Annotated in this window: 54 protein-coding genes (2 of these 54 cut by a window edge); 37 read left to right on the top strand and 17 right to left on the bottom strand. The window is 53.5% G+C overall.

Features of this window, described 5'->3' with window-relative positions; genetic code table 11:
* Window positions 1–1,160, top strand: the 3' portion of a protein-coding gene (gene gabT / locus QEN58_RS17380; RefSeq protein WP_280104850.1) for a 4-aminobutyrate--2-oxoglutarate transaminase. Its footprint begins 112 nt before the window's first position; 1,160 of the gene's 1,272 nt are visible here — the last part of the coding sequence; its start codon lies beyond the left edge, outside the window; its stop codon occupies window positions 1,158–1,160.
* Between the two features lie 464 nt (window positions 1,161–1,624).
* Here gabT and QEN58_RS17375 read toward each other — a convergent pair whose 3' ends face one another.
* Window positions 1,625–2,374 carry a cache domain-containing protein gene (locus QEN58_RS17375; protein WP_280104849.1) on the bottom strand — a complete coding sequence of 250 codons (750 nt, stop codon included), beginning with the start codon at window positions 2,372–2,374 and terminating at the stop codon, window positions 1,625–1,627.
* A gap of 116 nt (window positions 2,375–2,490) precedes the next feature.
* Window positions 2,491–3,243, bottom strand: coding sequence for a FadR/GntR family transcriptional regulator (locus QEN58_RS17370; RefSeq protein WP_280104848.1), 753 nt, complete (start codon window positions 3,241–3,243; stop codon window positions 2,491–2,493).
* Window positions 3,244–3,497: 254 nt separating this feature from the next.
* Here QEN58_RS17370 and QEN58_RS17365 point away from each other — a divergent pair, with 254 nt between their 5' ends.
* The 5 genes from QEN58_RS17365 (at window position 3,498) to QEN58_RS17345 (ending at window position 9,066) form a co-directional block, all read left to right on the top strand.
* Entirely contained in the window at window positions 3,498–4,922 is a 1,425-nt protein-coding gene (locus QEN58_RS17365) for a gamma-aminobutyraldehyde dehydrogenase (RefSeq protein ID WP_280104847.1), read from the top strand.
* Window positions 4,923–5,155: 233 nt separating this feature from the next.
* Complete coding sequence (locus QEN58_RS17360; RefSeq protein ID WP_280104846.1) at window positions 5,156–5,761, top strand: dimethylamine monooxygenase subunit DmmA family protein; 606 nt, start codon at window positions 5,156–5,158, stop codon at window positions 5,759–5,761.
* Complete coding sequence (locus QEN58_RS17355; protein WP_280104845.1) at window positions 5,758–6,726, top strand: PDR/VanB family oxidoreductase; 969 nt, start codon at window positions 5,758–5,760, stop codon at window positions 6,724–6,726. The genes QEN58_RS17360 and QEN58_RS17355 overlap by 4 nt, the downstream gene beginning before the upstream one ends.
* A 15-nt stretch (window positions 6,727–6,741) precedes the next feature.
* A complete protein-coding gene (locus QEN58_RS17350; RefSeq protein ID WP_280104844.1) occupies window positions 6,742–7,788 on the top strand; it encodes a heme-dependent oxidative N-demethylase family protein in 1,047 nt (348 codons plus the stop codon).
* Window positions 7,789–7,860: 72 nt separating this feature from the next.
* Window positions 7,861–9,066 (top strand): MFS transporter, encoded by a 1,206-nt coding sequence (locus QEN58_RS17345; protein ID WP_341870832.1) that lies wholly within the window; start codon window positions 7,861–7,863, stop codon window positions 9,064–9,066.
* Window positions 9,067–9,253: 187 nt separating this feature from the next.
* Here QEN58_RS17345 and QEN58_RS17340 read toward each other — a convergent pair whose 3' ends face one another.
* Window positions 9,254–10,819, bottom strand: coding sequence for a cryptochrome/deoxyribodipyrimidine photo-lyase family protein (locus QEN58_RS17340; protein ID WP_280104843.1), 1,566 nt, complete (start codon window positions 10,817–10,819; stop codon window positions 9,254–9,256).
* Between the two features lie 116 nt (window positions 10,820–10,935).
* Between QEN58_RS17340 and hmuQ the strand changes: the two genes are divergently transcribed.
* From hmuQ to QEN58_RS17310, 6 genes are all read left to right on the top strand, one after another.
* Window positions 10,936–11,238 (top strand): heme-degrading protein HmuQ, encoded by a 303-nt coding sequence (gene hmuQ / locus QEN58_RS17335; protein WP_035560873.1) that lies wholly within the window; start codon window positions 10,936–10,938, stop codon window positions 11,236–11,238.
* A gap of 266 nt (window positions 11,239–11,504) precedes the next feature.
* The gene (locus tag QEN58_RS17330; protein WP_280104842.1) at window positions 11,505–12,866 is read left to right on the top strand and encodes a TolC family protein; all 1,362 of its coding nucleotides are present in this window, start codon (window positions 11,505–11,507) and stop codon (window positions 12,864–12,866) included.
* Window positions 12,863–14,032, top strand: coding sequence for an efflux RND transporter periplasmic adaptor subunit (locus QEN58_RS17325; protein WP_280104841.1), 1,170 nt, complete (start codon window positions 12,863–12,865; stop codon window positions 14,030–14,032). The genes QEN58_RS17330 and QEN58_RS17325 overlap by 4 nt, the downstream gene beginning before the upstream one ends.
* The gene (locus QEN58_RS17320) at window positions 14,025–17,174 is read left to right on the top strand and encodes an efflux RND transporter permease subunit (RefSeq protein WP_280104840.1); all 3,150 of its coding nucleotides are present in this window, start codon (window positions 14,025–14,027) and stop codon (window positions 17,172–17,174) included. Before QEN58_RS17325 ends, QEN58_RS17320 begins: the two co-directional genes overlap by 8 nt.
* A complete protein-coding gene (locus QEN58_RS17315) occupies window positions 17,174–17,854 on the top strand; it encodes a response regulator transcription factor (protein ID WP_280104839.1) in 681 nt (226 codons plus the stop codon). The genes QEN58_RS17320 and QEN58_RS17315 overlap by 1 nt, the downstream gene beginning before the upstream one ends.
* Window positions 17,841–19,136 carry a sensor histidine kinase gene (locus tag QEN58_RS17310; RefSeq protein ID WP_280104838.1) on the top strand — a complete coding sequence of 432 codons (1,296 nt, stop codon included), beginning with the start codon at window positions 17,841–17,843 and terminating at the stop codon, window positions 19,134–19,136. The genes QEN58_RS17315 and QEN58_RS17310 overlap by 14 nt, the downstream gene beginning before the upstream one ends.
* Before the next feature lie 161 nt (window positions 19,137–19,297).
* On the opposite strand, the gene QEN58_RS17305 is transcribed toward QEN58_RS17310, so the two are convergent.
* Window positions 19,298–20,224, bottom strand: coding sequence for a 1,4-dihydroxy-2-naphthoate polyprenyltransferase (locus QEN58_RS17305; RefSeq protein ID WP_280104837.1), 927 nt, complete (start codon window positions 20,222–20,224; stop codon window positions 19,298–19,300).
* A gap of 142 nt (window positions 20,225–20,366) precedes the next feature.
* Here QEN58_RS17305 and QEN58_RS17300 point away from each other — a divergent pair, with 142 nt between their 5' ends.
* Genes QEN58_RS17300 through menH form a run of 4 tightly spaced genes read left to right on the top strand, consistent with a single transcriptional unit; the run spans window position 20,367 to window position 24,709 of the window.
* Window positions 20,367–20,864, top strand: coding sequence for a DoxX family protein (locus QEN58_RS17300; protein WP_280104836.1), 498 nt, complete (start codon window positions 20,367–20,369; stop codon window positions 20,862–20,864).
* 35 nt (window positions 20,865–20,899) lie between these two features.
* Window positions 20,900–22,225, top strand: coding sequence for an isochorismate synthase (locus QEN58_RS17295; protein ID WP_280104835.1), 1,326 nt, complete (start codon window positions 20,900–20,902; stop codon window positions 22,223–22,225).
* Between the two features lie 5 nt (window positions 22,226–22,230).
* A complete protein-coding gene (gene menD / locus QEN58_RS17290; protein WP_280104834.1) occupies window positions 22,231–23,967 on the top strand; it encodes a 2-succinyl-5-enolpyruvyl-6-hydroxy-3-cyclohexene-1-carboxylic-acid synthase in 1,737 nt (578 codons plus the stop codon).
* Window positions 23,957–24,709, top strand: a complete 753-nt coding sequence (gene menH / locus QEN58_RS17285; protein WP_280104833.1) for a 2-succinyl-6-hydroxy-2,4-cyclohexadiene-1-carboxylate synthase — start codon at window positions 23,957–23,959, stop codon at window positions 24,707–24,709. The genes menD and menH overlap by 11 nt, the downstream gene beginning before the upstream one ends.
* A gap of 11 nt (window positions 24,710–24,720) precedes the next feature.
* Here the strand turns inward: menH and QEN58_RS17280 are convergent, their stop codons facing one another.
* Entirely contained in the window at window positions 24,721–26,190 is a 1,470-nt protein-coding gene (locus QEN58_RS17280) for an anion permease (RefSeq protein ID WP_280104832.1), read from the bottom strand.
* 265 nt (window positions 26,191–26,455) lie between these two features.
* On the opposite strand from QEN58_RS17280, the gene frdA reads away from it, so the two are divergent.
* The 7 genes from frdA to QEN58_RS17245 all read left to right on the top strand — a co-directional run bounded on the left by frdA (window position 26,456) and on the right by QEN58_RS17245 (window position 33,110).
* Window positions 26,456–28,243: a fumarate reductase (quinol) flavoprotein subunit gene (frdA, locus tag QEN58_RS17275; protein ID WP_280104831.1), complete on the top strand. Its 1,788-nt coding sequence runs from the start codon at window positions 26,456–26,458 to the stop codon at window positions 28,241–28,243.
* Window positions 28,240–29,007 (top strand): succinate dehydrogenase/fumarate reductase iron-sulfur subunit, encoded by a 768-nt coding sequence (locus QEN58_RS17270; protein ID WP_280104830.1) that lies wholly within the window; start codon window positions 28,240–28,242, stop codon window positions 29,005–29,007. The genes frdA and QEN58_RS17270 overlap by 4 nt, the downstream gene beginning before the upstream one ends.
* Before the next feature lie 12 nt (window positions 29,008–29,019).
* Window positions 29,020–29,415, top strand: coding sequence for a fumarate reductase subunit C (locus QEN58_RS17265; RefSeq protein WP_280104829.1), 396 nt, complete (start codon window positions 29,020–29,022; stop codon window positions 29,413–29,415).
* A 17-nt stretch (window positions 29,416–29,432) separates the two neighbouring features.
* Window positions 29,433–29,828 carry a fumarate reductase subunit FrdD gene (gene frdD, locus QEN58_RS17260; RefSeq protein WP_280104828.1) on the top strand — a complete coding sequence of 132 codons (396 nt, stop codon included), beginning with the start codon at window positions 29,433–29,435 and terminating at the stop codon, window positions 29,826–29,828.
* A gap of 68 nt (window positions 29,829–29,896) precedes the next feature.
* Complete coding sequence (menB, locus tag QEN58_RS17255) at window positions 29,897–30,757, top strand: 1,4-dihydroxy-2-naphthoyl-CoA synthase (RefSeq protein WP_280104827.1); 861 nt, start codon at window positions 29,897–29,899, stop codon at window positions 30,755–30,757.
* Complete coding sequence (menC, locus tag QEN58_RS17250; RefSeq protein WP_280104826.1) at window positions 30,757–31,701, top strand: o-succinylbenzoate synthase; 945 nt, start codon at window positions 30,757–30,759, stop codon at window positions 31,699–31,701. Before menB ends, menC begins: the two co-directional genes overlap by 1 nt.
* The gene (locus tag QEN58_RS17245) at window positions 31,698–33,110 is read left to right on the top strand and encodes an AMP-binding protein (RefSeq protein WP_280104825.1); all 1,413 of its coding nucleotides are present in this window, start codon (window positions 31,698–31,700) and stop codon (window positions 33,108–33,110) included. Before menC ends, QEN58_RS17245 begins: the two co-directional genes overlap by 4 nt.
* 21 nt (window positions 33,111–33,131) lie before the next feature.
* On the opposite strand, the gene QEN58_RS17240 is transcribed toward QEN58_RS17245, so the two are convergent.
* Window positions 33,132–34,400, bottom strand: a complete 1,269-nt coding sequence (locus QEN58_RS17240) for a Zn-dependent hydrolase (RefSeq protein WP_280104824.1) — start codon at window positions 34,398–34,400, stop codon at window positions 33,132–33,134.
* A gap of 193 nt (window positions 34,401–34,593) precedes the next feature.
* Between QEN58_RS17240 and aptA the strand changes: the two genes are divergently transcribed.
* From aptA to QEN58_RS17225, 3 genes are all read left to right on the top strand, one after another.
* On the top strand, window positions 34,594–35,967 hold the full coding sequence (aptA, locus tag QEN58_RS17235) for an omega-aminotransferase AptA (protein ID WP_280104823.1): 1,374 nt from the start codon (window positions 34,594–34,596) through the stop codon (window positions 35,965–35,967).
* Between the two features lie 46 nt (window positions 35,968–36,013).
* Window positions 36,014–37,510 carry a CoA-acylating methylmalonate-semialdehyde dehydrogenase gene (locus tag QEN58_RS17230; RefSeq protein WP_280104822.1) on the top strand — a complete coding sequence of 499 codons (1,497 nt, stop codon included), beginning with the start codon at window positions 36,014–36,016 and terminating at the stop codon, window positions 37,508–37,510.
* A 93-nt stretch (window positions 37,511–37,603) separates the two neighbouring features.
* The gene (locus tag QEN58_RS17225) at window positions 37,604–38,224 is read left to right on the top strand and encodes a TetR/AcrR family transcriptional regulator (protein ID WP_280104821.1); all 621 of its coding nucleotides are present in this window, start codon (window positions 37,604–37,606) and stop codon (window positions 38,222–38,224) included.
* A gap of 7 nt (window positions 38,225–38,231) precedes the next feature.
* Here QEN58_RS17225 and QEN58_RS17220 read toward each other — a convergent pair whose 3' ends face one another.
* Window positions 38,232–38,690: an Lrp/AsnC family transcriptional regulator gene (locus QEN58_RS17220; protein WP_280104820.1), complete on the bottom strand. Its 459-nt coding sequence runs from the start codon at window positions 38,688–38,690 to the stop codon at window positions 38,232–38,234.
* A 125-nt stretch (window positions 38,691–38,815) separates the two neighbouring features.
* Between QEN58_RS17220 and QEN58_RS17215 the strand changes: the two genes are divergently transcribed.
* The 4 genes from QEN58_RS17215 to QEN58_RS17200 all read left to right on the top strand — a co-directional run bounded on the left by QEN58_RS17215 (window position 38,816) and on the right by QEN58_RS17200 (window position 42,257).
* The gene (locus QEN58_RS17215; RefSeq protein ID WP_280104819.1) at window positions 38,816–39,763 is read left to right on the top strand and encodes a nucleoside recognition domain-containing protein; all 948 of its coding nucleotides are present in this window, start codon (window positions 38,816–38,818) and stop codon (window positions 39,761–39,763) included.
* A 350-nt stretch (window positions 39,764–40,113) separates the two neighbouring features.
* Window positions 40,114–41,166: a class I fructose-bisphosphate aldolase gene (locus QEN58_RS17210; RefSeq protein ID WP_280104818.1), complete on the top strand. Its 1,053-nt coding sequence runs from the start codon at window positions 40,114–40,116 to the stop codon at window positions 41,164–41,166.
* A 188-nt stretch (window positions 41,167–41,354) separates the two neighbouring features.
* Window positions 41,355–41,816: an Hsp20/alpha crystallin family protein gene (locus QEN58_RS17205; RefSeq protein ID WP_280104817.1), complete on the top strand. Its 462-nt coding sequence runs from the start codon at window positions 41,355–41,357 to the stop codon at window positions 41,814–41,816.
* A gap of 36 nt (window positions 41,817–41,852) precedes the next feature.
* Window positions 41,853–42,257, top strand: a complete 405-nt coding sequence (locus QEN58_RS17200; RefSeq protein ID WP_280104816.1) for an Hsp20/alpha crystallin family protein — start codon at window positions 41,853–41,855, stop codon at window positions 42,255–42,257.
* A 69-nt stretch (window positions 42,258–42,326) separates the two neighbouring features.
* On the opposite strand, the gene QEN58_RS17195 is transcribed toward QEN58_RS17200, so the two are convergent.
* Both QEN58_RS17195 and QEN58_RS17190 read right to left on the bottom strand, forming a co-directional pair.
* Window positions 42,327–43,199, bottom strand: a complete 873-nt coding sequence (locus QEN58_RS17195) for a PhzF family phenazine biosynthesis protein (protein ID WP_280104815.1) — start codon at window positions 43,197–43,199, stop codon at window positions 42,327–42,329.
* A complete protein-coding gene (locus QEN58_RS17190) occupies window positions 43,186–43,398 on the bottom strand; it encodes a YjiS-like domain-containing protein (RefSeq protein ID WP_280104814.1) in 213 nt (70 codons plus the stop codon). The genes QEN58_RS17195 and QEN58_RS17190 overlap by 14 nt, the downstream gene beginning before the upstream one ends.
* 167 nt (window positions 43,399–43,565) lie before the next feature.
* On the opposite strand from QEN58_RS17190, the gene QEN58_RS17185 reads away from it, so the two are divergent.
* Window positions 43,566–45,005 carry an aminotransferase-like domain-containing protein gene (locus tag QEN58_RS17185; protein WP_280104813.1) on the top strand — a complete coding sequence of 480 codons (1,440 nt, stop codon included), beginning with the start codon at window positions 43,566–43,568 and terminating at the stop codon, window positions 45,003–45,005.
* Here QEN58_RS17185 and QEN58_RS17180 read toward each other — a convergent pair.
* Both QEN58_RS17180 and QEN58_RS17175 read right to left on the bottom strand, forming a co-directional pair.
* On the bottom strand, window positions 45,000–45,710 hold the full coding sequence (locus QEN58_RS17180) for an anti-sigma factor (RefSeq protein ID WP_280104812.1): 711 nt from the start codon (window positions 45,708–45,710) through the stop codon (window positions 45,000–45,002). The genes QEN58_RS17185 and QEN58_RS17180 overlap by 6 nt on opposite strands.
* A complete protein-coding gene (locus tag QEN58_RS17175) occupies window positions 45,689–46,252 on the bottom strand; it encodes an RNA polymerase sigma factor (protein ID WP_280104811.1) in 564 nt (187 codons plus the stop codon). The genes QEN58_RS17180 and QEN58_RS17175 overlap by 22 nt, the downstream gene beginning before the upstream one ends.
* Before the next feature lie 187 nt (window positions 46,253–46,439).
* On the opposite strand from QEN58_RS17175, the gene QEN58_RS17170 reads away from it, so the two are divergent.
* A complete protein-coding gene (locus tag QEN58_RS17170; protein ID WP_280104810.1) occupies window positions 46,440–46,991 on the top strand; it encodes a fasciclin domain-containing protein in 552 nt (183 codons plus the stop codon).
* Window positions 46,992–47,058: 67 nt separating this feature from the next.
* On the opposite strand, the gene QEN58_RS17165 is transcribed toward QEN58_RS17170, so the two are convergent.
* Window positions 47,059–47,682: a DNA-3-methyladenine glycosylase I gene (locus tag QEN58_RS17165; protein WP_280104809.1), complete on the bottom strand. Its 624-nt coding sequence runs from the start codon at window positions 47,680–47,682 to the stop codon at window positions 47,059–47,061.
* Window positions 47,683–47,694: 12 nt separating this feature from the next.
* The gene (gene pcsA / locus QEN58_RS17160; RefSeq protein WP_425270294.1) at window positions 47,695–48,420 is read right to left on the bottom strand and encodes a phosphatidylcholine synthase; all 726 of its coding nucleotides are present in this window, start codon (window positions 48,418–48,420) and stop codon (window positions 47,695–47,697) included.
* Between the two features lie 280 nt (window positions 48,421–48,700).
* Between pcsA and QEN58_RS17155 the strand changes: the two genes are divergently transcribed.
* A complete protein-coding gene (locus QEN58_RS17155) occupies window positions 48,701–49,150 on the top strand; it encodes a GNAT family N-acetyltransferase (RefSeq protein WP_280104808.1) in 450 nt (149 codons plus the stop codon).
* 21 nt (window positions 49,151–49,171) lie between these two features.
* Here the strand turns inward: QEN58_RS17155 and QEN58_RS17150 are convergent, their stop codons facing one another.
* The 3 genes from QEN58_RS17150 to codB all read right to left on the bottom strand — a co-directional run bounded on the left by QEN58_RS17150 (window position 49,172) and on the right by codB (window position 52,262).
* Window positions 49,172–49,648 (bottom strand): YbaK/EbsC family protein, encoded by a 477-nt coding sequence (locus QEN58_RS17150; RefSeq protein WP_280104807.1) that lies wholly within the window; start codon window positions 49,646–49,648, stop codon window positions 49,172–49,174.
* 77 nt (window positions 49,649–49,725) lie between these two features.
* Window positions 49,726–50,979, bottom strand: coding sequence for a cytosine deaminase (codA, locus tag QEN58_RS17145; protein ID WP_280104806.1), 1,254 nt, complete (start codon window positions 50,977–50,979; stop codon window positions 49,726–49,728).
* A 17-nt stretch (window positions 50,980–50,996) separates the two neighbouring features.
* Window positions 50,997–52,262 carry a cytosine permease gene (codB, locus tag QEN58_RS17140; RefSeq protein WP_280104805.1) on the bottom strand — a complete coding sequence of 422 codons (1,266 nt, stop codon included), beginning with the start codon at window positions 52,260–52,262 and terminating at the stop codon, window positions 50,997–50,999.
* A 275-nt stretch (window positions 52,263–52,537) separates the two neighbouring features.
* Here codB and QEN58_RS17135 point away from each other — a divergent pair, with 275 nt between their 5' ends.
* From QEN58_RS17135 to QEN58_RS17125, 3 genes are read left to right on the top strand one after another with little or no spacing between them, the layout of a single operon-like run.
* Window positions 52,538–53,983 carry a diguanylate cyclase domain-containing protein gene (locus QEN58_RS17135; RefSeq protein WP_280104804.1) on the top strand — a complete coding sequence of 482 codons (1,446 nt, stop codon included), beginning with the start codon at window positions 52,538–52,540 and terminating at the stop codon, window positions 53,981–53,983.
* A gap of 4 nt (window positions 53,984–53,987) precedes the next feature.
* Window positions 53,988–54,881, top strand: a complete 894-nt coding sequence (locus QEN58_RS17130) for an amino acid ABC transporter substrate-binding protein (protein WP_280104803.1) — start codon at window positions 53,988–53,990, stop codon at window positions 54,879–54,881.
* Between the two features lie 12 nt (window positions 54,882–54,893).
* Window positions 54,894–55,796, top strand: coding sequence for an amino acid ABC transporter substrate-binding protein (locus QEN58_RS17125; protein ID WP_280104802.1), 903 nt, complete (start codon window positions 54,894–54,896; stop codon window positions 55,794–55,796).
* 34 nt (window positions 55,797–55,830) lie between these two features.
* On the opposite strand, the gene QEN58_RS17120 is transcribed toward QEN58_RS17125, so the two are convergent.
* A complete protein-coding gene (locus QEN58_RS17120) occupies window positions 55,831–56,472 on the bottom strand; it encodes a TetR family transcriptional regulator (protein WP_280104801.1) in 642 nt (213 codons plus the stop codon).
* Window positions 56,473–56,652: 180 nt separating this feature from the next.
* Between QEN58_RS17120 and QEN58_RS17115 the strand changes: the two genes are divergently transcribed.
* Window positions 56,653–56,799 carry the 5' portion of an efflux RND transporter periplasmic adaptor subunit gene (locus QEN58_RS17115; protein WP_280104800.1) on the top strand. 948 nt of this gene lie beyond the right edge of the window, so the window shows 147 of its 1,095 coding nt (coding positions 1–147); its start codon is at window positions 56,653–56,655; its stop codon lies beyond the right edge, outside the window.

Genomic DNA, 56,799 nt, shown 5'->3' with positions numbered 1-56,799 from the left:
ATGGCAATCGCTGGATCGACTTCGCGGGCGGCATTGGCGTGCTCAACCTGGGCCACCGCCACCCGAAAATCGTGGCGGCGGTAGAAGCGCAGCTCAAGAAAGTCATGCATACCAGCGCAGCGGTGATCTCCTACGCGCCTTACGTGCAGCTGTGCCAAAAGCTTTGCGAACTGACGCCAGTGCGCGGCCCCGAGCGCAAAGCGATGCTGGTCAACACCGGCGCCGAAGCGCTGGAAAACGCCGTGAAGATTGCCCGTGCCGCCACTGGCCGCACCGGTATTATCACATTTGATGGTGCCTTCCACGGCCGTACCATGATGACTCTGGCAATGACTGGCAAGGTGCTGCCCTACAAGAACGACTTCGGCCCGATGCCGGGCGACGTGTTCCGCGCACCGTTCCCCAACCCGCTGCACGGCATTAGCGAAGAAGCCTCGCTAAACGCCATTCGCACGCTGTTCAAGACCGATATCGCCCCACACCGCACGGCGGCCATCGTGATTGAGCCAGTACAGGGCGAAGGCGGTTTCTACATCGCCTCGCCGGATTACCTGAAAGCGCTGCGCGCGCTGTGCGACGAGCACGGCATCCTGCTGATTGCCGACGAAGTGCAGTCCGGCTTTGCCCGTACCGGCAAGCTGTTTGCCCTGGAACACAGCGGTATTGAGGCGGATATTCTGACCACCGCGAAAAGCCTCGCTAACGGCATGCCGCTCTCTGCGGTTGTCGGCTCTGCTAAAGTAATGGATGCCTCTGGCCCTAACTCACTAGGCGGCACCTACAGCGGTAACCCACTCTCCTGTGCGGCAGCATTGGCGGTGATTGAAGCGATCGAGGAAGAGAATATTCTTGAGCGCAGCGAGCAGATGGGCAAAATGCTGGCAGAGCGTTTCGCGGTATGGGAAGAGCGCTTCCCCACCGTGGCCCACGGCCGTCAGCTAGGCGCCATGGCCGCGTTTGAACTGCTCGATAGCGACGGCAAGCCAGATGCGCAAATGACCGGAGCGCTCTGCGCCAAAGCCCGCGAGAAAGGCCTGATCCTGCTTTCCTGCGGTTTCTACGGCAACAGCATCCGCATTCTGGTACCGCTGACGGTATCGTCTTCGGTACTGGAAGAGGGCTTGAGCATTATCGAGCAGTCCCTGGAAGCACTTAGCTAATACCCTTTTAAGCATTATCTAACCCGCCATCGTCAAACAGCGAAAGCAGTTGTCGATTGGCGGGTTTTGTTAAAATGCTAACTACTGTCGTAGTTTTAAAATGTTATTTGTCTCTTGAATTGGGCCAATATAAGTTTTTCCTACAACACAAGAGTATGGAGTAGGTGGCGTCCGAGTTATGTACCTTGCCAGGGGCTGGACATTTACTGGATATTCAAGCAAGAGTGTTTGGGTCCTTCTTTACTCCTCCTCGCACCTGAGGGCGGAAACACCTTACAGCCAGCAGTACCTTTACATTGGCATCCAGTGTGTCACGCCAACTGACCGGCACCTTGCCATAGACAAAGAAAATCTTGAGCACCGGAAGTCGGTTTATGCAAGTGTGGAGTGCCGACACCCTCACCCCTAGTCGGGCCGCACCTGCGACTGGGAGAAGGCTTAGAGCAATCTAAATCTCATATCTATCAGACCACCTTGCGCAGTCCAGGCAGAATCACAAGCGACCAGCCTGCTTCTGACTCTGGCAAGGCCAAGCGATTTCCGGTTAGGGGTATGGTGCTCAGTAGATTTGAAGCCAGATCGCCCACCATCCAGTTGGCAGTATTGGAAGCGATGATTCGCTCATCTGAGGAAATCAATACCACCTCGCGCTCTAGGCGCATTAGGCTGCGCACCAGGCGACGCTCGACGCTATGTAGCGATAAGTCAATTCCGGCAACACCGATGAAGCGACCCTGTACAAAAATCGGTATGGTGAAAGTCAGCACATACATATTGGTGCCGTAAAGGTCAATATAGGGACCTTCCACTACACTCTTTCCGGTATGTCGTGGCCGGCAGTACCAAGGCATCTCGGTATAGTCATAATAGTTTTCCCGGCGATGGTCGAAATTTGGGCGCAAGGGTAGAGTCTTACCAGCATCTGCTAGGTACCACCACTCCAGATACATTTCCCGGTCGGCTAAGCAACAAGGTTCCAAAACGATGCCACCACCACAGCTGAACGTACCGGAGGCAAGCAACTGCTGGTTGATTGCCGGGCGCAGCAAAGCTAGGTCTTTAGACGCAGGCTGGCGGCCCTCGGCTTCTACGCGCTTCCAAAGCGCTTGGGTTTCTTCTACCAATTGGCGAACTTGGCCGAAGGTTGTTTTTAATGTTTTGTCGAGTTGCTGGGCGCACTCCGACAACGAATAATTATTGCTCAGGGAAGACATGGTATTACCTCATGCAGTTTGGCTTTCTTATTATGGGTCGCTATGGCTCGTCTCTATGATTCTGCAGGCCTATCTAATAATATTTAAAGCAATAATCGTGCCCAAAGTTGATGGTCTCAGCCTTCGTTCTCCTCAGCTAGCAGCCCCAGGCGAATGCTGAGAAGGCGCTTTATGCCGCGGCTGATGTGGGCTTCGGTCAGGGCCCCAGCTAAAACTGAATCGCCCGTTATCAGTGCCTGGAGAATGGCTCGGTGCTCCTGTTCGATTTCCCGCGCATTTCCACCACTGGCAGCTTCCATCCAAAGTAGTTCACCAACCTCCGACTGTAGTCGCATTTCGGTGTTAGTTAGTCGTAATGACTGGGCGGCAGCCGCCACCTCAATATGAAAGCGTGCATCGGCCCGATGCCGAGCTAGGCGCGATGTTGCCCGGCTAAGAGACTCAATATGCTGGGCGATGCGCTCATGTTGTTCGTGCGAGCTGCGCTTTGCAGCAAGGCGAGCAGCAGTGCCTGAAATGGCGATCTGCTCGTCGCCAATATCTCGTAGATCAGGACCGCTCATGTCGCTTAGGCGCTGTAACAGTAATTCTTCAGGCAGTTCGACAGGTGCGCGGACGAAGCTACCGCCGTTGCGACCTCGCCGAGTCTCAATCATGCCACGTTGACGCAGGGTAACTAATGCTTCTCGAAGCGTAACGGTAGCGACGCCCAACTGAAGAGCCAGCTCCGATTCGCTGGGTAGTTGCTGCCCTTCGGCAAATAGGCCGAGCTCAATAGCTTCTATGAGCTTTCGTGCCACCTCATCGGTCCGCCCTTCCTGGCGCAGTCGGATGAATGCGGTATTGCTATTAATATACTGAGCAGTCATTTCCTCTTCCTATCGGAGCATTTGCAGGGCTGTTCTGGTGCTGGGGCCAAAAGCTACAGTTTATTATCTTTTAACAAACCATTAGCTATCCAAACATCGATTATTTGCCTTTTTTGCCCTCAAATTTTCTTTTTCACGCCTGTTGGAAAATTTTAAAAAGTTAAGATATAGTTTTAAATGTTTTAACCTTTCGGTCACTGGTTCGTTATCGATCACCAGATGTCCTTCTGGCAATAATAACCTAGGAATGCACCATGCAAACCAAAATGCTGATCAATGGCCAGTTAGTTGAAGGGCTGGGCAGCCCATACACTGTATACAATCCTTCAAAGGGCGCAGTGCTGGTGAAAATCCCTGAAGCCAGCAACGAACAGGTTAACGCCGCTATACTCGCGGCGGACCAAGCATTCGAGAGCTGGTCACAGACGCCCCCTAAAGATCGCGCCCTGTTGCTATTGAAAATAGCAGATCGTATTGAAGCTGATGCAGAGTCCCTGGCGCGGCTAGAGTCTCAGAATTGCGGTAAGCCTTACCAAACCGTCCTTGATGATGAAATTCCGGCCATCGTCGACGTGTTCCGCTACTTCGCCGGTGCTAGTCGCTGCTTGTCTGGCTCTGCTGGAGGCGAGTATCTGCCAGGTCATACCTCAATGATTCGCCGCGATCCGGTTGGAGTCGTTGCATCCATCGCTCCGTGGAATTACCCATTAATGATGGCTGCCTGGAAGCTCGCTCCTGCCTTGGCCGCTGGCAACTGCGTAGTGCTCAAACCATCCGAGCAAACCCCGCTCACTGCTTTGGAGTTGGCGCGGCTCATAGTCGATCTCTTTCCGGCCGGGGTAGTGAACATCCTTTCCGGGCGCGGCCCAAGTGTAGGAGAGCCGCTAGTCAATCACGCGAAGGTACGCATGGTCTCGCTGACGGGATCTATTGCTACCGGGACAAGGATTATTGCCAGTACAGCTAGCAGCGTAAAAAGAACCCATATGGAGTTGGGTGGGAAGGCACCTGTACTCATCTTTGATGATGCCGATATAGATGATGCCGTTGAAGGTATTCGTGCTTTCGGTTTCTACAACGCTGGCCAAGATTGTACCGCGGCTTGCCGTCTGTACGTTCAGGGTGGCGTCTACGACGCTTTTGTCAGCAAGCTCGGCGAAGCGGTGGCCAGTCTGCGACATGGGCTTCAGGATGATCCTGAGACAGAATTGGGGCCATTGATCACTCGCGACCATCTGGAGCGTGTTGAAGGGTTCGTCGAGCGGGCCAAGGCCCAGCCGCACATTCGCGTGGTGACTGGCGGTAAGCGAGTCGAGGGGCCGGGCTTCTTCTTTGAACCAACTGTGCTAGCCGACGCTCACCAAGATGATGAAATCGTACAGCGTGAGGTGTTTGGGCCCGTGGTTAGTATCACGCGTTTCAACGATGAAGCGCAGGCTTTGGCTTACGCCAACGATTCAGACTACGGCTTAGCGTCTTCAGTTTGGACTCGAGATGTCGGCCGTGCCAACCGGTTGGCTGCAAGGCTTCAGTACGGCTGTACGTGGGTCAACACTCACTTCATGCTAGTTAGTGAAATGCCCCACGGTGGCATGAAACATTCCGGCTTCGGCAAAGACATGTCCATGTACGGATTGGAAGATTACACCTGCGTACGACACGTGATGTTTAAGCACTAATTAGGTTCGCTGCGCACCGTTAAGGTGCGTTTCTGCGCAACAAAAGCTACTTGTTTGATTAAACGAAAGGTCTTCAGATAGTTGAAAACCGTTTAATTTGGCCATGAAATATAACATATAAACTCATATGAAATATGGCATAGATTGTGCTTTAGCTTTGTAGCAGTTTGAAAATCAACCTTCATTGTTACCGCAATACGTAAATACGGTAACGGCTTAAGAGGTGTATCACGATGCTTATCACCGGTATCAAAAGCCGCCCGGTCTACGACCGGCTACAACCCATGGCCAGCGGCCGGAGCCATCTGATCGCAGGCCAAGGCAGCGGCGGTGAAGCAATGCTGCGCTTGCTCGCAGAAATGTCACCTACACAACGCCAGCAGAGCACCCTTCTCTATTCCACGGAAACATTCTCTGGCCATAGTCACTTGCAAGCGCTGCAGGAAGTAGAGGCTGGAGACGTTAATTTTTTCTCCAGCAACCAAGCGTTGATCGAAGCCTTGGCTCAAAGCCTAGGTGAAGTTCATATGGGGACTCGGCTATACCTGAGTGGTTCGGAGAGTTTTATCGGAACCGCTATGCAGGCGGCTAATGCAGTGGATTTGACACGCGACGAAGTGTTACGCGAGCACAGCGGCACCTTGGTACGAAGAGTCTGGTGCGCCCACTGTGACACCTATACCGAAAATGTCACTCACCGCGTATTCACTTGCCCTGGCTGCCAACTCGACTTGGTCGTGCGCGATCACTATTCCCGACGTCTAGCTGCTTTTCAAGGCATTAAGGCTGATGGTGAAGTCCCGGGCGAATTACCAGTTTCAGAGGAGCTCGATACATGAATACACAAAATGGCACCCTCAGTGTCCGCGTTACCCGCATTGAGCGGCTCACGCCCGAGATCAAGCGCTTCACCTTGGTCGACCCTGAAGATAAGCACTTGCCAGCCTTTTCTGGCGGCAGTCATGTGGTAGTGGTTCTCCAGGAAGGTGATAAAACTTACCGGAACGCTTACTCATTGATGAGTTCGCCCTATGATTCCAGTGCCTATCAAATCGCCGTGCGTCGGGCACCTGAAAGCCGTGGCGGTTCTCAGTGGCTACACGACAATGTTTGTGAAGGTAGCTTGTTGGAGATCATGCACCCGGCAAACCTATTTCCTCTGGCCAAGCACGCTCGCCATCATCTATTTATTGCGGGTGGCGTCGGGATCACTCCGGTGTATTCACAACTGGAAGAACTACAACTCAAAAAGGCTTCTTTTGAACTACACCTTGCTGTAAGAGGCCCAGAGCACTCAGCCCTTGGTCTGGAGCTACAGGCTCGATATGGCAAGCGCGTACATCTTTACGTTCAAGGGCAGGATGCGCCCATGGAGATACATGACCTCCTTGCTGCTCGCCCGCTGGGTAGCCACGTCTATGTATGCGGCCCAGAAAGCATGATAGAGCAAACCATCGAAACGGCTCATGACTTAGGCTGGACTAACAGCCACATCCACTTCGAACGCTTTGTCGAGCAAGGGTCTACTGGTCAACCCTTCAGCGTCACCCTCGCGCGCCAGGGGGTAACCATCGAAGTGCCTTCTGAGCAATCAATGCTCGAGGCTGCAGAACAGGCTGGCTACAAATTGCCTTACCTGTGTCGTGGTGGTGCCTGTGGTTATTGCGAAGCAAAGGTGTTGGAAGTCGACGGTGATCTGGATCATCGCGACGACTGGCTAAGCGAAGAAGACAAACTTAGTAAGCGCAAGTTTATGCCCTGCGTGTCGCGAGCTAACTGTAGCCGCCTAGTCGTAGACCTTTAACAGGAGAACAAAAAAATGACTGTATTTAAGCCGATTGAAACTTATGCCGATCAAGCCTCGAACCACACTTACAAGAATAGCCGCGAGGCGGTTCTGCGCTTACCCTTTCCATATCCAGAAGATCAGTACATGTACTCGATGAACGTCGAGCCCCATGTTCCTTCCGGCACTGGTGCGCTCCGAGCTCAATTCGACATAGACGAACATTACATCTCGGAATGCCATCACCGTGCACAGACACTTGATGCTCTGCCAGGCGTCCACTATTCAGCTCTGCCACACATGATGGAGGCTCAGTGGGATTTGCTTGAGCTACTAATGGAATCGTATTCACGCGATTTCCCAGAGCATTTCACTCTGGAGAAGAGCGGTAGCCAATGGCGCTGGATCAATCGTCCTCTGAATATTGATGATACTTTCACCTTCGGGGACACCAGTACCCTGCCTATGGATCCTATGGAATACATCACCCGCCAAGCTCAAGGCGAGTTCATTCTCCTTGAAGAGCGTGACGAAACTTTAGTCATGGGGGCTGGCATGGCCACGCAGCGCGCGGATTATTCGCTGCGTTTCAATTTGGGCATGAGCTTCATGGAGTTTCACGGGCCAGTCCCCAAGCTGCATGAAATGGGCATTCTGGAAAGGGCATTGAAGTTTCTGCTTCGCCTGCGATCAGACCACCCGGTTCGCCGCACCAACTGGTCTGTCACCGTTAATCCTCGCCTTGAAACGTCAGCCGAAACCCTTCCGGATTGGGCTCCTGAGCGCACCGAGGTGACAGCGGAGAATGCAGGTAAGCTAGTAAACCTGCGTATCGAGCTGCAGCCATTACATCGCTTGCCGCGCAGCAATGCAGTGTTATTCCCAGTGCGTACATACCTAGTCAGTCTAGAGGAGCTGGCCGAATACGCCCCGCAATGGGCCAAGCGTATGCACCGTGTAATCCGTGATTTGGACCAGGAATTGGTTGATTACAAAGGTTTTACCCGTTACCGGGACGCCATGGTCTCCTGGTTGTCCCAATACGACGATGGCACGCCGGTCGACGAGAGTCAGCAATAACACAGAAGTATCAAATGCATAACAATTCTGGCGCGTTTTCCCCATCGACGTGCTTAATCACAGGGAACACTTATGAAAACAATGCGCAACTTCTTACCCGAAAGCTGGGGTCTGGTTTTCTCAGCTGCCGGTGCAGCCTATGGCGTAGGTTTACTGGGTCTATGGGCCTTACCCTTTTTAATAAGCGCCATCATGCTTGACCTGCAGCTCAATGAAGCACAGGCAGGTTTGCTGATGTCAGCAGAGTTTGGATTCACTATGTTGGCTTCGCTGGTAATCGCTCCCTTTATGGGTCATGCACCTAGGCGTACCTTGACTATATTCGGAATCATATTGGCCATTTTTGCGAATATAGCGAGCGCCAACATCGAGAACATATATGTCTTGGCAGCAGTTCGCTGCTTTGCTGGCCTGGGTGCAGGTCTAGCACTGGCTTGCGGCAACGCATCCGTCTCTAGCGCTAAGAATCCGAACCTTGTTGCCGCACATATGAACATACTTTCAGTATTGCTGATGATAGTAGTGATGCTGGGGTACGCCAAGGTTATGGCTCAGTTTGGTCTATCTGGCCTGTATTACGCTATGGCCGCGACCATGGCTATTATGCTGTTAACCACACCAATGTTAGCCCAAAAAGCGCCGGTAGCCGAACGCCATTTATTGGCGAAAGGCACCAGCAAAGGCAAAAATAACGTTCTGTTAAGTTTGCCTGCAGTCTGCATGATGCTGGCCATGTTTGTCTTTCAGGCACGTGACACCATGGGCTGGGCATTCGTTGAGCGCATAGGTACAACGGTTGGATACAGTGGTGAAGAGCTGGGTGTGCTGTTATCACTTCAAGCATTTGTCGGATTACTCGGGCCTATCATTGCAGCGATGATCGGCAAGCGTTTTGGTATGAGCATGCCCGTCATTCTGGCGATTCTACTTACTGGCGCTACTAGCCTTAGCTATGTGCTTGGTGAGTATTCTACGACTCTCTATACCGCTGGTGTGATGACTATCTGTCTTACCTACTTCTATGCCCTTAGCTATCTGACTGGCCTGGCGGCAGAACTTGATCGTGAGGGGCGTGTGGCTGCTGCGGCAGGCAGTTTCCTTAGCCTGGGCTTGGCAGTAGGACCCGCTATCTCAGGTGGCCTTATTTCCCTAGGTGGATTTAGTCTGGCAGCGTGGGGAATTGGTGTAACAGTCGTATTGACTCTATTGTTAGTAACCCCGCCGTTAGCCAGCGTCCGGCGTGTGCCTGCCACTTCAGTACCAGTGGCGGCTCTATAGCCTTGTGCCTTGTAGTGCAGTGATTTGGTCCTTTACTTAGGCCCAGTCTTTGAAAAGTTTTGAAGTAAGCTCCTAGCATTAGCGAAGAAACGTATTTGGATTTCATTCGCACACTATTCAAAACCAATATCGCCACGGAGCTTACGGTGGCCATTTAGATTGAACCGGTGCAGGATGAAGGCGGCTTCTAAGCATCATTAAGCCCGCCCTCGTCTAACAGCGACAGCTGCTGACGATGGGCGGGTTTTTGTTGGCGCGTGCGTTTGCTAGGTCGTCGCTGGCTGGCGAGCTTATCCACAATGGCTTGGCTGGCTTCTCTGGCGTCTGGGGTGCGACGCAACTCATACAGCATTTTCTTCCAGTGGCGCGCCTCACATTCAAAGTCGTTGGGCAGCGGGTAGTGCTCGCCGGGTTGAAAGCCGAACCGCTCCGGCAGCGCCCAGGGCTTGGCGCGCCACTCTAGCGGCAGTGGCGTTAATTCCGGCACCCAGCGGGCGACAAACTCACCGCTAGGGTCGTTATCTTCCGCCTGTTTGATGGGGTTATACACCCGCAGCGCGTTGGTGCCCGTGGCGCCTGCCTGCATCTGTACCTGGGGGTAGTGAATGCCGGGCTCAAAATCGGTAAATAGCCGCGCTAGGTGCAGGGCAGGTTCGACCCAGTGCAGCCCAAGGCCAAAGGTGGCGTGGGAGATCAGCATGGCGCGCATGCGAAAGTTGATCCAGCCGGTGGCGATCAGGCTGCGCATGCAGGCATCTACCAGCGGCACGCCGGTTTGCCCGCGTTTCCAGGCCAATAAGTTGGGGTGTTCGGGGTCGCGTTCCCGCAGGCCACGCAGCGCCGGGTGCAGGGTTTGCGACTCAATACTCGGTTCGCTTTCCAGCTTTTGAATAAAGTGGCAGTGCCAATGAAGCCGTGAAGCAAAGGCACGCAGCGAGCGTGACCACGGCGTATCGTCCGCATGCTTTTTTCGCTGGCGGCGCAGGGACTGCACCACTTCGCGCATGGAGAGCGTGCCCCAGGCCAAGTGAGGCGAAAGCCGTGAGCCAAATTCCCAGGCCAGCAGCGGTTTGGAAAGCGAGCCGCGATAGCGCCGCCCGCGCTGGTTGATAAAGCTGCGCCACACTGCGCGCCCTTCGCTCCGCCCTCCTGGCTGGCGCTCGGGGCAGAGCGTGGTATCAAACCCTAACGTCAGGTCGTGCAGCTGTTCGACGTCAATATGTTGAAAGGCCTGCCAGCACTCAGCCGCCTGGGCGTTTTGTGGGGCAGTGGCGGTGGGCGCCGTCATTAACGTTTCCCACTGCTTTTCCCATGCGTTGCGGTCGGCCACTCTGGATTTCAAACCACGCACTACGCCGTGCTGGCGCGCTTCATGCCATGGCGTGCCGTGCTGCTGGCACCATGCTTTGACGCTAAGGTCGCGGCCAACACTCCAGGCGTTGCCGGTCTCCTCGTGGGAGTGAAGGACAAGCTCGCCATAGTGCGCTTTAAGCGCGGCCAGCAGGTCAAGCATGCTGCCCTGCCATAGGCACAGCGGCAAGCCCAGGGTTCCCAACGCTTGAGCGAGATCAGCCAGCGAGTCGGCCGCAAATTGCCAGTGGCGCAGTGCGCTGTCTGGCGCCTGCCACTGCCCAGGTTCAATGGCGAATACGGGCAACACAGGGCCAGCCGCAGCTGCGTTAGAAAGCGGCGCGTGATCATGAATGCGTAAATCGCGTTTGAACCAAACGACCTGGATAGGTGCCTTAGCCATTAATAATACTGATACCCGACGGTTGAGGGCTATTCGCCGCTAAGCCTATTCGCCATTTGCCTGTGACGTTACCATCAAGGTAGCGTTTGCGGAATCAACCCAGTAGGAGAGTAATGATGTATATCGCCATGAACCGTTTTCGGATTGCCCCAGGCCGCGAAGAGGACTTTTTAGAGGTGTGGCGCAACCGCGACTCTCACCTGGATGAAGTGCCGGGCTTTAAGCAATTTAAAATGCTGCAGGGTGAAAGCCAGGAAGATCACACCGTGTTTATCTCCCACAGCGTGTGGGAATCGGAAGAAGCCTTCCGCGACTGGACCAAGTCAGACGCGTTCCGCAAAGCGCACGCCAATGCCAAGGCGCCTGAAGGCATTTACCTTGGCCCGCCCAAGTTTGAAGGTTATGAGGTGGTGCTGTAAGCACTAATAAAAACAGTAACCAATAAATAAGATGGAAATAGGTACGGTCGCTTGGCCGTATCTAATTCACGAGATATAGACGCTGACGGAGCAGGCTAAAAGTCCGAGTTACTCACAATAAAAATAGGTATCCAACTTTCCGATAACGGATGAACGGACTTAGAAACTTGCTAAGTGGCGCCGGTGTGCATTTCAACTTAACCATCTCTTAACCTCGCCATCTGTAGGTTGCCTGGTAGATAACGTTAATTACGGATAACTACCTTATGGCGGGCCGCTCCTCTACTCTTCTTTTGCTTGTCTTCAGCGCTGCGTTACTGTCTGGTTGTGCCAGTACGGGCGAGCGGCAGGATTATTTGCGGCAGGCTGAACGCTTACCAGCAGAAGTGTCATTTGCAGAAATTGATGAATTGCCAGGTACGGCGACAAGTCTTACCGCGCTCATTGACAGTCGCGAATTACAATCTCTTATGCAGGAAGCGCTAGATAATAACCCTGGTCTACAGCAAACCCTCTTGGCCCTTAAACAGAGCCAAGCGACGTTGCGTAAAAGTCGCGGCGAACGATATCCAGAGCTGGAAGCTGGCTTTAGTGCCAGCGATACCGAGGACTCGGAAGAACAGTACACAGGCTCACTAACGCTGAGTTGGCAAGTGGATGTGTGGCAGCAAATCGAAGATGGTATCAATGCCGATGAACAGAGCCAATTTCAGCGGCAGGCCACTTATCAGGCAGCGAGGGATACGTTAGCCGGTGAAGTGATGAGTAGCTGGCTAAACCTTGTGGCTCAAAAACGCTCCTTAGCCATAGAACGTCGAAGACTGGACACGTTAGAGCTAAACGAGCAGCTGATTCAGCAACGCTACCAGCGGGGGTTGGACGGTCTGGATGACCTGGATAGCGCACGCAGTCTAACCTACAGCACACTCGCTTCCGTACGAGAACTTGAAGAGACCATTCAACAAGACGAACGGGCTCTGAACAGTCTGTTAGGCCGTATGGATGACAATCCCTACCAAGTGCCGGATCAATACCCTTCAGTAGAACGTCCGCTGACTGGTTTGCCCGAGCAGACCTTAGCGCGTCGCCCTGATTTACAAGCAGCTTGGTACGCTATTGCCGCTGCGGACTATAACGCAAGCGTCGCCTACAAAGATTTACTTCCACGAATTGATATTCAAGCCGCCCTGGAAGATATGGCGACATCACCCAGTGACGCGTTGCTTACTGATCCTGTATGGAACCTGTTAGGACAGCTAACCGCACCGCTATTTCAAGGCGGGCAGCTCTACGCTGCCGCTGAAATAGCATCGCTTGATACGGCTATTCAGTATGAGACCTATCGTGAAACCTTGTTAACCGCAGTAGAAGAGGTACGCAATGCGTTAAGTCTAGAGCAAGCGTTTGCTGAAAGACGCGACTATATCCGCCAAGCCCTGGATAAGCAGAGTCTTGCATTGGATAGGTATCAAGAAAGATATCGAGCGGGCAACGCCACCATCTTGGAACTACTCAGTGTGCAACAAGAGACTTATGACCTTGAGTCTCAGCTCGACTCGCTAATTTATAACCAGCTTGATAATCGAATTACTTTAACGCTCGCCTTGGGTTTGGGGATTGACGAATGAGACGTAAAAATGTGCGTAGGCTAGTGTTGGTACTGGCCTTATTATTTCTCGTAGTGGTGTTTGTCTATAGCGGTGTTCGAATGGCCGAAAACAAGAATAACCTGCAGGAAACACCCCCTGTTCAGGAGCCACAAAGACCCACTGTCAATGTTGTAGAAGTAACGCCGGGCACATATCGAGCCAGCGTTGAGGGAGTAGGCAGCGCTGAAGCTCTATTCGAATTAGACCTAAATAGTCGCATTAGTGGGCAAGTGATAAGTGTCAGCGACAGCTTTAACTCTGGCCGGTTGGTCGTGCAGGGAGAGGTGTTAGCCACGCTTGAAGATAGTCAGTGGCAGGCAGAATTAGAGTCTGCGCGTGAAGCCCAGGCAGAAGCGTTAGTCAGCTATTTAGAAGAGGAGCAGGAAGCGCAACAAGCTGAGCAGGAATGGTCTTCTTCAGGAATATCAGGATCTCCGCTGTCTACGTTAGCTTTACGGGAACCTCAGCTAGCCGCCGCTCAAGCTGCTTTGGACAGCTCGCGCCAAGCCGTTGCAGAGGCAGAGAAAAACCTAGCTAGCACTCAAATTAAGGCCCCTTTCGATGCTATCGTCATCGGTCGAAGTATCTCACCAGGCAGTTATGCTCAGGCGGGTAATGAGATTGGCCAATTGTTGAGTTCGAACAGAGTGGAAGTCGTCATTCCCCTTTCTGCGAGTGACTGGTCGGTTCTGCCTAATGAAGATGAGTTAGTTTCAGGGCGTCTTTCAGTGGAACTAACGCAAATGGAAACCGGAGAGCAATGGATTGGCTCTGTGATTCGCACCGAGAAGAATCTGAATAGTGATACGCGTCAGCGGGCATTGGTCGTAGCAGTAGATGAACCGCTTGCTCAGGAACCCAGCCTCTACCCCGGTACGTTCTTAAAAGCACAAATTCCTGGGCGCTCCGTTGCCAATCTTTGGAAACTGCCAGCCTCAGCACTAAGCCAGCGTGAAGAAATTTTAACCGTCTCGGATGAAGGCCTCCTAAAAGCACATCCAGCCAATATTATATTTTCCGATCAACAGCACATTTATGTTGAGCACCCGGAAGGTTATGACCAAGCAACGGTCGTCATTCAGCCTCTCAGTAGCTACAGCGAAGGCATGGCTGTGACGCCACAGAGCGAGTTGTCTGATGACTGAACGTACTTATAAAGGTTTGATTCCTTGGTTTGCCGCCAATCCAGTGGCAGCCAACTTGCTGCTTATGATCGTCATTGTTGCTGGCCTGCTGACCGTATTTGATCTGCGTAAAGAAGCATTTCCTGCCGCTGAACCTGAGAGCCTCACTATCTCGGTTACCTACCTAAGTGGTTCCGCTCAGCAAAGCGAGGAGGGGGTTGCCATTAAGATCGAGGAGGCTCTGGAAGGCGTCACTGGCATCAAATCCGTCACGTCAACCTCTGATAGCCAGGGTGTTACCGTCACTGTTGAAGGGCAATCAGATTATAGTCTTGATACCTTACTAAGCGATGTTAAAAATAAAGTAGATGCCATCTCTAACTTTCCTGCGGAAGCAGAAGCGCCATCAGTAGAAAAAGATGAGCAGGCGTCTGATGCCATTGCGCTGCAACTATATGGAGATGCCAGTCGCTACACATTGCAGCAGTTGGCTAATCAGTTGAAGACAGATCTTTTGGCCCAACCTGATATTAGCCGCGTCACTTACTCTGGCTGGATTGATCCCATTATATCAGTTGAGGTAAATGAAGCTCGTTTGCAAGCCTATGGTTTGTCTTTGACTGATGTACAAAATGCCATCAACAATTTCTCTTCTAATACCTCGACGGCTATACTGCGACACGAGCGTCTGTTTCTTCAGCTTAAAGCGTCAGAGCAGGCGTATTACGCTAAAGAGTTTGCCCTTATTCCACTGATTTCTTCGGCTAAATACGGCACTGTTACATTAGGCGATGTGGCAAGCATTCTTGATACTTATGATGATACAACACCCGTATTGTCTCGTTTTAACGGCGAGGAAAGTCTCACTTTAAATGTCATAAGTATTGGCAAAGACGATGTTCTGCGCACTGTATCCGCCACAGAAGAAGTGATTGAAGAGTGGTATAGAGATGGCACATTGCCAGCTGGCGTAGAGTTGGCTAGTTGGGATGACAATAGTGAAAATATTTCAAGTCGTCTAAGACTGCTGGCGGAAAATGCTGTAATGGGAATAGCGCTGGTATTCTTTTTGCTTGCGGTGTTTCTGAATCTGAAAGTGGCTTTTTGGGTGGCCGCAGGATTACCTTTTATTTTCTTTGGCACTTTCTTTTTTATGGGCAGCAGTTTTGCTGACCTTTCACTAAATGAGTTTACGACATTCGGTTTTATCATGGCGTTGGGTATTGTTGTAGACGACGCTGTAGTGATTGGCGAAAGTGTTTATGCTACTAGGGAAAAAGATGGTGATACCCTGGCAAATACTATTAAAGGTACTATGGTCGTCGCTGTTCCTACCCTATTTGGTGCGTTTACCACTGTGGCTGCATTTGCGGCACTATCGCAGACGAGTGGCATGTTAGGACAGTTATACGCGCAGTTTGCGGTGGTCGTTACGATTTGCCTATTACTATCGGTCGTAGAGTCTAAGTTAATACTGCCTGCTCACTTGGCTCACCTTAAAACTCATCGTGATGGTGAGCGCAGCAACCGAATGGCGGCGACTTGGCAAAAAGTGCAGAATGGCGCAGATAGTGGCCTGACATGGTTTAACCGTAAGGTTTATACCCCAGCCATACATCAAGCCATCAGCCATCGTTATGCCGTTGTGGTAGTTGGTATAGGCTTTCTAGTGTTGGTGATGTCGATGCCCTTCAATGGCACGGTGCGTATGAGTTTCTTTCCTGATGTTCCTGGGGAAACTGTTACCGCTAATTTAACCATGCACAAAGATGCTAGTTATGGATTAACCCATGCTGCTCTTAGTCTGCTAGAGGATCGCGCTTTCGAAGTAGATGAAGCATTGCGCGAAGACAGCAGTAACGACGAGAGCGCAATCGCCAACTTGCAGGTGATATCAGAAGATGACCAAAGTGGCTCGGTCACCTTAGAGCTTGTTGGAAATGCGCCATATACATTGGAACAATTTGCCCGTAGCTGGCGGGAACAGACGAATACACCGGAAGGCACACAAACCTTAAGTATTCAAAGTAACCAGATGATGGTAGATGCTTTAAGAGTAGAGCTGCGCTCCAGTGATGATGAAGTGCTCAGCCAAGCAGGTGATGAACTAAAAGAGTACCTTCAGGGTATTAGCGCCATCAGCGGTATTGAGGATAACCTGACCCCCACTCAACCCCAGCTTAGTTTAACGTTGACTGATCAAGGAAAGAGCCTGGGTATGACAACTGATGAGTTAGCCTCGCAGGTTTACCAAGCGTTTAGCGGCCAGGTAGTGCAGCGTTATCAACGTGGTGGTGATGAAGTTGAAGTTAAAGTTCGTTATCCAGAAACTGAGAGAGGCAGTGCCGCGGATGTATTAAATGCTAACGTGCGTACGCCCTCTGGTGATGTCGTCCCCGTTTCTTCTGTAGCTAAAGTCAGTTATGGATTTTCCCAAGACACTATTACGCGAATTGATAGTCAGAGAGCAGTTTATGTTACCGCTGATGTAGATAAAGAAGTGAGATCTGTCACTGATTTGGTGAGCAGTTTAAAAATAACTATCGCCAATGACCTGCAACAGAAATATCCAAATTTAGAAATCCATTTTGGAGGTGAAGCTGAAGAGCAGCAAGAAACATCCTCATCAATGATAACCATGTTCTTGCTAGCGATGCTGGCAATCTATATGTTGCTAGCTATTCCACTGAAATCCTATATTCAACCCTTAGTCATTATGAGCGCTATTCCGTTTGGCGTCATGGGCGCTATCATTGGTCACTGGCTGTATGATTTGCCTTTGAGCATACTGTCATTAAATGGCGTTATTGCCCTTAGCGGGGTAGTGATCAACAACAGCCTGTTGCTGGTGAGCCAATATAATCAGGAAAGCCTAGAAAATCACGACCACCAGCAGGCGATGGTATCGGCTTGTACCAGTCGTTTACGCCCTGTACTACTTACGTCAATGACAACGTTTGCCGGGTTGGTGCCATTGCTGAGTGAAACGTCGACACAGGCCCAGTTTTTGATCCCCGCAGCCGTTTCGCTTGCCTATGGTATTCTTTTTTCAACAATCATTATCCTAGTGTTGATACCCTCGTTGATGGCTATTCAAGAGGATATTGCTATCCGGTTGAAGCGATTGGTAAACAGTGAAGCGAATGAGGGAGTACGGGAGTAATGCTAGATATATTGTTGGTAGAAGATGATCATGATCTGGCAGAAACTGTTGTGCAATATTTAGAGCTGGAAAACATCCACTGTGATCATGCCAGCAACGGCATAAGAGGACTTTATCTGCTGCAAGATCATGATTATGACGCTTTGCTGCTGGATATTAATCTACCTCGACTTGATGGATTGACCTTATGCCAAAAGCTCCGAAATGAGGGCAAGGATATTCCTGTGCTAATTCTCACCGCTCGCGATAGGCTTCAAGACAAGCTAGATGGTTTTCGAGCGGGTACCGACGATTTTCTCGTAAAACCTTTTGAACTTGATGAGTTAGTGGCACGGGTACAAGCGTTGACTCGTCGTCGTAGTGGACAAGCGCAGATCCTGAGCTATGGAGGACTGGAAATGGACTTGAATAAGCGCGAGGTTTTACGCTCTGGCCAACGATTGAAGTTAACGCCTACAGCCTGGCAGCTTCTAGAAGCTTTGCTAAGAGCCGCTCCAGAAGCGGTAAACAGGCAAAAGCTAGAAGCGGCAGTCTGGGGAGACAGAATTCCTGACAGCAATGTGCTTAAGGTCCATATGCATTATCTGCGTAAGGCGGTGGATTCAGGATTTTTGTCTCGCTTGATACACACTGTGCCAGGTTTTGGTTTTGCTCTACGAGAAAGTCATGAGCAAGGCTAATCCCAGCCTTCGCGGAGCATTGATACTAGTCTTTACCGTCATAGCTTTCGTACTCATCACAGGCTATAGCTTCTTATCAACTCGGTATTTCATGAGTGGTATGGATACCATTATTGTCGATAACTTAAACTGGGCTGCCACTGTCTATGCCGAGGATGAGTCCGGCTCTAATCTCAAAGGTTTCGATAACTATAAAGTGACTCGTGAATGGCACGATCAGCCAGCCTCCATTGTTGAGTCAGAACCTACCCCACCTAGCGATAACCAGTTACAAAAATTAAATATGAAAGGTGGGGCTGAACCCTTTGATCTAATGTTTTTTTATATGGCTGTGGATGTCCGTGGAGAAACCTTTTATGTGAGTTTTTACATTTCACCCGATACGGTCTCCGAAATGGTGAAGAGCCACGCCAGAGAATCACTAATAACGTTGCTTGTTATTGGGCTGGGTTCCGCTGCTTCGGTAGCACTGGTGGTATGGTGGTTTTTATATCAGCTAGCTCGTCCCGTAGCCCGCCTTGGTGTTTGGGCTCGAGAGTTGAATGAAAAAACGCTGGATGACCACATTCCAGATTTTGGATTCCGGGACCTAAATGATTTTGCCCGGCTGGTACGCAATAGTCTGATTTCAGTAAAAGAAGGACTCGATAGGGAACAATCTTTTTTGCGTCATACTAGCCATGAATTGCGTACACCTATAAGTGTGATACAAAATAATGTTGAGTTACTTCGCAAGCTAAAAGAGCATCAGTCCATATTGCAGAACGACCCGCGTGAAATAGCTGTAGTAGAACGTATAGAACGCGCAAGCCAAACCATGAAAGACTTAACGACAACGTTGTTATGGCTAGGAAAGACTGATAGTGAACCACTTTTTATTAAAGATTTCAGGTTGGATTTGCTGGTAAATGGTTTGGTCGATGATTTGGGCTATCTTTTGAAATATAAAGATATCACGGTTTCGTTAGAGACCAATCCTTATAGTTGTAAATTGCCGGAAGCTGCAGTTCAAATTGTTCTAGGAAATCTCATTCGCAATGCTTTTCAACATGCGACTGAAGGCGGTATTTGTATTACGCAGAGGGATAGTGTTGTTGAGATAGTTAATGATCTCAATATTGATAATGATGAGGCTGACAGCCTGGGTTTTGGTCTAGGGTTAGAGTTGACTTCAAAGCTTACTCAGCGACTTGGGTGGGGTTATTATAATACAGTTAAGGAAAGTCAGGCAGTCGTTTGTGTATGTTTTGAGTCAAATCCATGTAGTGAGATGAATAGTTAATAATCGATGTCTGAAATGGTGACAGTAAAGTACACGTATTAATTTACAATGAGTAAAAGCCTGTTCAGATATGCAAGCTGTTCCATTCAGATTTTAAGGCCATGAAAAGTGAGTTCATAGCCTTAAAAAATCTTTAGAAACTTTAGTTTTCAGGTATACAGTCAGAAAAAGGCCAAGCCAATAGACAGCAACACGCTATAAAGTAGCGTTGAAATGGCCGTTTTCTTCAGCATATTGGTTAGCATCTCGCCATCACGGGTATGGCTTAACGTTCTGGCTGCATCGGTCAATGGCTTGGCCACCAGCAGGCAGCTCCATCCCACCCACGGTACCGGCAGTGCAACCATGTAGATCAAGGTAAGCAGCAGCGCCATGCCCAGCAGCGTCCAGTGGTAGTTAATCGCCTTGGTGCGACCAAGCCGCACCGCCAGGGTGATCTTGCCGTTGCGCGCGTCGCTTTCGATATCGCGTACGTTATTGACATTGAGTACGGCGGTGGCCAGCAAACCGCAGGCGGCGGCAGGCAGAAAGGGCAACCAGCTTAGTTGCTGTACATGTAGATAGTAGGTGCCCAAGACGCCGAGTAGCCCAAAAAATACAAAGACCGCAATGTCCCCAAACCCTCGGTAGCCATAAGGGGTGCCGCCAAGCCCTACGGTATAGGTCACTGCTGCCAATAGGGCAGCAGCCCCTAATAAAATGAAGATGAGAATCTGCCCCCAGTGATCCCCAAACGCGGCGACCAGCAATAACAGCCCCAGTACTGCGGCAAGCGTGGCCGCAACGATCATCCCCGTGCGCATTTTTTCCGGGGTAAGCAAACCGGAAGCGACCGCTCTTTCAGGCCCTATACGCTGTTCGTCGTCGGCACCCGATGCGGCATCACCGTAATCGTTGGCTAAATTAGATAGCACTTGGAGTGCTATCGCTGTTAATAAAGCAAGCAAAAGCACCGCCATATTCAGTGCATCCACACTCGCGGCTAGCCCAGTACCCAGCAGAATGGAAGCACACGCCAGAGGCAGCGTTCGGGGGCGAGCGGCGAGTACCCAGGCTTGGTAGGGGCGGCGCTGACTATTTTGTTCCATTCCGTCGATATTCCTGTTGACCGTTTTCATTCAATAAACATTCGTCAATGTATGATTGCGTGCTCAAAAGTAGACCTGCATCAAAACAAGGGGTGTTCTCTTCCCTCAAACTGCTGGTGACCCTATACCAGGAGTTTACGCGATGATTGGCGACTTATTTAGACATAACAAATATATGGCGGTAGTTTGGTTACTGCTACGGCTCTACTTAGGCATCACCTGGCTAACCCTGGGCATCGGTAAGATCACCGGTGGCTTTAGCGCTGAGGGTTTCTTGAGCAATGCTGTCGCCAATCCTGTGATGCGTGAGGGAAGCGCGGTTTACCCGAATTATGTTGCCTTTCTAGAGAATGTTGCATTGCCCAATGCCGATATCATTAATGTCATTATACCGCTGGGAGAAGTGTTAGTTGGATTGGGTTTGATCGTTGGTGTGCTGACCTCGTTTGCTGCGTTTTTCGCCATCGTGATGAACATGTCGTTTTTGATGGCAGGCACGGTGTCCACTAATCCATGGATGATTGCGCTGACGTTTTTTTTGCTGGTGGCGGGGGCCAATGCAGGGCGGTTTGGCGGCGATCGATGGGTGCTACCCTATATGAAACAAAAACTAGGCCTGAAGCACCCCAGTAGTCATTAGTAGGTAATTGAAAAGGCTGGCCTAATAGGTAAATTATGCACTTTATTCCTCCTGTTGAGGCACTCAAAAGCCAGCTCGATACGCTTAGCGATAGCGCTAAAAAAGGGTTTATACGCCTTAGCACCTCTTGTCAGGTCAATCACCTGATGGGATGGCTAAACGCGCAGAGCGAGTATCCCCGCTTCTATTGGCAATCCCGAGAAGCTGGCGCCGTTGAGTATGCGACGTTGGGGGCTGTTAAGGCGTTTGATTCACTAGCCGCGCTGCAGGCTGATCTTGCCAGGCTGGCTGATTTGGGTGGCGAGCAGCCGGACTACTTCGGTGGCATGGCTTTCGACACCAGTACGGTAGGGTGGGAGCACTTTCCTGGCTGCCATTTTTTGCTGCCGCGTATAGAGCTTAGGCGCCAGCAAACTGGGGCGACGCTATCACTCAATTTACGCTTTGATGATCGTTGCCCAGAGGCCGAGATAGTCCAGGCGCGTGCCTGTTTGGCTGCCCTGAAAGAGGAGCGGCCGCTGCCGTGCTTGCTGCCGCATGTTTATCAGCGTGAAGACCGCCCTGCCCAGAAAGAGTGGGCGGCATCGGTCGCACAGGTCACCCATCCTGATCACCTGAGCCACACACCCAAGGTGGTGCTCTCACGGGAGACCTGCCTGACAACACCTGAAACGCCTAGCCCTTGGGCGCTGCTGGCACGCTGGCAGGCCGGTGCCGCCGACTGTTTTCACTTTGGCGTCCAATTGACCCCGCATGAAGCGTTTATTGGCTGCCCGCCGGAACGGCTCTACACGCGTGAAGGCAGGCACTTAATGACCGAGGCGCTGGCGGGCACTACACGGCGCGGGCGGGATGCCCAGCAAGATCAAGCGCTTGCCGATGAGCTGCTGGCCGATAAGAAAAACAGTTTGGAAAACCAGTGTGTCTATCAGCAGCTTTTGACTCAGCTTGAGCCGCTCTCTTCTCACGTCCAGATGGGCGAGGCGCATACTGTTAAGCTGCGCTCGGTGCAGCATATCCGTCGTCTGATTCACGCCGAGTTGCACCAAAACGTCACCGACCAACGGTTGCTTGCCGTGCTGCCGCCTACCCCGGCGGTGGGCGGTGTGCCCCGCGAGTCGGCACTGGCATTTATTCGCCAGCATGAGCGCCATCGCCGCGGCTGGTATGCAGGCGTCTTGGGTAGAATCAGCCACACCAGCAGTGACCTTTCAGTGGCCATTCGCTGCGCCCATATCGGCCCAGAAACAATTCGCCTTTATGCCGGTGCAGGCATTGTGGCAGGCTCCCAGCCGGACGAGGAGTGGCACGAACTGGATGCTAAAATCGCTGACATTATGTCGCTGCTAGGGATGGGATAATGCATATGACCGCACCTGTATCTACCGATTTTGCCATCCAACACGCCACCTTTAATCATGTGTGGGCGGCACTGATGCTGGAGGAACTCTACCGCTTGGGTGTCCGCGACGTGGTGCTGGCGCCGGGTTCACGCTCATCGCCTTTGACCATGGCCTCCAGCGAACACGCCGGGCTGCGCTGCCGCTGTCACTTTGATGAGCGTGGGCTGGGATTTATGGCGCTGGGCATTGCCCGGGGCAGTCAGCGCCCGGTCGTCATTATCACCACCTCAGGCACCGCTGTAGCGAACCTTTATCCGGCGGTAGTGGAAGCCAAATTGCTCGGCGTGCCGCTTATCGTGCTTTCTGCCGACCGCCCGATTGAACTGCTGGATAACGGCAGCAACCAGGCGATTGACCAGCGGGATATATTCTTTCGCCACACCATTGTTCACCACGACCTGCCGCCGCCGGATGCTGAGATAAAAGCGGCATTCCTACTTAGCACGCTTGACCAAGCGGTTGACCAGCAGCGCCGAACTCCTGGGCCCCTTCACATTAACTGCCGTTACCGCGAGCCGCTTTACCCCGGCAGTTGCCCTATGGATGCCAGTGACTATCTCGCCCCGCTAAGGGACTGGCTGACGACTTCAAAACCGTGGAGTGATTGGCGGACCAGCACTGCGTTTCCCGCGCTTAATAGTGAGTGGGAAACGTTTTCCCAACAGCGGGGCCTGATTGTCGTTGGCAGTGTTGATGATTCCCAGCAGGCGCAGCATGCTGTTGAGCTATCCAAGCAATTGGGCTGGCCGTTGCTGGCGGATGTGCAGAGCCAGGTTCGGTTTGATCCTCACAACCTGATTTATTTTGATTTGGCGCTGCATGATGAGCGTTTCAGCGCTGAGCTCGCCAAAGCAGAAGTGCTGCTGCAGTTTGGTGGCCGACTCATTTCCAAGCGGTTAAGCCAATTTATTGCCCAGCAGCCCTGGCAGGATGTCTGGTTGGTTGATTCGCAGCCCCAGCGGCTGGACCCAGACTACTGCGTTAAGCGCCGTTTGGTATGCTCGCCTGCCGACTTTATCGCTGATTTGCCAGCACACTCTGAACTATCGCCTTGGCATCAGTTGGATAGCCTCCAACGCCGCACCAGTCGGCTTGTGGAAGAGCGTTGTACGGCATTCTCAGAACTGGGTGTTTGTCACCTTTTAGCACAGTTGGCAGTCGGGCAGCTGTTTATAGGCAACAGCCTGCCCGCACGGCTAATGAATATGCTGGGTACGCATCGCCAAACGCCGCTGCGGGTATTGGCTAATCGTGGCGCGTCGGGTATCGATGGCCTGATCGCAACGGCCTATGGCCTCAGCTGCACATGCTCGGAACCCACGACTATCGTGCTGGGGGATACGAGTGCTCTGCATGATCTCAACAGCTTGGCGCTGCTGAAACAGTCCAGCCAGCCTCTGGTGGTGGTCATTCTTAATAATGATGGCGGCAGTATTTTCCATATGCTGCCGGTGCCCAAAGAGGGTGAGCTGCTGGAGCGCTATTACCGCCAGCCCCACGGCTTGAACTTCGAGTATGCGGCCAAGATGTTTGGGCTTGGCTACTCGGCGCCCAGTTCATTGGAGGCCTTCGCGGCGGCTTATACCCAGGCGTTAGAGGTAGGCGTTTCACTGATCGAGGTTAACGTGCCCCATCAGCAGGTCGCCGATGATCTCAAGGCCCTTGGCGAAGCGATTCGAGGGGAGCCGCGTGAGCAGTAAATCACAGCAGCAGGCGCCTACCCTGGTACTGCTCCATGGCTTACTGGGGGATCGTCAGGACTGGGATGAGGTCATCGCTGGCTTGGAAAGCATTAACTGCTTAGCGTTAGACCTGCCGGGGCACGGTGAGAATCACCAGATACGGCTGGCCTCGTTTGAGGCGTTTCACCATTGGCTTTGCGACACACTGAGTGACCGAGGGGTTAGCCGCTACTGCCTGCTGGGTTACTCCCTGGGCGGGCGTTTGGCGCTTTACCATGCCAGCCGTCAGCCATCGGGGTTGGAAGCGCTCTGGCTGGAGAGTGCTCACCCTGGTTTACCCGCCAGTGAGCGTCCTGGCCGTATTGCTCATGATGAACGCTGGGCAACACGCTTCGAGCGGGAGCCATTGGGAAACGTACTTATCGATTGGTATCTGCAGCCGGTGTTCGCCGACTTAACCGAGGCCCAGTGCACTCGGCAGATTCAACGTCGGCTAGCGAATCACGGGCCAGCCATCGCCAGCATGCTGCGATCAACTTCCTTAGGCCAACAGCCTTCGCTTTGGCATTGGCTGGAAAGTACCTCGCTTCCGGTAAGCTACTTTTCGGGGCGGCGGGATGCCAAGTTCCACTCTTTGGCGTCTCATCTGACAACAATGGCCCCGCGCCTGCGCCATATCACGCTGGAAGGGGGCCACAATCTTCATGCTGAGCAACCTGAGAGGATCGCTCAGCATCTCAATGCCTGGTATCCACGATAGGCGACTGGTTATCAGCTGATCACGAGTAGCCAGGGTAGGCCGATCGCCAGCCAAGCCACCAGGAATAGCAGCCCAAAGATTGCCCCTAGGCGCCAAAAGAGTGCGCTGGGCAGGTAGCCGCTGCCGTAGTAAACCGGGCTTGGCCCTGTACCGTAGGGAGTAATGATGCCCATAAAGCCCAGTGTGGGCAGCAGTAGCAGCACAAACATCTGCATATCCAGCCCCGCTATACCTGATGCCGCTGCCAGAATCACCGGCAGCAGGGCGGTAACGTGGGCAGTAACGCTGGCAAAGAAGTAGTGCAGTAGATAGAAAATGACCACCAGCGCCACCATGGCCATCAGCGGGTCGAAGTGGCTTATCTGACCGCCCACCACATTGCCAAACCAGTTGACGAACCCAACTTGGCTGAGACCGCCTGCCAGTGCCACCAGGGTGGCAAACCATACAAAGGTATTCCAAGCTGCGCGATTATTAAGAATATCGTCCCAGTGAATGATGCCCGTTAACAGCATGCCGCAGATCACCACTAGGCCCACGAGTGAACCAGAGATAACACTGCCGGCAAAAATCCATAACAGCAGGGCGGTGACCACCATAGCGACCAACATTATTTCATGGCGGGTCAGTGCCCCTAGCTTGGTTAGCTCCTGGCCCGCCCAATCAGAAATTTCATCGCCTGCCTTCACTTCGGGGGCGCATAGCCAGTAGCTCAGCAGCGGCACCAGAAGCAGCAGCAGGATGCCCACAGGTGCTACTGCCATAAACCACTGCCCCCAATTGACCTGGATACCAGTGGTGCTTTCGGTTAACGCGATCGCCAACAGGTTGGGCGCCAGTGCGGTCAAAAATAGCGAGCTGGTTACGCAGGTAGACGCCAACGCGGTCCACATCAAAAAGCTACCCATGCGCTTCATGCTTGGGTCATTAGGGTGCGAATCATAAAGCGGCGGCAGGTTGCGAATCACGGGGTAGATCGTGCCCGCACTGCGCGCGGTATTCGAGGGCGTAAACGGCGCCAAAATGCCATCCGCAATCATCACCGCGTAGCCAAGGGTCAAGGTGCGCCTCCCCATGGCTTTGACCAGCCAGAGCGATATCCGCCTGCCCAGTCCGGTTTTTTCGTACCCCAGGGCAAACATAAAGGCACCGAAAATTAGCCAGACGGTGGAGTTGGTAAAGCCTGACACCGCCCAGGAAAAAGCTTGTCCGGCGGGGTTGAAGCCGTCAGCGGCCAGCTGTTCGGGAGAGAACAGCACCCACCGAGAAAGCAGTGCCACCAGGGTAACGCCGACCAGGCCCACCACTGCGCCCGGTAATGGTTCCAGAATAAGACCGACGACACAGCCAAGGAAAATGGCGAAAAAGTACCATGCATGAGGCGCAAGCCCCGGGGGTGTGGGTATCAGCGCGACGATGATGGCGACTGCTAGCGGCGCTAACAATTTCCATCTCGGTGAGGGTTGAGCATTCGTCGTCATTCGGCACCTCTCTTAATTTTATCTTGGCGATTGTAATCGTCTGGCGAATAGGCATTTGCCTTGCACGGGATGGCTAGAAGAGTAGGTGCTGCGGCCTTACGGGAACAGCAATGCTGACTCAATTCACTGCTTCTTTGATTCACGTCAATAGTCCTTTCGACTAATGAGCAGGGTCTGCAGCAGGCATGATAAGTTCGAATAAAGAAGACGGCAGCGAAGATTGCCGCCAGTACCACCTTTGACTTGGCTAATGAAGGGGCTTTTCATGCAGCAGCGAGATTTCGATATCGTCATTGTGGGTGGGGGTGGCGCAGGCTTGCGTGCTGCCATTGGGGCCGCTGAGCAGGCCAAGGGGCAGGGCACCCCCCAGCGCATTGCGCTGCTGTCCAAGGTGTATCCCATGCGCTCCCATACCGTGGCCGCTGAAGGCGGTGCTGCCGCCGTCACCAGTGATGAAGATTCCCACCAGGCGCATTTCGATGACACGGTGTCAGGCGGTGACTGGCTGGTTGAGCAGGGCGTCGTCGACTACTTTGTTCATCACGCGTATCAAGAGCTGGTTCAGATGGAGCGCTGGGGCTGCCCCTGGAGCCGTAAAGACGATGGCCAAGTGCAGGTGCGCCGCTTTGGGGGCATGAAAACCGCCCGCACCTGGTTTGCGGCCGACAAAACCGGCTTTCATATGCTCCACACTCTGTTTCAGACCTCGCTGAAATATCCTGAGATCGAGCGATTCGATGAGTTTTTCGTGCTCGATCTAGCTGTTCACGAAGGTGCGGTGATTGGCGTGATAGCCCTGCAGATTGCCACCGGTGAACTGACCCTGCTGCGCGCTAAAGCGGTGATTCTCGCTACCGGCGGCGCAGGGCGCTTGTTCCGCTTCAATACCAACGCGGGCATTGTCACCGGCGACGGTATGGCGATGGCTTATCGTCACGGTGTGGCGCTGCGGGATATGGAGTTTGTGCAGTACCACCCCACCGGTCTGCCTGGCTCTGGTATTTTGATTACCGAAGCGTGCCGGGGCGAAGGCGGCATTCTGCTCAATAAAGAGGGCTACCGCTATCTGCAGGATTACGGCCTAGGCCCGGAAACGCCGTTGGGCAAACCGGAAAACAAATACATGGAGCTGGGGCCGCGGGACAAGCTCTCCCAGGCCTTCTGGCAGGAGCAGCAGGCGGGCCGCACCGGCAAGTTTGGCGACAGCGACGTGGTTTATCTCGACCTGCGCCACTTGGGTGAAAAGTATATCTTGGAACGCCTGCCGTTTATCTGCGAGTTGGCTAAATCCTATATCAATGTTGATCCTGTTAAAGAGCCCATCCCTATTCGCCCAGCGGTGCACTACACCATGGGTGGGATCGAAACCGACCCTCAGTGCGAAACCTCCATCGCCGGGCTTTATGCCGCTGGGGAGTGCTCCTCGGTGGGGCTGCACGGTGCTAACCGGCTAGGCTCCAATTCGCTAAGCGAGCTACTGGTGTTTGGCCGCTTAGCCGGTGAGCAAGCCAGCAAGCGTGCAGCAAAAACCGAGTGGGCCGATGAGCGGCTGCTGGAAGCCCAGGGTGATCGTCAACAAGCCAAGCTGCTGCGCCTCTGTGACGGAACCGGAAGTGGAGAGAACTGGGTCGAACTCAAGCGCGCCATGGTGCAGGCCATGGAGAGCGGCTGCGGTATTTACCGCACTGAAGAGGGCATGCGCCATTCGCTTGAGACCATGCGCCAGCTGCGCGCTCGCTTCAATGAGATACGCGTTAAAGATACCAGCAAGATATTCAATACCGAGCTGCTGGAGTGTATCGAGCTTGGCTATGGGTTGGATATTGCCGAAGCCTCTTGCTTGAGTGCCCTGGAGCGCCGTGAATCCCGCGGTGCCCATCAGCGCCTGGATGAAGGCATGCAGAAACGCGACGACGTTAATTACCTCAAGCACAGCCAGGTGTTTTACCAAGGCGAAGCGCATGCCGAACTGCGCTGGCAGGATGTCGATGTGCGGTTCTCCGCACCGGCTGAGCGGGCCTATGGCGATGCAGGCAAGGGGGGCAAGGCATGAACACCGAGCAGATCAATGCTAAGAACGTTAGCACCAAGCACATTAGCGTCAAGCGCTACCTGCCCGACAGCTCGGCTGAGCCCTATTGGCAGCAGTACGAACTGCCGGTGGACGACAGCACCTCGCTGTTGGATGCCCTCAACCACATTAAAGAGCAGCTCGATAGCACCTTGAGCTACCGCTGGTCGTGCCGGATGGCGATTTGCGGCTCTTGTGGCGTGATGGTCAACGGCATTCCCAAGCTTGGTTGTAAAACTTTCCTGCGCGATTACGAAGGCGAGATCCGCATCGAGCCGCTCTCCCACTTTCCGGTACAGCGGGACCTGGTCGTGGACATGGAAATATTTCTTGAGCATCTGGCCGCGGTTAAGCCCTACCTGATCGATGACAATCCGGTGAAAGCGTTTGATCCCCAGACGCCGGAACCCTATCAACAGTCACCTGAACAGCTCGCCCGTTATAAGCAGTTCGCTAACTGTATTAACTGCGGCCTCTGCTACTCGGCCTGTCCGCAGTTCGGGCTTAATCCTGAGTTCCTTGGCCCGGCGGCGCTAACGCTGGCTCACCGTTACAACCTGGATAGCCGCGACCACGGCAAGAAGCAGCGTATGGCCGAACTTAACCGCCATGAAGGCGTTTGGAGCTGCACCTTTGTGGGCTTCTGCTCCAAGGTATGCCCCAAACACGTTGACCCCGCCGCGGCGGTAAATCAGGGCAAGGTTGAGGCCGCCAAACACACACTCATTGCGCTGTTTAAAGGGTAGGGGAGGAACGTCATGGATAAATCATCATCGCAACGCCTGCCACCACTGAAACGCAACTGGTGGCTGAAACACCGCTTTTTTAAACTCTATATGCTGCGCGAAGCCACGGTGCTGCCGCTGGTGTTTTTCACGCTCTGCCTGATCGCCGGTATGGTGGCGCTTCTTCAAGGGGCAGAAAGCTGGCAGGGATGGATCGCCTTTATGGGCTCTCCCATCGTATTAGTGCTGAATCTTTTAGCATTGGCCGCCAGCCTGTTTCACGCCGCCACCTTCTTTGTGCTGTTCCCACGGGTAATGCCGCTGCGTATCGCCGGACACAGTCTGCCCGATCAGGCCATTGTGGCTGGTCAGTGGGCAGGCGTAGTGGCAGTCGCGCTGCTGTTTTTCTGGTTATTCGGGAGGGCCTAAATATGGAAAAGCTAGCCATGAATAAACCAAGCATGGGCAAAAACAGCACTCAGCACAAACAGGCCTTTGATGAACCGCTTTGGTGGGGGCTGTTTAGCGCGGGTGGTGTCTGTTTCGCCGTCTTGCTACCTGCTGTGATTCTCTTTATCGCCGTTTTACTGCCCCTTGGCCTGCTGCCCGCCGAGGCGTTGAGCTATGAGCGCGCATCAGCGCTGCTGTTCAGCGTGCCGGGCTTTCTGTTTGTTGGGGCGGTGGTCTGTTTACCGCTATTTCATGCCGCTCACCGCCTGCGCCATGGGATGTTTGATATCCGCGTGGGCAATGACGCACTTAACAAAAAACTGATGTACGGTGGGGCTGCGCTGTTAAGCATCGTGGCGCTGGGTCTAGTCGTTGCAGGTATGTTGGGTTAAGCGATTCTCGGCAAGAACCACGTCCAAAAGCGAACGAAAAACCCCCTGGCAAAGAAAAAGAGACTGGCATGATCAACGGACTCACTGAATCGGAACTCTATGCGCCCATCGAGTGGCAGGATCGCTCCGATGGCTATCAGGATATTTTGTACCACACCACTGCTGATGGCATTGCGCGCATCACCATCAACCGGCCAGAGGTACGCAACGCCTTTCGCCCGCTAACGGTGAGCGAGATGGCCCAGGCGCTTAACCGCGCCCGCCACGACAGCTCCATTGGTGCCATTCTGCTCACTGGCGCAGGCGACAAAGCGTTCTGTTCCGGCGGTGACCAGCGCATTCGCGGTGACTATGGCGGCTACCAGGATGAAGAGGGCACCCACCACCTCAACGTACTCGATTTCCAGCGTGATATTCGCACTTGCCCCAAACCAGTAGTGGCGATGGTGGCGGGCTACGCCATCGGCGGCGGCCATGTGCTGCATCTGATGTGCGATCTGACCATAGCGGCCGACAACGCGATTTTCGGTCAAACAGGGCCCAAAGTAGGCTCCTTCGATGGTGGTTACGGCGCCTCTTATATGGCGCGCATTGTGGGCCAGAAAAAGGCCCGGGAGATCTGGTTTCTGTGCCGCCAATACAGTGCCGCCCAAGCGTTGGAAATGGGGCTGGTCAACCACGTAGTGCCGTTGGAGACGCTTGAAAAAGAGAGCGTGCGCTGGTGCCGGGAAATGCTCCAGCACAGCCCCATGGCGCTGCGCTGCCTAAAAGCCGCGCTCAATGCCGACTGCGACGGTCAGGCTGGGCTGCAGGAGTTGGCGGGCAATGCGACTATGCTCTACTACATGACCGAAGAGGGACAAGAGGGGCGTAACGCCTTCAACGAGAAGCGCCGCCCGGATTTTTCCCGCTACCCGCGTAACCCTTAATGCAGCTGGCGCTCTACCGCTACTCCCTCCCGTTCCGTCAGCCGCTCATGTTTAAAGGACAGCGGCTGACGAACAGAGAAGGGCTGTTAGTTTCCATCCACGGGCAGTGGGGTGAGATTGCCCCGCTACCCGGCTTCTCGACTGAAACGCTGGAGGAAGCTGAAGCCGAAAGTTTGGCCTGTTTGGCTGCTTTGAGCCGAGGCGAAACAGTCTCTCCAATACTGCCATCGGTTCAGTTTGGGTTTGATTGCGCCCAACGCTCTTGGCCAAGCAATCTTCCTGCTTCTTTGCCGCCTTATCCGCTGCTCCAGGGAGCGCCTGCAGAATTGATAGAGGCTCTTGGAGAAAGCGATTGGCAAGCGTCGCCGCCCTCTCGGCTCAAGTTGAAGGTGGCACGCTATCCCATGGAGCAGGAGCTGGCGCTGATCGAACAGCTTGCTACTCGGCTACCCGCCACTAAGCTGATTCTGGATGCCAACGGCGGCTGGACGCGGGAAGAAGCCCAGCGTTTCTGTGAGCGCCTGCCCCTTGCGCAAATCGATTACCTGGAAGAGCCCTGCACTGCCTTCGCTGACACCATCGCCGTGGCAGAAGCGACGGGGGTGGCCATTGCCCTGGATGAAACGCTGTCGCGCAGGGAAGAGTGGCACTGCCACCCGCAGCTCAAAGCCCTGGTCATCAAGCCCACGCTGATCGGCTCGCTAAGCGCTTGCGAGGCACTCGTTCAACGGGCAAGAGCGAGCGATCTACGCGTGGTGATCTCCTCCAGCTTTGAATCCGATTTGGGACTTGGGCTGTTGGGTCGGCTGGCCAGCGAGTGGGCGCCCGATGATCCGCCGGGGCTGGATACTGGCCACTGGCTTACCGAGCGCGTGACCACTGAAACGGGCGAAGTGATGACAGAAAACGTGCACTGCCTCTCTAAAATGGAAAGTTCAGCGTGATAGAAAACTGCCCCATCCACTACTGGGCCAATGAGACCCCTGAGCAAGTCGCCATAGAGGCGGGTTCAATAAAGCTTAGCTACCGAACGCTTAATCGCCGAGTGGCGTCTTTAGCGCAGCAACTGGCTCGGAAAGGGTTTGTGCCAGGTGATCGGCTAGTGGTTCCCGCCAAAGGCTCGCTTGAGTCCTTGCTGCTGGCGTGGGCCTGCCTGCGGGCAGGGGTGATTTTCTGCCCACTTAACCCTGCGTTTCCCGTTGCCCAGCAGCTGTGCCTAGCCAAGCGCTTGCAGGCTGGCCGCGTTTGTCAAACGGAAAGCGGCGACGATTACTCTTCACAGTTAACTTCTTCACAGTTAACGCCGATCACCCTCGATTTCCTGGCGGAAGCTGGTGCAGGTGAGCCTCCAGTGCTCAATGGTCGCCAGCTGTGTAACACGATTTTTACCTCTGGATCCAGCGGTACGCCCAAGGCAGTGCTGCAGCGCGTGGCCAATCATTTGGCCTCCGCGCGCGGCTCTGCGTCGTTTATTCCCGTTGATCAAAACAGTGGCTGGCTGCTCTCGCTGCCGCTGTTTCATATCGGTGGCTACGCTATTCCATTTCGCGTTTTTCTCGCCGGTGGTCGGGTGATTCTTGATGAGGACCCACACACGCTTCCCGCGCGTCTTGAGCAGCAGTCGATTACCCATCTTTCACTGGTACCCACCCAGCTTTGGCGGCTGCTGAAGGCGGGCTTTACGCCCCAGCGCACGCAGTTGCGCGAGCTGCTGCTGGGCGGCGCGGCCATTCCCGCACCGCTGGTGGCGAAGATGACATCACTGGGGCTAACACCGAAAGTCAGCTACGGGCTCTCCGAGATGGCCAGCCAGGTTTGCACCGGGATACCTACCGCGCCGGGCGTCGTGGGCAGGCCACTACCGGGTCGAGAGGTAAGGGTGGTTGAAGGTGAGATACAGGTGCGTGGCGAGACCCTGTTCTGCGGCTATTTGAATAACGGCGAGGTTGATCCAGCCCTCAACGACGAGGGTTGGTTTGCCACCCGCGATAAGGGGCACTTCACGACGGAGGGCGCGCTGGTCGTGGAGGGGCGGCTCGATAACGGCTTTATCTCCGGCGGCGAGAATATTCAGCCGGAAGCCATCGAACAGCGCTTGGTCGATCACTCTAGCGTCTCCCAGGCGCTAGTGGTGCCGGTGCCCCACCCCGAATGGGGTGAGCGTCCGGTGGCGTTTATCGATTGGCACGCAGAGGCCGTATCAGAACAAGCGCTAAGCGCCTGGGTTCGTGAGGCGCTACCCAGCTTTATGGCGCCCGATGCCTGGCTAGCCTGGCCGTCAGGGGTGGGCTTTAAGCCCTCCCGCAAGCAATTTGCTGAGCTGGCGCGGGCACACGTGAACTTTACCGTTTAGCGTTGCAACCTAATTGGTGACCTATTCCGCTAGTCCAGCAGCGTCCAGCATGGCGTGGAGCAGAACGTTACAGCCTGCATGAACGTGTTCCGGCGTCGCACTTTCGATCTCGTTGTGGCTAATACCGTCCTTACAGGGAATAAAGATCATTGCCGCAGGAGCTACGCGGCCCACAAACATCGCATCGTGGCCCGCGCCGCTGATGATATCGATATGCGATAGGCCTAGCTTCTTCGCCCCTTCACGCACCGCATCAACGTATTCTTTGTTGAAGTGTTCCGGGGCAAAATCCGCCGTAGGCGTTAATTCATATGCCAACCCGTGGCGTTGGCATATGTCTTCCACGGCAGCGGCCACCGCCTGGCCCATTGCGATAAGTGCTTCAGGCTCCCAGTGGCGCATATCCAGAGTCATTTTAACCTGACCGGGAATAACGTTACGCGAACCGGGGTGCAGCGTCATGCAGCCCACCGTGCCGCGCCCGTGGGGCTGGTGTTCAAAGGCAATACGGTTGAGCGCTTGGGTGACCTCTGCTGCGCCCATCATGGCATCCCGGCGAAGGTTCATCGGCGTGGGCCCAGCGTGGGCTTCAAGGCCGGTCAGGGTTAAATCAAACCACTTTTGCCCAAGCCCGCCGATCACCACACCAATGGTGGTATCGGTATCTTCCAGAATCGGGCCCTGCTCAATGTGCGGTTCAAAGTAGGCTTTTATCTCACTGGGCGAGACGCTGTCGCTGCCGCGGTAGTGGATGGCGTCCAGGGCATCGCTTACTGTGACGCCATCGGCATCGGTGCGCGCCATCATGGTGTCAAACGCCAGCTCGCCGGTAAATACGCCGGAACCCATCATGCAGGGCGGAAAGCGGCAGCCCTCTTCGTTGGTCCAGGCCACAACTTCGATAGGGGATTGCGTTGTGATGTTGTGCTGGTTAAGGGTGCGAATCACTTCCAGGCCGGAGAACACACCAAAGCAGCCATCGTATTTGCCGCCGGTAGGCTGACTATCCAGATGGCTGCCTGCCATCACCGCTTTGGCGCTGGGGTCGCTGCCTTCACGGCGGGCAAAGATATTGCCGATATTATCAATCCGAATCGTGCAGCCCTCGGCACGGCACCACTGGATAAATAGATCGCGTCCCTGGCGATCTAAATCGGTAAGCGCCTGACGATTGACACCGCCTTTTGCGGTGGCGCCCAGCTTAGCCATCTCCATTAGCGATTCCCAAAGTCGATCGCTGTCAGTGCGTAAGTCAGCTATGGCGATTTTCGGTTCAGTAAGCGAGTTCATATGACTTCCTTTTATTGAGCACGGAGGAAGCTGGCGACTCCCCGATTATTGTTTGGCTCATTGCTAGAGTAGAGATAAAAAAGCCGACGATACGTATAAATCCTCTAACGTGAACAAAAGAAAAGTGTAATTTTATAAACGTGTTTGCTGGCGCATGCTGAATCCAAGTCTTATAGCGATGGAGCTGGACAACATGTTTGGAATAAAAAGCAAAACGAAGCCTGAAGCATCGACTTCTTCTATGCAGGAGTCGTCTTCGAAAACGGCCCTTAATCACCACTATTGGATGCCGTTTAGTGCCAACCGCGACTTCCATGCCAATCCGCGTGTGGTTACAGGTGCCGAAGGGCGTTACTACATTGATGACCAGGGCCGTAAGCTATTCGACTCGCTTTCTGGGCTATGGACCTGCGGCGCGGGCCATAATCGCGAAGAGATTCAAAAAGCCGTAGCGGCGCAGCTAGGCAGCCTCGACTTTGCGCCTGGCTTTCAAATTGGCCACCCATTGGGATTTAAGCTGGCGGAAAAGGTGGCCAGCCTTACGCCAGAAGGGCTGGATCATGTGTTTTTCACCAACTCTGGGTCAGAAGCCGCGGATACCTCGGTCAAAATGGCCAAGGCTTACTGGCGGTTAAAAGGTAAACCCGAAAAAACCCGCATGATTGGCCGCGCCAAGGGCTACCATGGGGTGAATATCGGTGGAACCAGCCTGGGCGGGATTGGCGGCAATCGCAAACACTACGGTCAGTTGATGGACGTAACGCACCTGCCGCACACCCTTCAAGCGGGTCACGCTTTTACGCACGGCCAAGCGGAAACCGGTGCCGAACTTGCCGATGCATTGCTCGACCAAATTGCCCTACATGATGCCTCCACCATTGCCGCGGTGATTGTTGAGCCAATGTCAGGCTCGGCAGGGGTGATTGTACCGCCTAAAGGCTACCTGAACCGGCTGCGCGAGATCTGTACTGCTCACGACATCCTGCTGATTTTCGATGAAGTCATCACCGCTTTTGGCCGCAGCGGCGCCACCACCGGCGCGGAAGCGTTTGGCGTGACGCCGGATATTATGAATGTGGCCAAGCAGATCACTAACGGCGCCATCCCCATGGGCGCGGTGATCGCTTCCAGCGAAATTTTCGACACTTTTATGCATGCCGGTGGCCCCCAACACGCCGTTGAGTTTCCCCACGGTTACACCTACAGCGCCCACCCGGTAGCCTGCGCCGCGGGTCTGGCTGCGCTTGAGATGATGGAGCGTGAAAGCTTCCCCGCCCAGGTTAACGCCATCGCGCCTACCTTTGAGCAGAAGCTACACGCCTTGAAGGGCCGCAATCACGTTGTCGATATTCGTAACTACGGCTTAGCGGGTGCCATTCAGCTAACGCCCCGGGACAGCGACCCAACGATTCGCCCCCGGGACGCGCATATGGCGCTGTGGGAGGCGGGCTTCTACGTGCGCTACGGCGGCGATACGTTGCAGTTTGGCCCTCCCTTTGGCACCACCGAGGCTGAGCTGGAGCGCTTATTCGATGCGGTGGCCACTACCCTGGATTCGTTAGCCTAAGAGTCGTTGGCATTACCGACTGACCTAAATTTCAGAGAGTTTAAATATGAGTGTTGTTTCCCACCTGATTAACGGCGAGTTGGTTGAAAGTAAGCGCACACTGGATGTGACCAATCCCTCTACGGGCAAAGTGATTCGCCAAGTGGCTGACGCAGATGCTGCTGATGTCGAGCGTGCCATTGCCGCCGCCCAGGCGGCGTTTCCCGCCTGGCGCGATACGCCGCCCGCTAAGCGCGCCCAGGTGATGTACCGCTTTAAGCAGTTGCTTGAAGATAACGCTAACCGCTTGGTTCAACTGGTCAGCGAAGAGCACGGCAAAACCCCCGAAGACGCCATGGGCGAGCTCAAGCGTGGCATTGAGAACGTCGAGTACGCCTGTGGGGTGCCGGAGCTGTTAAAAGGCGAGTACTCCCACAACGTAGGGCCGGGCATCGATGCTTGGTCAAATTTTCAGCCTCTGGGCGTGGTCGCGGGCATCACCCCGTTTAACTTCCCCGCCATGGTGCCGCTGTGGATGTACCCCATGGCGATTGCTTGCGGTAATACCTTCATTCTCAAGCCGTCTGAGAAAGACCCTTCTGCCTCTATGGCTGTGGCCGAACTGCTTCAAGAAGCGGGGCTGCCTAAAGGCGTGATGAATGTTATTCACGGCGGGCGCGAAGCGGTGGAAACGCTGCTGGATGCCAAAGCGGTTAAAGCCATTTCCTTTGTCGGCTCAACGCCCGTAGCGGAAGCGATTTACTCGCGCGGTACCGCTGCAGGCAAGCGCGTTCAGGCGTTGGGTGGGGCGAAGAACCACGCCGTGGTACTGCCGGATGCTGATCTGGAAAACGCCGCCAATACCTTAATGGGCGCAGCGTTTGGTAGCTGCGGCGAGCGTTGCATGGCGATCTCGGTCGCGGTGTGCGTCGGTGATGAAACGGCCAATCGCCTAGTCGAAACCCTGCTTCCTAAAATCGCCCAGCTAAAAGTCGGCCCCGGCACCCAGCGGGATCTGGATATGGGGCCGCTGGTGACCGCTGAGCACCGCGATAAAGTTCTCGGCTATATTGAAGATGGTGTACAGGCTGGCGCGTCACTGGTCGCCGATGGCCGCGATCTGAAAGTCCCAGGCTATGAAGAGGGCTATTTCGTTGGTGGCTGCCTGTTTGATAACGTTACCGCTGACATGCGCATTTATCAGGAAGAGATCTTCGGGCCAGTGCTCTGCGTCATGCGGGTCGGTAGTCTGGACGACGCCATGCAGCTGATTAACGAGCACGAGTACGGCAACGGCACCTGCCTGTTTACCCGCGATGGCGAAGCCGCCCGCCGCTTTACCGATGCTATCGAGGTTGGCATGGTGGGGGTTAACGTACCGCTGCCCGTGCCCGTGGCCTACCACAGCTTTGGTGGCTGGAAGCGCTCGCTGTTTGGTGACCTGCACGCTTACGGCCCTGACTCAGTGCGCTTCTACACCCGCCGCAAAGCGGTTTCCCAGCGGTGGCCTTCGGTCAGCGAAGCGACGCAGGCGGAGTTCTCGTTCCCTGCCAATCAGAGTTGACGTCCTAAGGTAAATAGGAGATCTTCTCAGCACCGTCGTTCTGCGACGGTGCTTTTTTTGGTACCTATCTTCGACGTAAGGGACGAGTACAGCGTGGCAAGAACCCAGGACGAAATTCGCCAGACCAACGTTAAGAAGATTCTACACGCGGCCGAGCAGCTGTTTGCCGAGAAAGGCTACGCAGGTGCCTCCATGGGGGAGATAGCCCAACTAGCCGATATTCCCAAGTCCAATGTGCACTACTACTTCTCTACTAAAAAAGCGCTCTACCAGGATGTGTTGCTAGAGCTTTTGGAGGTGTGGAAGCAGGACGCGCTGTGCTTTGAGCTCTACGATGATCCACGGGTGGTGCTCTCCACATATATTCGCGCCAAGATGAACCACTCCCGCAATCGCGCCCATGGCTCGAAAGTATGGGCTGCCGAAGTGATGCAGGGCGCACCCATTCTTAAAGAGCGCCTGCGCGACAACCTTTATGAATGGGCCAAGCTCAAAGAGTCGAAAATTCGCGAATGGGTCGAGTCGGGGCAAATCAATCCAGTCGAGCCTTCCTACCTTCTTTATATGATTTGGGCCTCCACCCAGCATTACGCCGACTTTGACTACCAAATCTACCTGCTTAATGACGACCAACCGCTGGATGACCTGCAGTTCGAAAAAGCTGTTCAGTCGGTGACCTCGGTGATTTTGCGCGGGATTGGACTGACGGCCTGAGCAGTCCTCAACGGCTGAGCTGGACGGATGTATCAAACTTATGCCGCTTACGCGACAGTAGCGTGCGGAACTTACGCATATTGTCGTCGCTATAAAGTACGCGATCGCAGAAACGGTCGTACTCATCTAAGTCAGCCACCGTTACGATCAATACAAAATCACACTCGCCGGTTACCTGATAACACTGCTTTACTTCAGGGGCGCTTAGCGCTGATGTTAAAAAACGCTGGTAGAGCAACTTGTTATCCCGCTCCATGGTGACTTCCACCACCATGTGAAGGCACTGCCCTAGAGCGTTGGGGTTAAGTAATGCCACCTCCCGCTCAATGATTCCAGCGTCGCGCAATCGATTAACCCGCTTTAAACAGGCAGAGGGTGAAAGTCCTATTTCATCCGCTAATGCATGATTGGTCAGGCTGGAATCACGCTGAAGCTGGTGAAGAATTCGTCGATCAATGGCGTCCATGTAATAACATGCTCTTTCTGTGCTTATAAAGAATGAATAGTGATTGTTAGCGACGTATTGGAAAGAATATTCTGCGTCATCCTCATTATCATATCGTTTGTTCAAATGATGGTAACGGGGGCCTGATGCGGATCAAAATTTACCATCTATTGGCTGGGGTAATTTGTTTATTGCAAGACGCGCTGCGCGTGTATGTGACACTGCTCAAGATCCTGATTCCGGCGTTGCTTATCGTCAAAGGGTTAGAGCTCTTAGGCGTTATTGGCTGGCTCGGAACGGTATTAGCACCCTTAATGAGCGTGCTCGGTTTGCCCGAGCAGTTGGGCGTTGTGTGGGCGGCGGCGCTCTTTACCAACTTGTACACCGCAATTGCGGTATTTTTCCAAGTTGTCGGTGAAACGCCTTTGAGTGTTGAGCAAGTAACGGTGCTGGGTGCGTTGATGCTGGTAGGGCATTCGTTTCCCGTTGAGGGAGCCGTTGCTAAGCGCGCTGGCGTACCTTGGTGGGCTACATTAGTCCTGCGTGTAGGTGGGGCTTTGCTGCTTGCTTGGCTCTTACACTGTTTCTATGCGTATTTTGGTTTGTTACAAGCACCTGTTGAACTGGTATGGCAACCACATTTATCGACAGCGCCTACGCTAAGCAGCTGGGCGATTGCACAGCTTGAAACAATAGCGCTTATTTTTGTGATTATTTTAGCGTTGATTGTGCTTCTAAAACTTTTAAAAAGACTGGGTTTGGAGCGCTGGATTCATCTTGGTCTACTACCGCTACTCAAGCTATTAGGCATTGGCCGCTCGGCAGCTAATGTGACGGTGATTGGGTTCACGCTAGGGCTAAGCTATGGCGCTGGATTGCTGATTCGTGATGTGCAAAATGGCGTTCTCAGTAAGCGTGATAGCACGCTTGCACTGTGCTTTCTCGGCCTCTGCCATAGCGTGATAGAAGACACGCTGCTGATCTTGATGCTGGGGGCTGATATAGCAGGTATCTTATGGGCACGGCTGCTGTTTGCCATTATTGTCACCGCGATGATTGCCCGTTGGCCCAAAACTACGGTGAATAATAAATAGGTCGCTACGTTTTTATAGATGCCTTGAACTGGCAAACTCTCGGCAAGCCCACACGCCATAACGAGTACCATGACAGGCCGGTCTGAAGAAGTCGTAAGACCAACGTATCATTCGGAAAGACGCTCAGTCGTTTACCTCTTCGATCTTGAGAAGTATCGAACTGATGGCCGGTGTTATCTTAGAAACTAACCGACGCCTGCAGACTAACTTCCAGTGGGTCGCCACCACGACGCGCGTGCTTCCGCTATGCTCTATTGAAGCGCTGGGCTTTATTGAGCCGATAGGCTTCATTGAAGCAGCATTTGGCATACACTTACTTTTTGTAACATACAAGTATAAAGGAGCGCACCATGACCGATATAACTGCTTTGCTCGGCAGCGATGCCGATAGTTTGCTGAACCACACTTGTCAGGGTGTTCGACGAGAAGACTTACATCTTCCTGGTCCCGATTTCATTGATCGTGTGATGGCCGATAGTGATCGCAGTCCTGCGGTGTTACGTAACATGCAGGCGTTTTTCAATCATGGCCGTTTGGCGGGTACCGGTTACCTCAGCCTGCTGCCGGTAGATCAAGGCATTGAACACTCGGCGGGTGCCTCTTTCGCGCCTAATCCGCGCTACTTCGACCCGGCCAATATCGTTGAGTTGGCGCTCGAAGGTGGTTGCAATGGCGTGGCATCGACGCTGGGTGTTTTATCGTCGGTGGCGCGGCGCTATGCCCACAAGATCCCGATGATGCTCAAGCTTAACCATAACGAGACGTTGAGCCATCCAGCGATATACGATCAGACGCTATTTGCCGATGTAGACCAGGCCCACGACATGGGATGCGTGGCGGTGGGGGCGACGATTTACTTTGGCTCCCATGAGAGCCGTCGGCAAATCATGGAGATTAGCGAGGCCTTTGAGCGCGCCCACCAATTGGGAATGGTAACGGTGCTGTGGGCTTATCTGCGCAATCCTGCCTTCAAGCAGGACGGCACCGATTATCACGTCGCAGCCGATCTCACCAGCCAAGCTAATCATATGGCCGCGACCCTTAAGGCAGATATCGTCAAACAGAAATTGCCCGAGAATAACGGCGGCTACCGAGCGGTGGGTTTTGGGCATACCCACGATAAGGTCTACAGCGAACTGACTACTGACCATCCCATTGATTTGGCCCGCTACCAGGTCGCCAACTGCTTTATGGGCCGCGCGGGTTTAATTAATTCCGGCGGGGGCTCGAAAGGCCACTCCGATCTCGGCGAAGCGGTTCGTACGGCTGTGATCAATAAGAGAGCAGGCGGAATGGGCTTGATATCGGGGCGCAAGGCGTTTCAGAAACCGATGCAGGAAGGCGTTGAACTGCTGCATGCGATTCAGGATGTTTATTTGTCCAAAGACGTTACGGTTGCCTGATGGCCGCGTTTAGCAACGGCCACTAAACCGGGCTTGATGCCGCCATTGGCAGCTTAAAAAAGCCAAAAAAATGGCGATTGAACCCCTTGAAAACCGTCTGAACGCTCCTATTTTGCAGATTAAGGAGGCGCTGATCTCTGATGTAGTGGCCTCCTTCGACCATCTGTTTAAGCTAGGAGGTATTCGCAATGTTTGACGATATTAAGCGTTTCGAAACCGGTTTGCCTAGCCAGTTTGACTGGTTTAGCCAGTTGCTGGATGGCTTCTTTCCCGATGGCAATGCGGCGGATATTCGCGCTGTGCCGCGAGGCAGCTTCCCCATGATCAATGTCGCTCGCAGTGACGATACGGTCAGAGTGTATGTGTTTGCAGCGGGATTGGCGCCCTCGGATCTGACCATTGATGTTCAAGACAATGTGCTCACCCTGCGTGGCAAGCGTGAGCCTGTGATGAGCAGTAACGACAATGGAAGTACGCCCCCGGTATTCCGCCGTGAACGTGCCCACGGTGAGTTCGTGCGTGCCATCGCACTACCTGACGGCTTGGATGCCGAGCGGGCAGAGGCGCGCCATAACCATGGTGTGTTTGAGATCGTGCTGCCCAAGCGCGAGGAACTCAAACCGAGGCGTATAGATGTTCAAGTGGCCTGATGACTGTTTATTGACCTTGATAAGGAGGAATAAACTATGAATACCGTCGTTCGTTCATCTAATCGTGCCCCGCTTCAACAGCGTGGCGAGGAACAACGCCAACTGCAAACCGAAACCCTGCTGCCGGCGGTGGATATCATCGAGGAACCCAATGCCCTCAAGCTGGTGGCGGATATGCCTGGCGTGACACAGGAAACGCTGAAAGTAGAGCTCGACAACAACGTGCTGAGCTTAGAGGGTGAGATAGCCTTGGACATGCCTGAAGGGCTGAGTGCGCTGCATGCCGAGGTGCGTGGTCAACGCTTTGCGCGGCGTTTTAACCTCAGCCGAGAAGTGGACGGTGATGCGATTTCCGCGACTCTCGTCAATGGCGTGCTGACGTTAACGTTGCCCAAGAAAGATAGCCACCGCACGCGCCGTATCGAAGTGCAGGCGGCATAAAAGTAGGCAACTGACTGAAAAGCCGAGTGTCCGCTAAATCACGGGCACTCTTTTTTGCGAGTCGATTGGCTATCGTTCCAGGTAAAACTCGCCTTTGCCCACCACGTTTGCACTACCGCCCACCGTCACCAAGCCGGGCTTGATCTCGCCATTGGCGGCAGTGTAGATAATACTAGGCCGACCCATCTCAACACCTTGATGAATATTGCACTGCAAGGTGTCTATTTGAAGAGATGCTAAGTAGCCGGTCAATGCTGCTGCGGCGCTTCCTGTGGCGGGGTCTTCGCAAATGCTGTCATGCATACAAAACATGCGGCTGTGAACTACCGTTTCTGCACCGCCTTGTTGTTCAATCACATACAGGTAAATTTGGACGGCACTGCTCGCCATAACGGCACTGTCCCAAATGGTTGTAGAAATGCGCACGCTCTCTAACGCTGCCACGTCGGTGAGTTCTATCAAATGATAGGGTAGCCCGAAGGAGGCAATCACCGGATCACCCATTACCTGATGGATGTCCAATCCCAGCAGCTCAACGGCAGTAGTGCGATCAATAGTGCTGTCTGTGATCATGGCGGGCTGGGCGGTCTGAAACGTTGCTCTATCTTGTTCATAATTAACCACTAACTTGCCGATGGGAGGCTGGAGCACAATGCCTTGCTCGTGGTTCACTAACCCCAACTCCCTTAGCAGATGCGCGGTGCCTACCGTGGGGTGGCCTGCAAAAGGTAGTTCACGAGTTGGCGTAAAGATCCGCATCGGGTAGTGATTCGTTTCAGTGGCAGAACTTAAAAACACCGTTTCGGCCAAGTTAAGCTCATTAGCCAGCGCTTGCATGGTACTGGCTGACAACCCATCAGCCTCTAGAAAGACGGCCAATGGGTTGCCGGTAAACGGCTGTTCGGTAAAGACGTCGAGTAGGTAATACTCAGCGGTTTTCATAAGGCCCCTCATCGAGTGGTGTATGCTTCCAAAACGCTTTATGTCCCTCTTTGAGCGCTTGTGTACGGTCAATACCGATATCATCAAGTAGCCTGTCATCAAGTGCCAGTAACTGGCGGCGGCTACGACGGTAGTGGCGGTATTGACGCATTTGTAGACCTAGCTGATAGCGAAGCTGTGTGAGGCTGAAGCGTGGCATAGCGACTCTCCTGAAGTGCGGTGTGCTTATTCAGATTACTCAGCGCCACTGTTTAGATACAGATATAGACTTTATTATTATCAGGATACAGAAAGGCGTATTATACCTCTGTATGGTCGCTGTAAATGGTATCTGTATCGTTGTCGAGCTTTAGTCAGGAGGGTGTCATGACGCGCTATGAAGAGGTTGCTACTGTTTTGCGAGAGCGTATCGAGCACGGTATTTACCGTGTAGGCGACCGTCTGCCCTCCATTCGCGCAGTGTGCCAGGAACTGGACGTTAGCATTTCGACGGTTCAGGAGGCCTACCGCCAACTAATGGACGTTGCATTGATCGAGTCTCGACCAAAATCGGGCTACTTTGTGCTGCCTAGCCGCGTGCCATCGGTTCTGCCGTCAGTCTCACGACCTGCACAGCGTCCGCTGGATATTTCACAATGGGATCAAGTACTGGAGCTTGTTGCCACTCAGCGTGATGATGTGCGGCTGCTTCTAGGGCGAGGCATACCGAATTTTGAATATGAGACGCTGCGACCGCTGTCGAAAATACTTGCTGGCCTGCATCGCAGTAATGACTTACATGGGTTCAACTACGACAAGTTGAGCGGTAGCCCTGAACTTCGTCAACAGGTAGCGCGGTTGGCTATTGCATCCGGCTGCTTGCTACACCCAGATGACATCATGGTGACCACCGGCTGCCAGGAGGCACTCTCGATTGCGCTGCGCACGCTAACCCAGCCGGGTGATGTGGTGGCTGTCGACTCGCCCAGCTTTTACGGCACCATGCAGATACTCAAGGCCAACGGCTTAAAAGCGCTGGAGATACCCACCGACCCGCAAACGGGCATCAGTCTGGAAGCCTTGGAGCTGGCGCTGGAGCAGTGGCCGATCCGCGCGATACAGGTCACACCGACCTACAATAACCCACTGGGTTACACCATGCCCGAAGCACGCAAGCGGGCGCTTTTTCAGCTCGCCCAGCGTTTCGACGTGGCCATTATCGAAGACGATATCTACGGTGATTTGTCATTTAGCCTACCAAGACCGCGCACCGTGAAATCCTTTGATGACGATGGGCGAGTAATGTTGTGCAGCGGGTTTTCCAAAACAGTCGGGCCTGGGTTGCGGGTGGGCTGGCTGGCGCCAGGCCGCTATCGTGATCAGGCGCTGCATATGAAATACGTTTCAACCGGCGCCTCGGCCACGCTGCCGCAACTGGCGGTGGCGGAGTTCGTCGCCAAAGGCCACTACGAGCGCCACCTGCGCTATGCCACCCGCCAGTATCAGCGCCAGCGCGATATCATGATCAGTTGGGTGCAGCGCTACTTCCCAAAGGGCGCGGGTATCAGCTATCCACAGGGCAGCTTTTTGCTCTGGGTGGAGCTGCCCGCCGCGGTGGACTGTGTGCGCCTTAACCAACGCTTGGCGCAGCGTGCTATCCACGTAGCACCGGGCTCGCTGTTTTCCGCCTCCGGCAAGTTCCGCCAGTGCCTACGTTTGAACTATGCGTTTACGCTAACGCCTGCCATCGAAGACGCTGTGCGAACCGTGGGGGAAATCGCCACCGAGATGGTGGAAGAAGCACAGGCGCATGAGGTTGTCTTATAAATTGAAATTACTACCCGCCATTGGCGTTAAACGGCCATGGTCGATAATCGGCCCGGTTGGTTGTCCACCGGGAGCGCCCCCTTGGGGCTCAACACTGACGGCTAAATCGGCAGTGAATAATTGTGCGCGTAGCTCAGCACTGGGTTGTAGGCGTCGGCTACCTTGCTCAGGTAGCAGGCCCAGCGAAATGGGCGTGCCATCGGCAATCAACCACAGCTCGCCGGTCTGTTCGCTATTGACCTGGGTTGGTTGAACCGCTTGCACAATCAGCTCTCCCCCCTCGGTGGCGCTAATGATCCAGCCTGGCGTACGCGATTCGTCCTGAACCACGAACACCGCTTCTCCTTCTGGCGGTGTAGTCAGCTCAGCTTGTTGCCACAGCAGGCCCAGCGCGACCGCGATTACTCCAAAACTGGCCGCCATGGCCTGCCATGCGCCCATGCGTTGCCACCAGCGTAAAGGTAACGCCCCGGTCGCCGCGGTAATGCGCTGCCAGACCTCTTTAGGCGGTGTCTTAGGGTCCAGCCGCTCATTGAACAAGTGTAGATGTTCCCGCCAATTTTCCACGTCATTACGTAGGTCATGGCTGACAGCCAACAGTGCTTCAAAGCGTGCTTTCTGATCGCGATCCAATACGCCCAGCACGTACTCGCCAGCCGCCAGATGGCGATTATCAGGGTCGCTTAAATCCCATTGGTTAGACATGTTTTTAACCTCTCGAGTCCACGGCGGATCCAGCTTTTGACACTGCCCAGCGGTTGGGACATAGAGCTGGCAAGCTCGCTGTGAGTCATACCCTGAAAATAGGCCATTTCCATTAACTGGCGCTGATTACCACTGAGTGTGTCGAGGCAGTCATTCAGTTTGGCGCTTTGCTGATGACTGATGCTGTCATCTTCAGGGTCGTCGGTGCCTAGTAGCGTTGCTAACAAGGGTTCATCGGTGGTGGAATCCTGGGGTTTCTGGCGGCGCAGCCAGTCGATGCCAATATTGCGAGCGAGTGTGGACAGCCAGGTCATCGGCTTGGCTCGTGTGGCGTCGTATTGGTCGGCAGCATGCCAGATTCTGATAAAAACATGTTGGAGACAATCCTGTGCGGCACCTTCATCTCTTACTATACGCAGCAACTGAGCATATAGATGCGCACTGGAGGCACGATAGAGGCGCTCGAACGCGCTGCGGTCGCCCTGGGCGCAGCCGTTGAGTTGTTCAATAAGATATTGGTGGCGTTGTGTGGCATCTAGCATTCAGGCATCTCAGCACAGTAAACCGAAACGTCAGTCTTGGTGAGCCCGCCGTTGAAGGCAAGAGGCGAGGAGTAAGCAGCGAATAAAATATTGTTGAGATAATTTGCATCCACTTAGGCATCAGGCGCGTAAGTGTTAGTGAGCTTGCATGGTTGAGCTCTTTTAATTACAACCAGGAGATGCCCCAATGAAACTCAAACTTCTTACTGCTAGCCTGTTTGCTGCTGCCCTCTATACCGGTGCTGCCGTTGCCGATCATGGACCTACTACGGTAGGCGGCGCTAGCATGCTTCCCGAGCGCAATATCATCGAAAATGCGGTTAATTCGGGTGACCATAAAACGCTAGTGGCCGCCGTTCAAGCGGCTGAACTGGTTGATGTGCTGCAAGGCGAAGGCCCCTTTACTGTATTTGCTCCGACCGATGAAGCCTTTGCGGCATTGCCAGAAGGTACGGTTGAGACCTTGCTGAAACCTGAGAATAAAGCGCAGTTACAGACCGTTCTGACTTATCACGTTGTGCCTGGCAACATGAACCGGGACGCATTGTGGGAAGAAATCATGGAAAACGATGGCACCGTGGCCTTCAAAACCGTACAAGGCGAGTACCTTACCGTAGCGCGCAATGGTAATAACCTGATGGTCATGGATGCCCAGGGCAATAGTGCCAACATAACCGTCGTGGATGTCGCGCAGTCGAATGGCGTTATCCACGTAATCGATAGCGTATTGATGCCCTAAAGCTTCAGCACACAACGGATAATGACAGTTATTCGTTTTAGATTACGTTTACCCACCGTCTGGCTTGCTAGGCGGTGGGTTTTTGTCGATCAGATGGCCGTAAAAAACGTTCTCGGGCGCGAGTTACTGGTTCGCGAATGACACATTCTTCGGCATGATCATTAAGCAGCCCCATGGCCTGCATAAAGGCAAAAGCGGTAGTAGGGCCGAAAAATTTCCAGCCGCGCTTTTTCAACTCCTTGGCAAGGGCGATAGATTCAGGCGAGGTGGTCTGTGTTTGTGGCACCGCTAACGCGACAGGCTCATAGCGCCAGAAGAAAGCAGCCAGCGAGCCTTCCTGCTCGACCATCTCCTTTGCACGTTGGGCGTTATTAATGGCTGCTTCGATTTTTCCACGATGGCGAATAATGCCCGCGTCTTGAAGTAAACGCTGCACATCGTCTTCGCCAAAGCGGGCGACTTGGTGGAAATCGAAGTGGTGAAAGGCAGCGCGAAAATTTTCGCGTTTATTAAGAATCGTGCGCCAGCTTAAGCCCGACTGAAAGCTCTCTAGACACAGCTTCTCGAAAAGCCGCTGATCGTCGTCTACGGGAAAGCCCCACTCGTTATCATGGTAGGGCAGAAATTCTGCTGCGCCGCCACACCACTGGCAGCGTGGATATCCATCAGGGCCGATAAAGTCGTTAGTCATCAGCTTTGCTCATTAATCAAACCACTCTTGGGCGGTGCGCCATAAACACATACCAATAAAATAAGCTGACGTAATGCCCCACCCCCATAGTGCCCAGGCGGCATGCTCGGGGCTGGAGAGCACCAGTGACGTAGCGCATACACACCACACCAGCGTCACGGCGATATTGAGTGGCATAAACAAACGCACCCGAAACGGGTGCAGAAACTTCATTCGTGTCACGGTGAGGACAGCCAGCAGTACGATAGTGGCAAACGTGATGAACGGAGGAAGGTCGAGAACATAGAAATAGGCGGCGGCGATGTTCCAGGCGGCAGGAAAGCCAACGAAGTAGTTATCCTGGCTTTTCATATCGACGTTGCAGAAACAGAACATCGAGGACAGCAGGATTATGAAAACTGATAGCAACCCTAAATAGGGTGGCAATTCAATAAAGTAGTAGATAAACAGGGCGGGAATAAAGGCCCAGGTTAGGTAATCGATGACCATATCGAGCGTTGAGCCATCAAAATGGGGGAGTATGGCCTTCACTTCATATTTGCGGGCCAGGGTGCCATCGATACCATCAATCATCATCGCAGCACCCAGCCAGAGGAGACAGGCGACCGGGTTATCGTCGACCAGTGCGAGCAGCGCCATCGTACCGAGCAGCACACCGCTAGCGGTAAATATATGCACGCTCCATGCCTTCCATATCGAGGCGCGGGATTCTGTATGCGAAGAGAGCGGTTGAGCCACATTAACCCCATCGGGAACGTGGTGTCCCCTTGCTGTGCGATTTATTGGTAGGCGTGTTAAAAAACCATACCCTATCACTGTTTTTTTATATCGGCCGCTTAAATTGCTGCCGCACCGCCACACCATTGGCAGCGGGGATATCCGGCAGGGGCGATAAAACCGAGCATGGTAACGTCTCTGATTGTGTTTTTTATACTGTATTCCATTGTCTAAACATTGTTTACTCAATGTTTAGACCTAGACGGTTAAATCAATGGTAAGCATGGCAGGAGGCCCCACCATGAACACGATTCGCTCAGCTACTATTAACGATCTTGACGCTTTAACAAGGCTGTTGGATGGCTATCGCCAGTTTTATCAGCAGCCGAGTGATGTCGATGCGGCGCGTGCTTTTCTGCGCCAGCGCTTTGGTCAGGCGGATTCACGCATCCTGGTGAGTGAGGATGCTGAAGGTGGGCTCACCGGTTTTGTGCAGCTTTACCCGGGGGTTTCCACGGTGGGCTTAAATGCCCGCTGGACGCTAAATGATCTGTTTGTGCTGCCGGAGTGTCGTGATAAAGGCACCGGGAGAGCATTAATGGAAGCTGCCACCCAGCTTGCCCATGATCACGGCGTTTCACGCTTGATATTAATGACGCAAGTAGAGAACGAACGCGCCCAGCACCTTTATGAATCATTGGGATGGCAGCGTAATACGGCTTTTTACGGTTATTTACTGGACGTTAAATAATAAAAGGTTATAGATGCGTGCTTAAGTGGCATTTTCTGGCAACTTACACACATCCACCCACTCGGCGTTGACCAGCTCAGCCAGTCGCTTGGGGCTCAGGCGCACGGCGCTGTTGGGTGAGCCAGCGGCGGGCAGCACTTCGTCATAGGCGTGGAGCGATTCATCGCAGTAAATCGGCAGATCGGTGGCGAGGCCAAAGGGACAAACGCCGCCAACCGGGTGGCTGGTGAGTTCCATCACCGTCTGGGCGTCGAGCATTTTGGCCTTGCCGCCGAAGGTATCGCGAATTTTGCGGTTGTCGATACGCGCATCGCCACTGGCCACAATCAATAGCGGCTTTTCACCGACTTTGAAAGCCAGGGTTTTGGCGATTTGCCCTGGTGCTACGCCGTGGGCGTCGGCGGCCAGTTGTACCGTGGCGGTGCTGGTTTCAAGTACTTCGATGTTGATATCCGGCGCGTGCTCGGCAAAAAATTGGCGAACGGTTTCGATGCCCATTATGCAGTCCCTCGCTTATTAACACCTGTCGGTAACGTTCGACGGTTAAATAGATAATCTAACGTGCTGCTGATGCATTAGCCAAGCCACAGAGGGGTGACGATCTTGGCCGGCTCCCGCTGCATAATGACCTCGCCGTGGCGCACCGAAAGCAGCACCTCGCCTTGATTACGCAGCACGCTGTAGTCATCCTCGCCCTCCAGCAGATTGAAACTGGCGGGTTTGCCTACTTCAATACCGTAACGCGCTTCAATATTGAGCGTGCGGGCGCTGTTGTCAGTAATGAGTGAAAGCGCCTGGCTGAAGTCCTGATAGCCCATCATCTGGCAGATATGCAGGCCAAAATCCAGCGTGCGCAGTAGCTTGCCATTACCCAGGGAGTACCAGGGGTCGAAGATGGAGTCCTCGGCAAAGCAGACATTAATGCCTGCTTCGTTGAGTTCTTTTACGCGAGTAACACCGCGGCGTTTGGGGTAGGTATCGAAGCGCCCTTGCAGGTGAATGCTTTCGGTGGGGCAGGAAACAAAGTTGATGCCCGAGCGTTTAAGCAGCAGAAACAGCTTTGAGCAGTAGGCGTTGTCGTAGGAGTGCATCGCCGTGGTGTGGCTGGCGGTAACGAGGCTGCCTAAATCGTTAAACAGCGCTTCGCAGGCGAGCACTTCAAGAAAGCGCGAGTTAGGGTCGTCAATTTCGTCGCAATGTACATCCACCAAGCGGTCGTACTTGATTGCCAGTTCGACTACCCGCTTCATGGAGGCCACGCCCAGCTCGCGGGTGTATTCGAAGTGGGGAATACCACCTACCACATCGGCGCCGAACTCCAATGCCTCCTCCATTAGCTTTTCGCCGCCGGGGTAAGAGAGCAGGCCGTCTTGCGGGAAGGCGACCACCTGTATGTCGATTTTATCTTTCAGTTCATCGCGCAAAGCACACAGGGTTTTAAGCCCAATAAGGCTGGGGTCACTGGTATCGGCGTGAGTGCGTACAAATTGAACGCCATTGCCGATCAACAAGTTAAGCGTTTTTAGCGCTCGCTCGCGAATGTCCGCTTCGGTGAGCATGGGCTTCCGCTCGCCCCAACGCTCAATGCCTTCAAACAGCGTGCCGCTCTGGTTCCAGCTTGGCTCTCCCGCCGTTAGGGCTGCATCCAGATGAATGTGTGGCTCAATAAAGGGGGCACATACGAGCTTGGCGCCCGCATCAATCTGTCCTTCGCTGGCTGTTTGCGGCGCGTCTTGAACGGTAATCGCCGCAAACGTGCCATTCTCAATCTCAAGTCGGTAAAGCTCAGGGCGCTGGCGTAGGCGGGCGTTGATAATTTGCATGCTCATATAAAACAGGGGCTCACTTATTGTTTGGCAGTAGAGGGAAGCGTATCGCTTAGCGTTGCGTGGTTTAAACGTAGCAGCACGGCGTAGCTACCCGCTGCCACCGCCACGCCCACCAGCGGGGGGAGTAACGGGGAAAAGTAAGCCGCGCCTGCACCGATGGCATAGGCGGCTAACCCTCTGCGGTTGAAGTCGGGTAGTTGTGCTTTATCCAATGCGGGGTAGCGGCCTTTATGCTTGAGCCAGAAGTCCGCCATGATCACCCCGCCCATGGGTGGTATAAAGGTGCCGAGTAGCACTAGAAAGGGAATTAGCAGGTTATACATGCCGCCCACCGCCAGTACAGTGCCAATCGCCGCGCCGCCTACCGTGACCAGCCGACGCTTTTCGGTGCGCAGTAAATTGCAGCCCGCCACGGCGAAGTTATAAATGGTGTTGTCCTGGGTCGTCCAGATATTCAGAAACAGCATCAGCACGGCAATGGTGACAAACCCCTGGGCGATCAACACATCCACGATATCCGCCTGCTGGTAAATCATGGTGCCGAGTGCCCCCGTTAGCACCATTAAGCCGTTACCCACAAAAAAGGCCGCCAGTGTCGCGATCACGGCAATTTTCGGCGTTTTGGAGAAGCGGCTCCAGTTGGTCGCTTGGGTGCCGCCGCTGATAAAGGTACCAATGATGACGGTAATCGCCGCCGCCACGCTCATGCTTTCCGTGGGCGTTTGCTGGCTCAGGCCCGCAAAGCCACGCACATCCACTAGGCCGGTGAACAGGCTAATTAAGATAAACAGCATCATCGCGGGGACGGCAAAGCGCGACAGCCAATCCATCCCCTTGTAGCCAATCATGGCGGTCACGCAGAAACCAAACCCAAAGAGCACCATTAAGGGGATTTCCAACCATTCAGGCATCCCGGTGGTGCGTACTAATACTAAGGCAATCGTGGCGGTGCCCCAGGCGTACCAGCCAATCTGGGTGAAACCGAGAATAAAATCAGAAAGTTTGCTGCCTTTCTCGCCGAAGCAGAAGCGCCCCATCAACACCGAATTGAGCCCGCTTTTACACGCAATATAGGCGAGGGCTGCCGCATACATCCCCAGCAGCAAGTTGCCAATCACTATGATCCATAGCAGTTGGCCAATCGAAAAGGCTTGGCCTAACGTGCCGCCCGCCCACATGGTGGCGGTGAAAAACGTAAATCCAAGCAATACTGCCGAGGTAGAAAGCAGGCCCTTGCGGGCGCTGGTAGGGACTTCACTAAGAGGGTAATCCGACGTTTGCATCACGTTCTCCTAACATAAGTAAGCGAACCTGTAAGCTACTTACGAAGCAAGAGATATGCCAAAAAGCCTAGATCAATAAGAATGATTACGCGTGTAATTTTCATAAGACATTCTAGCTCTTTTTAATGATACTTTAGCAATTAAAGCCTAATTTAATTTATACGCTTGCCGAAGAAAAGAGTGGTCAAAAAAACTGTTCAAGCAACAATTGTTCGTTGCGATTACAGCTAATAAATAGGCCCACTGCAGCTATAGCCATGAAGGAACCGGAGTAGATGCCAGAACCCCAGCATAGGAGTGTTTCACTACCTGCGGCTAAACTTCCTTGGCATCATACCCTGGTGGGTAAGGTGGTGATGTTTATGCTGATGGGCGTGCTGTTTGCGTATTTAACGGGGTCGCTGTCAGGTTTTTTTATGGTTGAGCGCGGGGCTCGGGAGCAGTGGATGCGCGAAGCGCAGGTGAATGCCCAGATAGTGAGCGCGACTATCAGGCGTATTTATACGTCCGTGGCAGTGAAGACAGATGGCACTGGGCAAGTCACGCATATCATTTCCCAGCGCCCGATAGGCGATGAAGAGTCGGTTCTGGAAACTGGGTTTAGTCCGATTGATGTATTGGCGCTGGCAAGTGCACAGACACGTAACAACGTATGGCTGTTCGCGACGTCTTCAGAGGGCTTCACCATCGTGGCCGATGCACTTAATACACCATCAGACTCACCATCCAATCTGGAGAACAATACGTGGCATACAGCATCGGATGCCGCTGATTTTTATGTTGGATTTGCCAGCATTGGCGGTGAAGAGCACTTCATTAGCTCATTGCCCATTGTTACTTCTAATGGACAACTGTTAGGCGTTCTAATAGCCACTATAGGCCAGAAAACGGGGCTATATCAGATGCGTGATGATCTGGTCAGCAAAGCGTTTATAGCGCTAATGGTGGTATTGGTCGCGACAGCCCTGCTAGTCACTATTTTGATGCGTCAGTTATTCACACCTGTGCCGGTATTAATTAGATCGCTTACCGCAATCGCTAAAAACCAGACCGCTGACAGCACGCCATATACCGACCGAAACGATGAGATTGGCCGGATGGCAAAGGCCATAGACGCGCTTCGTAAGAAAGTCATTGAGCGTGAACACTTACTTGAAGTTAAAGACGAAGCTCTGCGCTTTCAGCACCTTGCTCATCATGATGAGCTGACCAAACTGCCCAACCGCGTGCAATTAAACAACGCTTTAAAAACCGCGTTGCACTCAATGCTTCAAGGTGACGTATTTAATGTCATGCTGTTTGATCTTGACCATTTTAAAGCAGTAAACGATAGCCTTGGGCACGCGGCGGGGGATGCTCTGTTAGTTGAAGTCAGTCAGCGGGTACAGAAACTGCTGAACCACAATGATTTGGTGGCGCGCCTTGGTGGCGATGAGTTTGCCATCATTCAACGCGTTGTGCGTAGTGCCACCAGTGAGGCAAAAGTGCTGGCAGAAGCGATTGTGTCTACTCTACGTGAACCGTATCAGTTTGATAGCCAGGAAATTAACATTGGAGTGAGTGTTGGCATTGCAACCGCGCCCGTCGATGGCCGCAATAGCCATGACTTGCTACGCCACGCAGATCTGGCGCTCTATGCGGCCAAGGCGAAAGGGCGTGACCGCTATATGCTCTATGAATCAGGGATGACAATGAATTTGGGGATCAGCGAACAAAGGTAAGCCTATGAAGTGGCTAATAGCGTTATTAGTGACTAGTGCGATGTGGCAAGGCGCCGCTGCTAGTGAGGAGATAGCCTCGTCACCAACGTTGTCGCGTATTGCGTCGACTAGTGAGATTGCTATTGGTCATCGCACCAGCGAAGTCCCCTTCTCCTACCTGGTTAACGACCAACCGACAGGCTATGCGATCGACCTGTGTCTAAATGTCATTGAAGGTCTGGAGGAAACCTTGGGCCTAGGTGAACTCAAGGTAACTTATGTACCGGTAACCCCTGCAAATCGATTTATATTAGTGCGTAATGGCGACGTGGATATCGAGTGCGGCGTGACCACCAATACCCCCGAGCGTCGTCGTCAAGCCGCTTTTTCGTACCCTCATTTTCTAACCGCAACGCGCTGCGTATCTCTCGCCGGGCAGCACATGGACAGCTTGCAGGATCTAGCGGGTCGTAGCGTGGTATCTACCACGGGCACTATCAATATTGCCCAGCTTAACGAGCTTAATCGCACCGAGGGGCTCAATATATCGGTAATGCTCAGCCGGAACCATGAAGAAGCCTTTAATATGGTCGCCTCCGGGCAGGCTTCGGCGTTTGTGATGGATGGTATTTTGTTAGCTGGTTTGGTTTCATCTGCGCCTGACCCTGCTGCTTTTCATGTTTCCCAGGCAACACTGAGTAGTGCCGAGCCCTATGGCTTAATGATGCCGCCTGATGATCCTTTTTTTGTTGAGCTGGTAAATAAGGAACTGCGTAATATTTATCAGAGTAAAACCATTCAGACGCTTTATGAAAAATGGTTTTTACAGCCACTCCCTCCTGATAACCGGGTATTGAACTTGCCGCTAACGCCAGCGCTTGCCGCTATTTTCGCCAATCCTGAGCAGTACACAGAGTAGAGGAGGTGCGTTATGCGCCGAAGTTTATTGCTTGTGTGGTGTAGTTTAATGGTAATGATGTCTGGTGGAGGGGGAGCGCAGGCAGAGATGCCTATCGATTCGCTTGAGCGCATAGAAGCAACCGGCGTGTTAAGGGTTGGCTATGGTGATACGGCACCATTCTCTTATTTAGATGAGCAGGGTAACGTCGTCGGTTACTCTATCGATATCTGTCAACGCTTAGCGGAACAGCTGCAAGTGCAACTGGGGCTGCCTTCTCTTGAGATAGCCTATGTGTATCGTACACCCAGTAACCGGGTACAACTGCTCAATAGCGGCGATATCGATATTGAGTGTAATGCCAGCACTAATACCCAAGAGCGCCGGCAGAGTGCGCAGTTTGCACTGAGCCATTTCTTTGTCTCGGTGCATTATGTGGCCCTGAAAGAGAATGGATTTACCACCTTGGAGGACTTGGCTGGGCGAAGCGTGAGCGTAGCTAGGGGCACCGTTAATGTTAGCCAGATCAACCAGGTCAATCGGGAACGGCAACTAAACTTGTCGGTTGTGCCAGTCGACACATTGCAGGAAGCGTTTGACTTAGTCACTGATGGCCGCGTAGCGGCCTTCGCCATGGATGATATATTACTGAGCACAATGATTGCCGAGTCCGAGCATCCTGACACTTACGCGCTTTCCGAAGAAGCGATTACCTCAATAGAGCCACTCGGTTTTTTAATGCAATTGGGCGACGATGCTTTTGCAGCAGAGGTCAATAAGGCCCTCGAACATATTTATACCAGTGCGGAAATGCCGTTGCTTTACGAACGATGGTTTCAGCAACCTCTTCCTGGCAAAGACGTTACGCTTAATGTACCTATGAGCGCCATATTAGCTGAACACTTTATCGCCCCTCGCGAGATGAATGTGGACTAAGTGATTTAAATACCTTTAGTGATCAACGCGTTAATTAAAATGGGGAGCAGGTTCGTACAGTTTGCGTGTTAAATAAACCACGCATTAATGTTTCCACGATACCGCTGCTCTCATCCGCCAGAGAATGCTGCTGGGGATCCTGAAGCCAGTCGAAGCAAACGCCAATCAAAAAGCCATGAAATTGGCGTCGGGCGCTGGCCGGTGTTAGGTCTGCGCGTAAAGTGCCAGCTACTTGGGCCTGTTCAAACAATTGCTCTACTCGTGCCTCGGCGTGCTCAGAGAGTCGAGTAATCATGCAAATCCGCGGGTGCTCCTCTTCCAGTTTCTCGCAACGGTGCAGCACGATGGTGGCTGCTCTCTGCAGTGGTAGGTCGTGGGAAATGGCCGCCAGCGAGCGTAGAGCAATTTCGCGTAAACAGTCTGCCGGTGCTGAGCCTAGTCGCTCCACCACCTCATCGACAATTTCATCCAGAGGGACACGTACGCGTTCCAGGAGTGCATCAAACAGTGCGGCTTTGTCTTCAAAGTGCCAATAAATGGCCCCTCGCGTCACCCCCGCAGTCTGGGCAATGTGTGCCAAGGTGGTACGCGAAACGCCTTGGGCTAAAAAGGTGGTTTCTGCCGCATCCAGAATGGTTTCTCGGGTACGCTCAGCGTCAGCCTTACGACGGGACATGGCGGCTCCTGTTAATAGAATTAGCGGCATTTTGACACTGATAAATAGCAAAGTCGCCGCACGGTGATTATTATACACTTCACTGACATTCACGAATGTCAGTGAAGTGGCTATATTACTCAATGTATATTCAGAATGCAGGTTTGAAAATTCTTACTGACCGCCATCAAGGAGCTGCTCGTGCCCGCTATTCTTCTCCGTTTACTGCCCGCCATGCTGGCTCTACTCGTGCTAACGGGCTGTGAGCAACCCCAGGCGCAGTCGACTGATGCCATACGGCCGGTAAAATTGATGACATTGCAGTCGGCAAATGCTGCGGCTTTACGT

The organism is Halomonas alkaliantarctica (assembly GCF_029854215.1).
Taxonomy (GTDB): domain Bacteria; phylum Pseudomonadota; class Gammaproteobacteria; order Pseudomonadales; family Halomonadaceae; genus Vreelandella; species Vreelandella alkaliantarctica_A.
The sequence above is the reverse complement of the archived record's forward strand: the minus strand, read 5'-3'. Positions and strand labels throughout refer to the sequence as shown.

Coding starts and splice junctions, on each gene's coding strand:
- QEN58_RS17190 (WP_280104814.1), bottom strand. CDS start 43,398: ATGCCACGCTTCAGCCTCACACAGCTTCGCTATCAGCTAGGTCTACAA.
- QEN58_RS17125 (WP_280104802.1), top strand. CDS start 54,894: ATGCGCCGAAGTTTATTGCTTGTGTGGTGTAGTTTAATGGTAATGATG.
- QEN58_RS17205 (WP_280104817.1), top strand. CDS start 41,355: ATGTTTGACGATATTAAGCGTTTCGAAACCGGTTTGCCTAGCCAGTTT.
- menB (WP_280104827.1), top strand. CDS start 29,897: ATGATCAACGGACTCACTGAATCGGAACTCTATGCGCCCATCGAGTGG.
- QEN58_RS17300 (WP_280104836.1), top strand. CDS start 20,367: ATGATTGGCGACTTATTTAGACATAACAAATATATGGCGGTAGTTTGG.
- QEN58_RS17365 (WP_280104847.1), top strand. CDS start 3,498: ATGCAAACCAAAATGCTGATCAATGGCCAGTTAGTTGAAGGGCTGGGC.
- QEN58_RS17265 (WP_280104829.1), top strand. CDS start 29,020: ATGGATAAATCATCATCGCAACGCCTGCCACCACTGAAACGCAACTGG.
- codA (WP_280104806.1), bottom strand. CDS start 50,979: ATGAGCATGCAAATTATCAACGCCCGCCTACGCCAGCGCCCTGAGCTT.
- QEN58_RS17230 (WP_280104822.1), top strand. CDS start 36,014: ATGAGTGTTGTTTCCCACCTGATTAACGGCGAGTTGGTTGAAAGTAAG.
- QEN58_RS17155 (WP_280104808.1), top strand. CDS start 48,701: ATGAACACGATTCGCTCAGCTACTATTAACGATCTTGACGCTTTAACA.
- QEN58_RS17295 (WP_280104835.1), top strand. CDS start 20,900: ATGCACTTTATTCCTCCTGTTGAGGCACTCAAAAGCCAGCTCGATACG.
- QEN58_RS17195 (WP_280104815.1), bottom strand. CDS start 43,199: ATGAAAACCGCTGAGTATTACCTACTCGACGTCTTTACCGAACAGCCG.
- QEN58_RS17170 (WP_280104810.1), top strand. CDS start 46,440: ATGAAACTCAAACTTCTTACTGCTAGCCTGTTTGCTGCTGCCCTCTAT.
- QEN58_RS17120 (WP_280104801.1), bottom strand. CDS start 56,472: ATGTCCCGTCGTAAGGCTGACGCTGAGCGTACCCGAGAAACCATTCTG.
- QEN58_RS17185 (WP_280104813.1), top strand. CDS start 43,566: ATGACGCGCTATGAAGAGGTTGCTACTGTTTTGCGAGAGCGTATCGAG.
- menD (WP_280104834.1), top strand. CDS start 22,231: ATGACCGCACCTGTATCTACCGATTTTGCCATCCAACACGCCACCTTT.
- QEN58_RS17215 (WP_280104819.1), top strand. CDS start 38,816: ATGCGGATCAAAATTTACCATCTATTGGCTGGGGTAATTTGTTTATTG.
- QEN58_RS17220 (WP_280104820.1), bottom strand. CDS start 38,690: ATGGACGCCATTGATCGACGAATTCTTCACCAGCTTCAGCGTGATTCC.
- QEN58_RS17345 (WP_341870832.1), top strand. CDS start 7,861: ATGAAAACAATGCGCAACTTCTTACCCGAAAGCTGGGGTCTGGTTTTC.
- aptA (WP_280104823.1), top strand. CDS start 34,594: ATGTTTGGAATAAAAAGCAAAACGAAGCCTGAAGCATCGACTTCTTCT.
- QEN58_RS17340 (WP_280104843.1), bottom strand. CDS start 10,819: ATGGCTAAGGCACCTATCCAGGTCGTTTGGTTCAAACGCGATTTACGC.
- QEN58_RS17325 (WP_280104841.1), top strand. CDS start 12,863: ATGAGACGTAAAAATGTGCGTAGGCTAGTGTTGGTACTGGCCTTATTA.
- QEN58_RS17350 (WP_280104844.1), top strand. CDS start 6,742: ATGACTGTATTTAAGCCGATTGAAACTTATGCCGATCAAGCCTCGAAC.
- QEN58_RS17305 (WP_280104837.1), bottom strand. CDS start 20,224: ATGGAACAAAATAGTCAGCGCCGCCCCTACCAAGCCTGGGTACTCGCC.
- QEN58_RS17270 (WP_280104830.1), top strand. CDS start 28,240: ATGAACACCGAGCAGATCAATGCTAAGAACGTTAGCACCAAGCACATT.
- QEN58_RS17370 (WP_280104848.1), bottom strand. CDS start 3,243: ATGACTGCTCAGTATATTAATAGCAATACCGCATTCATCCGACTGCGC.
- menC (WP_280104826.1), top strand. CDS start 30,757: ATGCAGCTGGCGCTCTACCGCTACTCCCTCCCGTTCCGTCAGCCGCTC.
- frdA (WP_280104831.1), top strand. CDS start 26,456: ATGCAGCAGCGAGATTTCGATATCGTCATTGTGGGTGGGGGTGGCGCA.
- codB (WP_280104805.1), bottom strand. CDS start 52,262: ATGCAAACGTCGGATTACCCTCTTAGTGAAGTCCCTACCAGCGCCCGC.
- frdD (WP_280104828.1), top strand. CDS start 29,433: ATGAATAAACCAAGCATGGGCAAAAACAGCACTCAGCACAAACAGGCC.
- QEN58_RS17240 (WP_280104824.1), bottom strand. CDS start 34,400: ATGAACTCGCTTACTGAACCGAAAATCGCCATAGCTGACTTACGCACT.
- QEN58_RS17360 (WP_280104846.1), top strand. CDS start 5,156: ATGCTTATCACCGGTATCAAAAGCCGCCCGGTCTACGACCGGCTACAA.
- QEN58_RS17130 (WP_280104803.1), top strand. CDS start 53,988: ATGAAGTGGCTAATAGCGTTATTAGTGACTAGTGCGATGTGGCAAGGC.
- QEN58_RS17175 (WP_280104811.1), bottom strand. CDS start 46,252: ATGCTAGATGCCACACAACGCCACCAATATCTTATTGAACAACTCAAC.
- QEN58_RS17165 (WP_280104809.1), bottom strand. CDS start 47,682: ATGACTAACGACTTTATCGGCCCTGATGGATATCCACGCTGCCAGTGG.
- QEN58_RS17200 (WP_280104816.1), top strand. CDS start 41,853: ATGAATACCGTCGTTCGTTCATCTAATCGTGCCCCGCTTCAACAGCGT.
- hmuQ (WP_035560873.1), top strand. CDS start 10,936: ATGTATATCGCCATGAACCGTTTTCGGATTGCCCCAGGCCGCGAAGAG.
- QEN58_RS17135 (WP_280104804.1), top strand. CDS start 52,538: ATGCCAGAACCCCAGCATAGGAGTGTTTCACTACCTGCGGCTAAACTT.
- QEN58_RS17330 (WP_280104842.1), top strand. CDS start 11,505: ATGGCGGGCCGCTCCTCTACTCTTCTTTTGCTTGTCTTCAGCGCTGCG.
- QEN58_RS17355 (WP_280104845.1), top strand. CDS start 5,758: ATGAATACACAAAATGGCACCCTCAGTGTCCGCGTTACCCGCATTGAG.
- QEN58_RS17315 (WP_280104839.1), top strand. CDS start 17,174: ATGCTAGATATATTGTTGGTAGAAGATGATCATGATCTGGCAGAAACT.
- QEN58_RS17210 (WP_280104818.1), top strand. CDS start 40,114: ATGACCGATATAACTGCTTTGCTCGGCAGCGATGCCGATAGTTTGCTG.
- QEN58_RS17310 (WP_280104838.1), top strand. CDS start 17,841: ATGAGCAAGGCTAATCCCAGCCTTCGCGGAGCATTGATACTAGTCTTT.
- QEN58_RS17180 (WP_280104812.1), bottom strand. CDS start 45,710: ATGTCTAACCAATGGGATTTAAGCGACCCTGATAATCGCCATCTGGCG.
- QEN58_RS17150 (WP_280104807.1), bottom strand. CDS start 49,648: ATGGGCATCGAAACCGTTCGCCAATTTTTTGCCGAGCACGCGCCGGAT.
- QEN58_RS17280 (WP_280104832.1), bottom strand. CDS start 26,190: ATGACGACGAATGCTCAACCCTCACCGAGATGGAAATTGTTAGCGCCG.
- QEN58_RS17375 (WP_280104849.1), bottom strand. CDS start 2,374: ATGTCTTCCCTGAGCAATAATTATTCGTTGTCGGAGTGCGCCCAGCAA.
- QEN58_RS17320 (WP_280104840.1), top strand. CDS start 14,025: ATGACTGAACGTACTTATAAAGGTTTGATTCCTTGGTTTGCCGCCAAT.